At 50.4% G+C, this 57,671-nt stretch carries 37 protein-coding genes, 17 tRNA genes, 6 rRNA genes and 2 pseudogenes (1 of these 62 running past the window's edge); 48 read left to right on the top strand and 14 right to left on the bottom strand.

All coding sequences use genetic code 11. The features are described from left to right. The 10 genes from VFA_RS17690 to VFA_RS17735 all read left to right on the top strand — a co-directional run. Nucleotides 1-257 (top strand): 16S ribosomal RNA (locus VFA_RS17690); the annotation flags it as partial. A 98-nt stretch (nucleotides 258-355) separates the two neighbouring features. Further along, a tRNA-Glu gene (locus VFA_RS17695) sits at nucleotides 356-431 on the top strand. Between the two features lie 291 nt (nucleotides 432-722). Then, nucleotides 723-3,612 (top strand): 23S ribosomal RNA (locus tag VFA_RS17700). Between the two features lie 94 nt (nucleotides 3,613-3,706). Then, a 5S ribosomal RNA gene (gene rrf, locus VFA_RS17705) occupies nucleotides 3,707-3,822 on the top strand. A 347-nt stretch (nucleotides 3,823-4,169) separates the two neighbouring features. Beyond that, nucleotides 4,170-5,722: ribosomal RNA gene (locus tag VFA_RS17710) — 16S ribosomal RNA — on the top strand. A 65-nt stretch (nucleotides 5,723-5,787) separates the two neighbouring features. Beyond that, nucleotides 5,788-5,864 (top strand) — tRNA-Ile (locus tag VFA_RS17715). Nucleotides 5,865-5,906: 42 nt separating this feature from the next. Continuing rightward, a tRNA-Ala gene (locus tag VFA_RS17720) sits at nucleotides 5,907-5,982 on the top strand. Between the two features lie 291 nt (nucleotides 5,983-6,273). After that, nucleotides 6,274-9,164: ribosomal RNA gene (locus tag VFA_RS17725) — 23S ribosomal RNA — on the top strand. A 93-nt stretch (nucleotides 9,165-9,257) separates the two neighbouring features. Next, nucleotides 9,258-9,373: ribosomal RNA gene (gene rrf / locus VFA_RS17730) — 5S ribosomal RNA — on the top strand. Between the two features lie 32 nt (nucleotides 9,374-9,405). Then, a tRNA-Asp gene (locus VFA_RS17735) sits at nucleotides 9,406-9,482 on the top strand. 441 nt (nucleotides 9,483-9,923) lie between these two features. Here the strand turns inward: VFA_RS17735 and pssA are convergent. Together pssA and VFA_RS17745 are read right to left on the bottom strand one after the other, a co-directional pair. Beyond that, on the bottom strand, nucleotides 9,924-11,264 hold the full coding sequence (gene pssA / locus VFA_RS17740; RefSeq protein WP_004728247.1) for a CDP-diacylglycerol--serine O-phosphatidyltransferase: 1,341 nt from the start codon (nucleotides 11,262-11,264) through the stop codon (nucleotides 9,924-9,926). Between the two features lie 89 nt (nucleotides 11,265-11,353). Beyond that, nucleotides 11,354-11,788, bottom strand: a complete 435-nt coding sequence (locus tag VFA_RS17745; protein WP_050780283.1) for a GNAT family N-acetyltransferase — start codon at nucleotides 11,786-11,788, stop codon at nucleotides 11,354-11,356. A gap of 65 nt (nucleotides 11,789-11,853) precedes the next feature. On the opposite strand from VFA_RS17745, the gene murB reads away from it, so the two are divergent. Both murB and birA read left to right on the top strand, forming a co-directional pair. After that, nucleotides 11,854-12,897, top strand: coding sequence for a UDP-N-acetylmuramate dehydrogenase (gene murB / locus VFA_RS17750; RefSeq protein ID WP_004728249.1), 1,044 nt, complete (start codon nucleotides 11,854-11,856; stop codon nucleotides 12,895-12,897). Further along, nucleotides 12,894-13,856: a bifunctional biotin--[acetyl-CoA-carboxylase] ligase/biotin operon repressor BirA gene (gene birA / locus VFA_RS17755; RefSeq protein WP_004728250.1), complete on the top strand. Its 963-nt coding sequence runs from the start codon at nucleotides 12,894-12,896 to the stop codon at nucleotides 13,854-13,856. The genes murB and birA overlap by 4 nt, the downstream gene beginning before the upstream one ends. Nucleotides 13,857-13,907: 51 nt before the next feature. Here birA and coaA read toward each other — a convergent pair whose 3' ends face one another. Continuing rightward, nucleotides 13,908-14,831, bottom strand: a complete 924-nt coding sequence (gene coaA, locus VFA_RS17760; RefSeq protein ID WP_004728251.1) for a type I pantothenate kinase — start codon at nucleotides 14,829-14,831, stop codon at nucleotides 13,908-13,910. A 207-nt stretch (nucleotides 14,832-15,038) separates the two neighbouring features. Between coaA and VFA_RS17765 the strand changes: the two genes are divergently transcribed. The 13 genes from VFA_RS17765 to rpoC all read left to right on the top strand — a co-directional run bounded on the left by VFA_RS17765 (nucleotide 15,039) and on the right by rpoC (nucleotide 28,978). After that, nucleotides 15,039-15,114 (top strand) — tRNA-Thr (locus tag VFA_RS17765). A 47-nt stretch (nucleotides 15,115-15,161) separates the two neighbouring features. Next, a tRNA-Tyr gene (locus VFA_RS17770) sits at nucleotides 15,162-15,246 on the top strand. Nucleotides 15,247-15,281: 35 nt separating this feature from the next. Further along, nucleotides 15,282-15,356: transfer RNA gene (locus VFA_RS17775), tRNA-Gly, on the top strand. Between the two features lie 13 nt (nucleotides 15,357-15,369). Beyond that, a tRNA-Thr gene (locus VFA_RS17780) sits at nucleotides 15,370-15,445 on the top strand. Between the two features lie 105 nt (nucleotides 15,446-15,550). Further along, complete coding sequence (gene tuf, locus VFA_RS17785) at nucleotides 15,551-16,735, top strand: elongation factor Tu (RefSeq protein ID WP_004728252.1); 1,185 nt, start codon at nucleotides 15,551-15,553, stop codon at nucleotides 16,733-16,735. 249 nt (nucleotides 16,736-16,984) lie between these two features. Next, nucleotides 16,985-17,365, top strand: coding sequence for a preprotein translocase subunit SecE (gene secE, locus VFA_RS17790; protein WP_038152501.1), 381 nt, complete (start codon nucleotides 16,985-16,987; stop codon nucleotides 17,363-17,365). A 12-nt stretch (nucleotides 17,366-17,377) separates the two neighbouring features. Further along, complete coding sequence (gene nusG, locus VFA_RS17795) at nucleotides 17,378-17,926, top strand: transcription termination/antitermination protein NusG (protein ID WP_004728254.1); 549 nt, start codon at nucleotides 17,378-17,380, stop codon at nucleotides 17,924-17,926. 144 nt (nucleotides 17,927-18,070) lie between these two features. Then, the gene (rplK, locus tag VFA_RS17800; protein WP_004728255.1) at nucleotides 18,071-18,499 is read left to right on the top strand and encodes a 50S ribosomal protein L11; all 429 of its coding nucleotides are present in this window, start codon (nucleotides 18,071-18,073) and stop codon (nucleotides 18,497-18,499) included. Nucleotides 18,500-18,503: 4 nt separating this feature from the next. Next, a complete protein-coding gene (gene rplA, locus VFA_RS17805) occupies nucleotides 18,504-19,205 on the top strand; it encodes a 50S ribosomal protein L1 (protein ID WP_004728256.1) in 702 nt (233 codons plus the stop codon). Between the two features lie 283 nt (nucleotides 19,206-19,488). After that, entirely contained in the window at nucleotides 19,489-19,983 is a 495-nt protein-coding gene (gene rplJ, locus VFA_RS17810) for a 50S ribosomal protein L10 (RefSeq protein WP_004728257.1), read from the top strand. Between the two features lie 59 nt (nucleotides 19,984-20,042). Next, on the top strand, nucleotides 20,043-20,414 hold the full coding sequence (gene rplL, locus VFA_RS17815) for a 50S ribosomal protein L7/L12 (RefSeq protein ID WP_004728258.1): 372 nt from the start codon (nucleotides 20,043-20,045) through the stop codon (nucleotides 20,412-20,414). A gap of 230 nt (nucleotides 20,415-20,644) precedes the next feature. Next, entirely contained in the window at nucleotides 20,645-24,673 is a 4,029-nt protein-coding gene (rpoB, locus tag VFA_RS17820; protein ID WP_004728259.1) for a DNA-directed RNA polymerase subunit beta, read from the top strand. 102 nt (nucleotides 24,674-24,775) lie between these two features. After that, complete coding sequence (gene rpoC, locus VFA_RS17825; protein WP_004728260.1) at nucleotides 24,776-28,978, top strand: DNA-directed RNA polymerase subunit beta'; 4,203 nt, start codon at nucleotides 24,776-24,778, stop codon at nucleotides 28,976-28,978. Nucleotides 28,979-29,073: 95 nt separating this feature from the next. Here the strand turns inward: rpoC and rsd are convergent, their stop codons facing one another. After that, the gene (rsd, locus tag VFA_RS17830) at nucleotides 29,074-29,562 is read right to left on the bottom strand and encodes a sigma D regulator (protein WP_172475400.1); all 489 of its coding nucleotides are present in this window, start codon (nucleotides 29,560-29,562) and stop codon (nucleotides 29,074-29,076) included. 183 nt (nucleotides 29,563-29,745) lie between these two features. Between rsd and nudC the strand changes: the two genes are divergently transcribed. The 4 genes from nudC to VFA_RS17850 all read left to right on the top strand — a co-directional run bounded on the left by nudC (nucleotide 29,746) and on the right by VFA_RS17850 (nucleotide 33,638). After that, nucleotides 29,746-30,531 (top strand): NAD(+) diphosphatase, encoded by a 786-nt coding sequence (gene nudC, locus VFA_RS17835; RefSeq protein ID WP_004728262.1) that lies wholly within the window; start codon nucleotides 29,746-29,748, stop codon nucleotides 30,529-30,531. 249 nt (nucleotides 30,532-30,780) lie between these two features. Next, the gene (hemE, locus tag VFA_RS17840; protein ID WP_004728263.1) at nucleotides 30,781-31,848 is read left to right on the top strand and encodes a uroporphyrinogen decarboxylase; all 1,068 of its coding nucleotides are present in this window, start codon (nucleotides 30,781-30,783) and stop codon (nucleotides 31,846-31,848) included. 93 nt (nucleotides 31,849-31,941) lie between these two features. Continuing rightward, complete coding sequence (locus VFA_RS17845; protein WP_004728264.1) at nucleotides 31,942-32,577, top strand: TetR/AcrR family transcriptional regulator; 636 nt, start codon at nucleotides 31,942-31,944, stop codon at nucleotides 32,575-32,577. Nucleotides 32,578-32,669: 92 nt separating this feature from the next. Beyond that, nucleotides 32,670-33,638 (top strand): hypothetical protein, encoded by a 969-nt coding sequence (locus VFA_RS17850; RefSeq protein ID WP_004728265.1) that lies wholly within the window; start codon nucleotides 32,670-32,672, stop codon nucleotides 33,636-33,638. A 60-nt stretch (nucleotides 33,639-33,698) separates the two neighbouring features. On the opposite strand, the gene VFA_RS17855 is transcribed toward VFA_RS17850, so the two are convergent. From VFA_RS17855 to rsgA, 7 genes and pseudogenes are all read right to left on the bottom strand, one after another. After that, a complete protein-coding gene (locus VFA_RS17855; RefSeq protein ID WP_004728266.1) occupies nucleotides 33,699-34,835 on the bottom strand; it encodes a murein hydrolase activator EnvC family protein in 1,137 nt (378 codons plus the stop codon). A gap of 164 nt (nucleotides 34,836-34,999) precedes the next feature. Beyond that, nucleotides 35,000-36,532: a 2,3-bisphosphoglycerate-independent phosphoglycerate mutase gene (gene gpmM / locus VFA_RS17860; RefSeq protein WP_038152503.1), complete on the bottom strand. Its 1,533-nt coding sequence runs from the start codon at nucleotides 36,530-36,532 to the stop codon at nucleotides 35,000-35,002. 164 nt (nucleotides 36,533-36,696) lie between these two features. Next, the gene (locus VFA_RS17865; protein WP_004728268.1) at nucleotides 36,697-37,584 is read right to left on the bottom strand and encodes a DMT family transporter; all 888 of its coding nucleotides are present in this window, start codon (nucleotides 37,582-37,584) and stop codon (nucleotides 36,697-36,699) included. A 134-nt stretch (nucleotides 37,585-37,718) separates the two neighbouring features. Then, nucleotides 37,719-39,599, bottom strand: a complete 1,881-nt coding sequence (locus VFA_RS17870) for a methyl-accepting chemotaxis protein (RefSeq protein ID WP_004728269.1) — start codon at nucleotides 39,597-39,599, stop codon at nucleotides 37,719-37,721. A gap of 266 nt (nucleotides 39,600-39,865) precedes the next feature. Further along, nucleotides 39,866-41,282: pseudogene (locus tag VFA_RS17875) on the bottom strand (SLC13 family permease). A 169-nt stretch (nucleotides 41,283-41,451) separates the two neighbouring features. Next, complete coding sequence (gene asd / locus VFA_RS17880) at nucleotides 41,452-42,309, bottom strand: archaetidylserine decarboxylase (RefSeq protein ID WP_004728270.1); 858 nt, start codon at nucleotides 42,307-42,309, stop codon at nucleotides 41,452-41,454. Nucleotides 42,310-42,453: 144 nt separating this feature from the next. Then, nucleotides 42,454-43,515 carry a small ribosomal subunit biogenesis GTPase RsgA gene (gene rsgA / locus VFA_RS17885; protein ID WP_004728271.1) on the bottom strand — a complete coding sequence of 354 codons (1,062 nt, stop codon included), beginning with the start codon at nucleotides 43,513-43,515 and terminating at the stop codon, nucleotides 42,454-42,456. Nucleotides 43,516-43,675: 160 nt separating this feature from the next. Between rsgA and orn the strand changes: the two genes are divergently transcribed. The 10 genes from orn (at nucleotide 43,676) to VFA_RS17935 (ending at nucleotide 45,448) form a co-directional block, all read left to right on the top strand. Further along, nucleotides 43,676-44,221, top strand: coding sequence for an oligoribonuclease (orn, locus tag VFA_RS17890; protein WP_004728272.1), 546 nt, complete (start codon nucleotides 43,676-43,678; stop codon nucleotides 44,219-44,221). A 225-nt stretch (nucleotides 44,222-44,446) separates the two neighbouring features. Continuing rightward, a tRNA-Gly gene (locus VFA_RS17895) sits at nucleotides 44,447-44,522 on the top strand. A gap of 56 nt (nucleotides 44,523-44,578) precedes the next feature. Further along, nucleotides 44,579-44,655, top strand: a tRNA-Met gene (locus tag VFA_RS17900). 33 nt (nucleotides 44,656-44,688) lie between these two features. Beyond that, nucleotides 44,689-44,764: transfer RNA gene (locus VFA_RS17905), tRNA-Gly, on the top strand. Nucleotides 44,765-44,822: 58 nt separating this feature from the next. After that, a tRNA-Met gene (locus VFA_RS17910) sits at nucleotides 44,823-44,899 on the top strand. Between the two features lie 33 nt (nucleotides 44,900-44,932). Continuing rightward, nucleotides 44,933-45,008: transfer RNA gene (locus tag VFA_RS17915), tRNA-Gly, on the top strand. A 31-nt stretch (nucleotides 45,009-45,039) separates the two neighbouring features. Continuing rightward, nucleotides 45,040-45,115 (top strand) — tRNA-Gly (locus VFA_RS17920). Nucleotides 45,116-45,146: 31 nt separating this feature from the next. Further along, a tRNA-Gly gene (locus tag VFA_RS17925) sits at nucleotides 45,147-45,223 on the top strand. Between the two features lie 31 nt (nucleotides 45,224-45,254). After that, nucleotides 45,255-45,330: transfer RNA gene (locus VFA_RS17930), tRNA-Gly, on the top strand. A 41-nt stretch (nucleotides 45,331-45,371) separates the two neighbouring features. Further along, nucleotides 45,372-45,448: transfer RNA gene (locus VFA_RS17935), tRNA-Met, on the top strand. A 573-nt stretch (nucleotides 45,449-46,021) separates the two neighbouring features. On the opposite strand, the gene queG is transcribed toward VFA_RS17935, so the two are convergent. Beyond that, nucleotides 46,022-47,134 carry a tRNA epoxyqueuosine(34) reductase QueG gene (gene queG / locus VFA_RS17940; RefSeq protein WP_004728273.1) on the bottom strand — a complete coding sequence of 371 codons (1,113 nt, stop codon included), beginning with the start codon at nucleotides 47,132-47,134 and terminating at the stop codon, nucleotides 46,022-46,024. A 210-nt stretch (nucleotides 47,135-47,344) separates the two neighbouring features. Here queG and tsaE point away from each other — a divergent pair, with 210 nt between their 5' ends. From tsaE to VFA_RS17985, 9 genes and pseudogenes are all read left to right on the top strand, one after another. Beyond that, a complete protein-coding gene (gene tsaE, locus VFA_RS17945) occupies nucleotides 47,345-47,809 on the top strand; it encodes a tRNA (adenosine(37)-N6)-threonylcarbamoyltransferase complex ATPase subunit type 1 TsaE (RefSeq protein WP_004728274.1) in 465 nt (154 codons plus the stop codon). Next, nucleotides 47,803-49,521 (top strand): N-acetylmuramoyl-L-alanine amidase, encoded by a 1,719-nt coding sequence (locus VFA_RS17950; RefSeq protein WP_038152505.1) that lies wholly within the window; start codon nucleotides 47,803-47,805, stop codon nucleotides 49,519-49,521. Before tsaE ends, VFA_RS17950 begins: the two co-directional genes overlap by 7 nt. A 12-nt stretch (nucleotides 49,522-49,533) precedes the next feature. Next, nucleotides 49,534-51,483 (top strand): DNA mismatch repair endonuclease MutL, encoded by a 1,950-nt coding sequence (mutL, locus tag VFA_RS17955; protein ID WP_004728276.1) that lies wholly within the window; start codon nucleotides 49,534-49,536, stop codon nucleotides 51,481-51,483. Then, a complete protein-coding gene (gene miaA, locus VFA_RS17960) occupies nucleotides 51,480-52,412 on the top strand; it encodes a tRNA (adenosine(37)-N6)-dimethylallyltransferase MiaA (RefSeq protein ID WP_004728277.1) in 933 nt (310 codons plus the stop codon). The genes mutL and miaA overlap by 4 nt, the downstream gene beginning before the upstream one ends. Nucleotides 52,413-52,607: 195 nt before the next feature. Then, nucleotides 52,608-52,871: pseudogene (gene hfq / locus VFA_RS17965) on the top strand (RNA chaperone Hfq). A gap of 41 nt (nucleotides 52,872-52,912) precedes the next feature. Continuing rightward, nucleotides 52,913-54,202, top strand: coding sequence for a ribosome rescue GTPase HflX (gene hflX, locus VFA_RS17970; protein WP_004728279.1), 1,290 nt, complete (start codon nucleotides 52,913-52,915; stop codon nucleotides 54,200-54,202). A gap of 45 nt (nucleotides 54,203-54,247) precedes the next feature. Next, the gene (gene hflK, locus VFA_RS17975) at nucleotides 54,248-55,441 is read left to right on the top strand and encodes an FtsH protease activity modulator HflK (RefSeq protein ID WP_004728280.1); all 1,194 of its coding nucleotides are present in this window, start codon (nucleotides 54,248-54,250) and stop codon (nucleotides 55,439-55,441) included. Between the two features lie 2 nt (nucleotides 55,442-55,443). After that, entirely contained in the window at nucleotides 55,444-56,427 is a 984-nt protein-coding gene (gene hflC / locus VFA_RS17980) for a protease modulator HflC (RefSeq protein ID WP_004728281.1), read from the top strand. Between the two features lie 77 nt (nucleotides 56,428-56,504). Then, the gene (locus VFA_RS17985; protein WP_014203966.1) at nucleotides 56,505-56,693 is read left to right on the top strand and encodes a DUF2065 domain-containing protein; all 189 of its coding nucleotides are present in this window, start codon (nucleotides 56,505-56,507) and stop codon (nucleotides 56,691-56,693) included. Nucleotides 56,694-56,724: 31 nt separating this feature from the next. Here VFA_RS17985 and VFA_RS17990 read toward each other — a convergent pair whose 3' ends face one another. Both VFA_RS17990 and VFA_RS17995 read right to left on the bottom strand, forming a co-directional pair. Then, a complete protein-coding gene (locus tag VFA_RS17990) occupies nucleotides 56,725-56,952 on the bottom strand; it encodes a SlyX family protein (protein WP_004728283.1) in 228 nt (75 codons plus the stop codon). Between the two features lie 2 nt (nucleotides 56,953-56,954). Continuing rightward, on the bottom strand, nucleotides 56,955-57,671 hold the 3' portion of the coding sequence (locus tag VFA_RS17995; protein ID WP_014203965.1) for a WD40 repeat domain-containing protein. It continues 264 nt past the right edge of the window; only the last 717 of its 981 coding nucleotides appear in the window; its start codon lies beyond the right edge, outside the window — the gene reads right to left on this strand; the stop codon is at nucleotides 56,955-56,957.

Here is a 57,671-nt window from a genome sequence, read left to right on the forward strand (position 1 = left end):
AAAAGTGCGTCGTAGTCCGGATTGGAGTCTGCAACTCGACTCCATGAAGTCGGAATCGCTAGTAATCGTGGATCAGAATGCCACGGTGAATACGTTCCCGGGCCTTGTACACACCGCCCGTCACACCATGGGAGTGGGCTGCAAAAGAAGCAGGTAGTTTAACCTTCGGGAGGACGCTTGCCACTTTGTGGTTCATGACTGGGGTGAAGTCGTAACAAGGTAGCGCTAGGGGAACCTGGCGCTGGATCACCTCCTTATACGAATGATTATTGCGATGAGTGTTCACACAGATTGATAGTGTTTAATAAAGTGAAGAGATTCGTGCCTCTGCCCTTTAGCGCGAGCACATTGCTGTGTCCCGTTCGTCTAGAGGCCTAGGACACCGCCCTTTCACGGCGGTAACAGGGGTTCGACTCCCCTACGGGATACCATCTTTAAAGGTTTTACCTTTAGAATCTTTAAACATGGTTTTCATTAGAAAATCTTGCTCTTTAACAATTTGGAAAGCTGACAAAACAACAATTTATTGTTGTTTGTAAAGTTCTCAATGTATTCCTAATGGAATACACCAACAAACACATTCAAGTGTGCTTGGTATCGAAGCTTACTGATTCAGTAAGTCTTCAAAATTGAGTCCGGCAAAATCAGTCACACACTCATGTAAATTAAATGTGTGACACCTAGGTTGTTTAACAACAATCCGAAACTCCTTCGGGTTGTATGGTTAAGTGACTAAGCGTACACGGTGGATGCCTTGGCAGTCAGAGGCGATGAAGGACGTAGTAACTTGCGATAAGCTCAGATTAGGTAGTAACAGCCACTTGAGTCTGAGATTTCCGAATGGGGAAACCCAACTGCATAAGCAGTTACTGTTAACTGAATACATAGGTTAACAGGGCGAACCGGGGGAACTGAAACATCTAAGTACCCCGAGGAGAAGAAATCAACCGAGATTCCGATAGTAGCGGCGAGCGAAATTGGATTAGCCCTTAAGCTTTACATGCGTCAGGTGAAGGTTCTGGAAAGGACCGCGAAACAGGGTGATAGCCCCGTAGCCGACAGCGCATGTTCAGTGAAATCGAGTAGGGCGGGACACGTGTTATCCTGTCTGAATATGGGGGGACCATCCTCCAAGGCTAAATACTCCTGACTGACCGATAGTGAACCAGTACCGTGAGGGAAAGGCGAAAAGAACCCCTGTGAGGGGAGTGAAATAGAACCTGAAACCGTGTACGTACAAGCAGTAGGAGCCTCTTCGTGGGGTGACTGCGTACCTTTTGTATAATGGGTCAGCGACTTATATTCAGTGGCAAGGTTAACCATATAGGGGAGCCGTAGGGAAACCGAGTCTTAACTGGGCGTTCAGTCTCTGGATATAGACCCGAAACCGGGTGATCTAGCCATGGGCAGGTTGAAGGTTGAGTAACATCAACTGGAGGACCGAACCGACTAATGTTGAAAAATTAGCGGATGACTTGTGGCTAGGGGTGAAAGGCCAATCAAACTCGGAGATAGCTGGTTCTCCCCGAAAGCTATTTAGGTAGCGCCTCGGACGAATACTACTGGGGGTAGAGCACTGTTAAGGCTAGGGGGTCATCCCGACTTACCAACCCTTTACAAACTCCGAATACCAGTAAGTAATATCCGGGAGACACACGGCGGGTGCTAACGTCCGTCGTGGAGAGGGAAACAACCCAGACCGCCAGCTAAGGTCCCAAATTACAGCTAAGTGGGAAACGATGTGGGAAGGCTCAGACAGCTAGGATGTTGGCTTAGAAGCAGCCATCATTTAAAGAAAGCGTAATAGCTCACTAGTCGAGTCGGCCTGCGCGGAAGATGTAACGGGGCTAAGCTGTAAACCGAAGCTGCGGCAATGCGATTTATCGTATTGGGTAGGGGAGCGTTCTGTAAGCCGTTGAAGGTGTGTTGTAAAGCATGCTGGAGGTATCAGAAGTGCGAATGCTGACATGAGTAACGACAAGGGGGGTGAAAAACCTCCCCGCCGGAAGACCAAGGGTTCCTGTCCAACGTTAATCGGGGCAGGGTAAGTCGACCCCTAAGGCGAGGCTGAAAAGCGTAGTCGATGGGAAACGGGTTAATATTCCCGTACTTCTTACAATTGCGATGGGGGGACGGAGAAGGCTAGGTGGGCCTGGCGACGGTTGTCCAGGTTCAAGTGCGTAGGCTTGAGAGTTAGGTAAATCCGGCTCTCTTTAAGGCTGAGACACGACGTCGAGCACCTACGGGTGTGAAGTCATTGATGCCATGCTTCCAGGAAAAGCCTCTAAGCTTCAGATTGTAAGGAATCGTACCCCAAACCGACACAGGTGGTCGGGTAGAGAATACCAAGGCGCTTGAGAGAACTCGGGTGAAGGAACTAGGCAAAATGGTACCGTAACTTCGGGAGAAGGTACGCTCTTGATGGTGAAGTCCCTTGCGGATGGAGCTGATGAGAGTCGCAGATACCAGGTGGCTGCAACTGTTTATTAAAAACACAGCACTGTGCAAAATCGTAAGATGACGTATACGGTGTGACGCCTGCCCGGTGCCGGAAGGTTAATTGATGGGGTTAGACTTCGGTCGAAGCTCTTGATCGAAGCCCCGGTAAACGGCGGCCGTAACTATAACGGTCCTAAGGTAGCGAAATTCCTTGTCGGGTAAGTTCCGACCTGCACGAATGGCGTAATGATGGCCACGCTGTCTCCACCCGAGACTCAGTGAAATTGAAATCGCTGTGAAGATGCAGTGTACCCGCGGCTAGACGGAAAGACCCCGTGAACCTTTACTACAGCTTGGCACTGAACATTGAACCTACATGTGTAGGATAGGTGGGAGGCTTTGAAGACGTGACGCCAGTTGCGTTGGAGCCGACCTTGAAATACCACCCTTGTATGTTTGATGTTCTAACTTAGACCCGTTATCCGGGTTGAGGACAGTGCCTGGTGGGTAGTTTGACTGGGGCGGTCTCCTCCCAAAGAGTAACGGAGGAGCACGAAGGTGGGCTAATCACGGTTGGACATCGTGAGGTTAGTGCAATGGCATAAGCCCGCTTAACTGCGAGAATGACGGTTCGAGCAGGTGCGAAAGCAGGTCATAGTGATCCGGTGGTTCTGAATGGAAGGGCCATCGCTCAACGGATAAAAGGTACTCCGGGGATAACAGGCTGATACCGCCCAAGAGTTCATATCGACGGCGGTGTTTGGCACCTCGATGTCGGCTCATCACATCCTGGGGCTGAAGTCGGTCCCAAGGGTATGGCTGTTCGCCATTTAAAGTGGTACGCGAGCTGGGTTTAGAACGTCGTGAGACAGTTCGGTCCCTATCTGCCGTGGGCGTTGGAAGATTGAAGGGGGCTGCTCCTAGTACGAGAGGACCGGAGTGGACGAACCTCTGGTGTTCGGGTTGTGTCGCCAGACGCATTGCCCGGTAGCTAAGTTCGGAATCGATAACCGCTGAAAGCATCTAAGCGGGAAGCGAGCCCTGAGATGAGTCTTCCCTGATACTTTAAGTATCCTAAAGGGTTGTTCGAGACTAGAACGTTGATAGGCAGGGTGTGTAAGCGTTGTGAGGCGTTGAGCTAACCTGTACTAATTGCCCGTGAGGCTTAACCATACAACACCCAAGGGGTTTTGTACTGGACTCAAAGCTAAGCGCATAAGAATGTGTTGTGAGAATAGAAAACAGCTTTCCGAATTTTAAGAATTTGCTTGGCGACCATAGCGTTTTGGACCCACCTGATTCCATTCCGAACTCAGAAGTGAAACGAAACAGCGTCGATGGTAGTGTGGGGCCTCCCCATGTGAGAGTAGAACATCGCCAGGCTTTAAATTGCACTTGCTTAAACTTTAAGCAAGTCACCATAGAGCTCTAAAAAAACTTAGAGTTTTATGTTGACTTTCACGGTGTGAAGCGTAATATACGCGTCCTGTCTAAGTGCTAACGCACTGAAAGCAAAGCTCTTTAACAATATAAACCTATCAATCTGTGTGGGCACTCGTTGATGATAATCAAAGATGATTCTAAAGAATCAACTTAGGTATCAATGAACTGAGTGACCAATCGATACTTCGGTATCGGCACAGTCAATTCATTATCGTTCTGTTGGAACGATAATAGCTTTGAATTACTAAGGTAATTTGAAGTCAGTATTCATTGAGCCACAAAATCTTAAATTGAAGAGTTTGATCATGGCTCAGATTGAACGCTGGCGGCAGGCCTAACACATGCAAGTCGAGCGGCAGCGACAACATTGAACCTTCGGGGGATTTGTTGGGCGGCGAGCGGCGGACGGGTGAGTAATGCCTGGGAAATTGCCCTGATGTGGGGGATAACCATTGGAAACGATGGCTAATACCGCATGATAGCTTCGGCTCAAAGAGGGGGACCTTCGGGCCTCTCGCGTCAGGATATGCCCAGGTGGGATTAGCTAGTTGGTGAGGTAAGGGCTCACCAAGGCGACGATCCCTAGCTGGTCTGAGAGGATGATCAGCCACACTGGAACTGAGACACGGTCCAGACTCCTACGGGAGGCAGCAGTGGGGAATATTGCACAATGGGCGCAAGCCTGATGCAGCCATGCCGCGTGTATGAAGAAGGCCTTCGGGTTGTAAAGTACTTTCAGCAGTGAGGAAGGGGATATCGTTAATAGCGGTATTCTTTGACGTTAGCTGCAGAAGAAGCACCGGCTAACTCCGTGCCAGCAGCCGCGGTAATACGGAGGGTGCGAGCGTTAATCGGAATTACTGGGCGTAAAGCGCATGCAGGTGGTTTGTTAAGTCAGATGTGAAAGCCCGGGGCTCAACCTCGGAATTGCATTTGAAACTGGCAGGCTAGAGTACTGTAGAGGGGGGTAGAATTTCAGGTGTAGCGGTGAAATGCGTAGAGATCTGAAGGAATACCGGTGGCGAAGGCGGCCCCCTGGACAGATACTGACACTCAGATGCGAAAGCGTGGGGAGCAAACAGGATTAGATACCCTGGTAGTCCACGCCGTAAACGATGTCTACTTGGAGGTTGTGGCCTTGAGCCGTGGCTTTCGGAGCTAACGCGTTAAGTAGACCGCCTGGGGAGTACGGTCGCAAGATTAAAACTCAAATGAATTGACGGGGGCCCGCACAAGCGGTGGAGCATGTGGTTTAATTCGATGCAACGCGAAGAACCTTACCTACTCTTGACATCCAGAGAACTTAGCAGAGATGCTTTGGTGCCTTCGGGAACTCTGAGACAGGTGCTGCATGGCTGTCGTCAGCTCGTGTTGTGAAATGTTGGGTTAAGTCCCGCAACGAGCGCAACCCTTATCCTTGTTTGCCAGCGAGTAATGTCGGGAACTCCAGGGAGACTGCCGGTGATAAACCGGAGGAAGGTGGGGACGACGTCAAGTCATCATGGCCCTTACGAGTAGGGCTACACACGTGCTACAATGGCGCATACAGAGGGCGGCCAACTTGCGAAAGTGAGCGAATCCCAAAAAGTGCGTCGTAGTCCGGATTGGAGTCTGCAACTCGACTCCATGAAGTCGGAATCGCTAGTAATCGTGGATCAGAATGCCACGGTGAATACGTTCCCGGGCCTTGTACACACCGCCCGTCACACCATGGGAGTGGGCTGCAAAAGAAGCAGGTAGTTTAACCTTCGGGAGGACGCTTGCCACTTTGTGGTTCATGACTGGGGTGAAGTCGTAACAAGGTAGCGCTAGGGGAACCTGGCGCTGGATCACCTCCTTATACGAATGATTATTGCGATGAGTGTTCACACAGATTGATGGTTTATACGTTTTAGAGACGATACTGGGTCTGTAGCTCAGGTGGTTAGAGCGTTCGCCTGATAAGCGAGAGGTCGGTGGTTCGAGTCCACTCAGACCCACCAATCTTCCTCCCAGAGGATTGGCACACAGTATCAACACCTGATGGGGCTATAGCTCAGCTGGGAGAGCGCCTGCCTTGCACGCAGGAGGTCAGCAGTTCGATCCTGCTTAGCTCCACCATCTTTAAGCACATTTGCTTAAGTGTTCTTAAACATGGTTTTCATTAGAAAATCTTGCTCTTTAACAATTTGGAAAGCTGACAAAACAACAATTTATTGTTGTTTGTAAAGTTCTCAATGTATTCCTAATGGAATACACCAACAAACACATTCAAGTGTGCTTGGTATCGAAGCTTACTGATTCAGTAAGTCTTCAAAATTGAGTCCGGCAAAATCAGTCACACACTCATGTAAATTAAATGTGTGACACCTAGGTTGTTTAACAACAATCCGAAACTCCTTCGGGTTGTATGGTTAAGTGACTAAGCGTACACGGTGGATGCCTTGGCAGTCAGAGGCGATGAAGGACGTAGTAACTTGCGATAAGCTCAGATTAGGCAGTAACAGCCACTTGAGTCTGAGATTTCCGAATGGGGAAACCCAACTGCATAAGCAGTTACTGTTAACTGAATACATAGGTTAACAGGGCGAACCGGGGGAACTGAAACATCTAAGTACCCCGAGGAGAAGAAATCAACCGAGATTCCGATAGTAGCGGCGAGCGAAATTGGATTAGCCCTTAAGCTTTACATGCGTCAGGTGAAGGTTCTGGAAAGGACCGCGAAACAGGGTGATAGCCCCGTAGCCGACAGCGCATGTTCAGTGAAATCGAGTAGGGCGGGACACGTGTTATCCTGTCTGAATATGGGGGGACCATCCTCCAAGGCTAAATACTCCTGACTGACCGATAGTGAACCAGTACCGTGAGGGAAAGGCGAAAAGAACCCCTGTGAGGGGAGTGAAATAGAACCTGAAACCGTGTACGTACAAGCAGTAGGAGCCTCCTTTGTGGGGTGACTGCGTACCTTTTGTATAATGGGTCAGCGACTTATATTCAGTGGCAAGGTTAACCATATAGGGGAGCCGTAGGGAAACCGAGTCTTAACTGGGCGTTCAGTCTCTGGATATAGACCCGAAACCGGGTGATCTAGCCATGGGCAGGTTGAAGGTTGAGTAACATCAACTGGAGGACCGAACCGACTAATGTTGAAAAATTAGCGGATGACTTGTGGCTAGGGGTGAAAGGCCAATCAAACTCGGAGATAGCTGGTTCTCCCCGAAAGCTATTTAGGTAGCGCCTCGGACGAATACTACTGGGGGTAGAGCACTGTTAAGGCTAGGGGGTCATCCCGACTTACCAACCCTTTGCAAACTCCGAATACCAGTAAGTAATATCCGGGAGACACACGGCGGGTGCTAACGTCCGTCGTGGAGAGGGAAACAACCCAGACCGCCAGCTAAGGTCCCAAATTACAGCTAAGTGGGAAACGATGTGGGAAGGCTCAGACAGCTAGGATGTTGGCTTAGAAGCAGCCATCATTTAAAGAAAGCGTAATAGCTCACTAGTCGAGTCGGCCTGCGCGGAAGATGTAACGGGGCTAAGCTGTAAACCGAAGCTGCGGCAATGCGATTTATCGTATTGGGTAGGGGAGCGTTCTGTAAGCCGTTGAAGGTGTGTTGTAAAGCATGCTGGAGGTATCAGAAGTGCGAATGCTGACATGAGTAACGACAAGGGGGGTGAAAAACCTCCCCGCCGGAAGACCAAGGGTTCCTGTCCAACGTTAATCGGGGCAGGGTAAGTCGACCCCTAAGGCGAGGCTGAAAAGCGTAGTCGATGGGAAACGGGTTAATATTCCCGTACTTCTTACAATTGCGATGGGGGGACGGAGAAGGCTAGGTGGGCCTGGCGACGGTTGTCCAGGTTCAAGTGCGTAGGCTTAAGAGTTAGGTAAATCCGGCTCTTTTTAAGGCTGAGACACGACGTCGAGCACCTACGGGTGTGAAGTCATTGATGCCATGCTTCCAGGAAAAGCCTCTAAGCTTCAGATTGTAAGGAATCGTACCCCAAACCGACACAGGTGGTCGGGTAGAGAATACCAAGGCGCTTGAGAGAACTCGGGTGAAGGAACTAGGCAAAATGGTACCGTAACTTCGGGAGAAGGTACGCTCTTGATGGTGAAGTCCCTCGCGGATGGAGCTGATGAGAGTCGCAGATACCAGGTGGCTGCAACTGTTTATTAAAAACACAGCACTGTGCAAAATCGTAAGATGACGTATACGGTGTGACGCCTGCCCGGTGCCGGAAGGTTAATTGATGGGGTTAGACTTCGGTCGAAGCTCTTGATCGAAGCCCCGGTAAACGGCGGCCGTAACTATAACGGTCCTAAGGTAGCGAAATTCCTTGTCGGGTAAGTTCCGACCTGCACGAATGGCGTAATGATGGCCACGCTGTCTCCACCCGAGACTCAGTGAAATTGAAATCGCTGTGAAGATGCAGTGTACCCGCGGCTAGACGGAAAGACCCCGTGAACCTTTACTACAGCTTGGCACTGAACATTGAACCTACATGTGTAGGATAGGTGGGAGGCTTTGAAGACGTGACGCCAGTTGCGTTGGAGCCGACCTTGAAATACCACCCTTGTATGTTTGATGTTCTAACTTAGACCCGTTATCCGGGTTGAGGACAGTGCCTGGTGGGTAGTTTGACTGGGGCGGTCTCCTCCCAAAGAGTAACGGAGGAGCACGAAGGTGGGCTAATCACGGTTGGACATCGTGAGGTTAGTGCAATGGCATAAGCCCGCTTAACTGCGAGAATGACGGTTCGAGCAGGTGCGAAAGCAGGTCATAGTGATCCGGTGGTTCTGAATGGAAGGGCCATCGCTCAACGGATAAAAGGTACTCCGGGGATAACAGGCTGATACCGCCCAAGAGTTCATATCGACGGCGGTGTTTGGCACCTCGATGTCGGCTCATCACATCCTGGGGCTGAAGTCGGTCCCAAGGGTATGGCTGTTCGCCATTTAAAGTGGTACGCGAGCTGGGTTTAGAACGTCGTGAGACAGTTCGGTCCCTATCTGCCGTGGGCGTTGGAAGATTGAAGGGGGCTGCTCCTAGTACGAGAGGACCGGAGTGGACGAACCTCTGGTGTTCGGGTTGTGTCGCCAGACGCATTGCCCGGTAGCTAAGTTCGGAATCGATAACCGCTGAAAGCATCTAAGCGGGAAGCGAGCCCTGAGATGAGTCTTCCCTGATACTTTAAGTATCCTAAAGGGTTGTTCGAGACTAGAACGTTGATAGGCAGGGTGTGTAAGCGTTGTGAGGCGTTGAGCTAACCTGTACTAATTGCCCGTGAGGCTTAACCATACAACACCCAAGGGGTTTTGTAGTGGACTCAAAGCTAAGTGCATAAGAATGTGTTGAGAGAACGAAAACAGCTTTCCGAATTTTAAGAATTTGCTTGGCGACCATAGCGTTTTGGACCCACCTGATTCCATTCCGAACTCAGAAGTGAAACGAAACAGCGTCGATGGTAGTGTGGGGCCTCCCCATGTGAGAGTAGAACATCGCCAGGCTTTAAATTTAGACTCTTGAGTCTAACCAGTGCGGAGCGGTAGTTCAGTTGGTTAGAATACCGGCCTGTCACGCCGGGGGTCGCGGGTTCGAGTCCCGTCCGCTCCGCCACTTATTTTGAAAACCCAGTCTTTGACTGGGTTTTTTGCTATCTGGCGTTTAGAAAACGCATCAAATTGCCATCCTTTACTCAGCGCGATTGCTCGTTCAGCTCCCCTTCCCCTTTTTACGTCATGTTTCTCTGGCTTGATGAGGTTATCTACACCGTATCGTGCCACCTCCGCTCCCCGTCCTTTTATGAATTGCATATCATGATTAGATTCCACACCAATGACCCCGTTACTGATTGAACCCATTGCTGATGGTTACGCTATTGAGGCGGTTATACGTCTGTCAAGGGCTTTATTGTTTGAGCTGCGTAACAAACCGATGAGACAGCATGTGATTTGCGGGAGCGCTCGATGAGGTGTTGAGATATTGAGATAGAAGAGTGGGGGAGTCGAGACAAAAAAGCCGATGCACAGGCATCGGCTCAAAGAGTAAGGAGAGCGCTCAGAGGATTTGTTTCAGCACGCGGTCGGCTTTGACGCGGGTGATTTTACGAATTAAACGCTGAACATTCTCTGGGTAGTTTTCTAACTTCTCGATTTGGCGGTAGGTGCACACCAATTGAGTGTGTTGAAGAATGTTTTCGACTTCTTGCTCAAAACGTTCCGTCAGGTGGTGGTAATGATCGGTGATCAGGATAGCATTCTCAAGATCCAGCTTCCAAGCGCGTGGATTGAGGTTGTTACCTGTGATGAGCATATAACGCTTGTCTACCCAGATTCCTTTTAAGTGGAAGCTGTTGTCACCGTCTTTCCACAGGTGGATAGAGAGTTTGCGACTGGCGATATTCGCTTCGTTGATTTTAGCGAAGCGGCGCAGGTTGAGTTCATACAGATACGGCAAGCCACCAATGGTTTTAAATTCCTGTGTTGGTGGAATGTAGAAATCGTTTGCCGTTTTGTCGCCCACCACAATATGGACTTTCACGCCGCGTCGGATTGCCTTACGGACCTCCTTCGCAACGCCTTTCGGAAAGTTAAAGTAAGGTGTGCAGATGAAGACTTCGTCTTTCGCTTGAGCAATCAACTGAACAATGTATTGGTTCAGGCGGTTGCGACGTTTTCCGATCCCCACCAAGGGTGTGATACCCACTTGATCGGGGCCGACGTCTTGGGATTCAAAATGGTAATCCGCTTGCGATAATGTCGCTCGGAATTGACGAATGTCCGTTTTGATCTCTTTCGTGGTTGGCTTGCTGTGGCATGCGAGATCGTTCACCGCAGGGTGAGCCAGCATTTGTTGTTGGATAAACTCAACCATGCTGTCGGCCAACACTTGGTTTTCGATCGTATGGTAGCGGTCAAAGCGATAACGTTCTTTGTAATGCAGGTAGACGTTATTGAGACTGGCACCACTGTAGATGACTTGGTCGTCGATGATAAAGCCTTTGAGGTGTAAGACACCAAAGACTTCTTTACCACGAACGGGAATGCCGTAAACCGGAATGCAGTGGTCGTACTGCTCTTTGAAGGACTTATACATTGCTGCGTTGCCTTCTGACGAAGCTGCACCGATCAGACCCCGTTGCGCGCGATGCCAGTCAACACAAATATTGATGTCTAGGCCGGGATTACGCTGTTTCGCTTCATACAGCTCAGTGAGAATTTCTCGACCAGCATCATCATTCTCTAAATAGAGCGCCACTATGTAGATACGCTTACTTGCCTGACGAATCGACTCAATCAGATGAGTGCGAAAGTCTTTGGCAGAGAACAAAACACCAAACTTATTCGGATCTTGCGCAATAGTTGGTAGCTGTTCGAATGGGTTTCTACGAGCAATCATAGGGATGCTTTACCTTACGTACGTGCAAAATTGCGAGCAGAGCATATTACCAAAACTCAGCAAAGAAAGGCTAGGAAAGTGCACAATTCTTAGCATATCTCGGGTATGAATTGCATCGGAATGAGATCTTTACCGCTTGATGAATAACGCTTAAACAGCGTCTGTAGCTCTGCAGGCAATGTTTCGGCAGCGATGGGGATGAAGTTCGCTTTGCGATAAAACTCAGTCAGGTGGGCATAGGCGAAACAATAGTCATGTTGTTGAAGAATGTGTGCCTGACAGTAGTGGAGTAATGCATGACCAATCCCCGTGCCGCGTTGTGTGCTCTCAACCGCCATGCCCGTCAGCAGGCGATATTGCGCCACGATGCGAAATCGCACGATGCCACACAGCCCTTGATTGCCATAAGCGCCGATCATCAACTCGTCACGTTTGGGTTTGGTGCTCGCATAATGTTGCTTATAAAAACGTTTCACTAGGGGCAACTTTATCGGGTCTATGGGTTCAAATTGCAGAGTCGGCATTTGTATCTGTCTTCAAAGTACATCTGTTGTAGAATGATCCCAGTTTAGTTTATTCAAAGAATCTCATGCAATTACATCTCGACGCGAACTTAAAGCCTTACCATACGTTTGGTATTGAACAATCTTGCAAGGCGCTGGCTATCATTGAGTCGGCTGATGATCTGATACAACTGCATCAGGACGAACGCTGGCAGGGGATTCCCAAGCTGATGTTGGGCAAGGGGAGCAATATGCTGTTCACCGAGCCGTTTCAAGGGTTGGTGATGGTCAATCGCATGACGGGAATTACGTATCGTGACGACGCCCACCATCACTACTTGCATGTCAATGGTGGCGAAGATTGGCCAGCCTTAGTGACCTGGTGTATGAAGCAGCGGTTTTATGGTTTGGAGAATCTCGCACTCATTCCCGGTTGCGCGGGCTCTGCACCGATTCAGAATATCGGCGCGTACGGCGTTGAGTTCCAAGATATCTGCCAGTACGTGGATTACCTGTGTCTCGAGAGCTTGACCATCAAACGTCTCAGCGCGCAAGAGTGTTTGTTTGGTTACCGAGATTCCATTTTCAAACATCAATTGTACGGTAAAGCGATTGTCGTTGCCGTGGGATTAATTTTGAATAAAGATTGGCAGCCCGTCGCGTCTTACGGTCCGTTACAAGTGTTGGGAGATGACTGTTCGCCAGAAGCGGTTTATCAAACCGTCTGCCGCACGCGAATGGACAAGCTACCCGACCCTGCGGTGACCGGAAATGCCGGCAGCTTTTTTAAAAATCCTGTGATTCGGCAGGCTGAATATGACCGATTGAAACAATCATTCCCTGACATGGTGGCGTATCCCACTCAGGATGGGGTGAAAGTTGCGGCGGGTTGGCTGATTGATAGCGCGGGCTTGAAGGGCGTCTGTGTTGGCGGTGCACAAGTGCATCCGAAACAAGCCTTGGTCTTGATCAATACAGGAACGGCCACCGCGCAGGATGTGGTTGAACTGGCTGCGTTGGTACGCCGTCGCGTTGAAGCACAATACGGGATTTGTCTCGAACATGAAGTGCGTTTTATGGGCGTGACCCAAGAAACATATTTAACCCATTTAATGGAGAATGCAGAGTGAAAGAGCATAGCGTAAAACTGACATTATTGAAGACTCTGTCGGATGGTGCTTTTCATTCTGGTGAATCACTTGGTGCCCAGTTAGGCATGACCCGTGCCGCGATCAGCAAACACATTCAAGGAATTCAGGAATGGGGTGTGGATGTCTTTCGCGTTCAAGGGAAAGGTTACCAGCTGGCTCAGCCGCTACATATGTTGGATGAAGCGCTGATTCAAGCTCAGGTGAGTAACCCGGTTGAGCTGCATCCGATTATTGGTTCAACCAACCAGTATCTGCTGGATAACGTCGATACGTTGACATCTGGCACCGTGTGTTTGGCGGAGTACCAAGCCAAAGGACGAGGACGTCGTGGTCGTCATTGGGTGTCACCTTTCGGCGCGAACCTCTATTTTTCCATGTATTGGCGACTAGACGCTGGTATCGCTGCGGCAATGGGACTGAGTTTGGTCGTAGGTGTCGCGATTGTGGAAGCCTTGGAAAACATGGGGCTGGAAGGCGTCAAATTGAAATGGCCAAACGACTTGTATTATCAAGACCGCAAACTGGCTGGGATTCTGGTGGAGTTATCGGGTCAAGCCGGTGCCGCGGCGCACTTGGTGATTGGTATGGGGATGAACCTTATTATGCAGGATCGCGAGTCGAACATTGATCAACCGTGGTCAAGCTTGTCACAAGTGATCGGCCAAGATCATGTGGATCGCAATCAGCTTGCGGTCGCCTTCATCCAAGCGCTGGATCAGGCGCTGCGTGATTATGAGCTGTATGGCATGCAAGACTTCGTTGGGCGTTGGAATCGGTTGGACAACTTTATCGACCGAAAAGTCCGATTGATCATGGGGGACAACGAGATCACCGGTATTGAGCGTGGTATCGATGCGCATGGTGGCGTGTTGCTCGAAATGGACGACGGCATTAAGAGCTTTATCGGCGGCGAAATTTCGCTTCGCAAAGGTGAATAAGTGAAATCCAACAAAAAAGAGGCGAATCGCCTCTTTTTTGTTTCTCAACGGTTACTTCCGGAGCAGCACTTCTTCGACCGTATGGTTGTGGCTCTTGCGCAGAATCAGTTGGGCGCGCTCTTTGGTCGGCAGAATGTTTTGCTGCAGATTTTTTCCATTGATGGTGTGCCAAATGTCTTTGGCTTTGGCTATCGCTTCATCTTCCGTGAGCTGGGTGTAGTGGCTGAAGTAAGAGCCCGGCTTCATAAACGCACCTTGGCGGAATTTCATAAAGCGTTCGACATACCATTTTTCAATCATGGAACTGTCTGCATCGACATAAATCGAAAAATCGAGGAAGTCAGAGATAAAAACACGATGCGGATCGTGCGGATAATCCATGCCACTTTGCAAGACATTCAAGCCTTCGATAATCAACACGTCTGGACGATCAACGACCTTCATCTCTGGCGTAATGTCGTAAGTTAGATGTGAGTAGATTGGGGCTTCCACATGGGGTTCGCCTGCTTTCACGTCCGAGACAAATTGCACCAAACGACGCATGTCGTAGGATTCTGGAAACCCTTTCTTATGCATGATGTCACGTTCATTGAGTACGCGGTTGGGATGCAGAAATCCATCGGTGGTGACCAGCTCGACTTTCGGGTGATTTTCCCAGCGCGACAACAATGCTTTGAGTAGACGAGCGGTGGTGCTTTTTCCGACGGCAACACTGCCAGCGATGCCAATCACAAACGGTGGCGCTTTCTCGGTGTTCCCCAAAAATTGATTCAGCACTGAGTTACGGCTTTGCCTTGCAGCAACATACAAGTTCAGTAACCGAGCAAGGGGCAGATAGATCTCCACCGCTTCTTTGATGGTTAGGTTTTCATTGATGCCTTGCAGCTCTTGAAGGTCCGTTTCCGACAACGTCATAGGCACAGAATTACGTAACTCTGCCCACTGATGACGAGCAAAAGACAAGTACGGGCTCATAAAATGCTCAATCGTATAATTAGAATAAGAGAGGGGAACATACAATATGGCGCTGATAATTCAAATGAGAAAGATGACAGAATTAGCGATTGAATCGAAATTTGAGTGAAAAATCATCGAATAAACAAAAACGTGCCAAATTTGGATTTTTTTTGGTTTTAAGGGTTGCAAGGTAAGAAATCATTCAATAGAATGCGCTCCACTTATGCCGACTTAGCTCAGTAGGTAGAGCAACTGACTTGTAATCAGTAGGTCACCAGTTCGATTCCGGTAGTCGGCACCATTTTCCTTCGGAGTAAGACTCCAAGTCGTAAAATGGGTAAAAAATTTGGAGGGGTTCCCGAGTGGCCAAAGGGAGCAGACTGTAAATCTGCCGGCTCCGCCTTCGATGGTTCGAATCCGTCCCCCTCCACCATATTCTTAAGGAAATAGCTCTCAGAGTTACGTGTTGCGGGCATCGTATAATGGCTATTACCTCAGCCTTCCAAGCTGATGATGCGGGTTCGATTCCCGCTGCCCGCTCCACTCATTTAAGAGTGCTGATATAGCTCAGGCGGTAGAGCGCATCCTTGGTAAGGATGAGGTCGGCAGTTCGAATCTGCCTATCAGCACCAGCTCTAAGCAAACTTTTCCTTTTGATATATACTTTACTACCGGTAATTTTTGGTTGCGTGGTCATTATTTAAAGCCACCTATATCCGTACCTAGAGGGACAACCCATGTCTAAAGAAAAATTTGAACGTACGAAACCGCACGTAAACGTTGGTACTATCGGCCACGTTGACCACGGTAAAACAACTCTAACTGCAGCAATCTGTACTACACTGGCTAAAGTGTACGGCGGTGCAGCTCGTGACTTCGCGTCAATCGACAACGCTCCAGAAGAGCGTGAGCGCGGTATCACAATCTCTACTTCACACGTAGAGTACGACACTCCAAGCCGTCACTACGCACACGTAGACTGCCCAGGACACGCTGACTATGTTAAAAACATGATCACAGGTGCTGCGCAAATGGACGGTGGTATCCTAGTTGTTGCTGCAACAGATGGTCCAATGCCACAAACTCGTGAGCACATCCTACTAGGCCGTCAGGTTGGTATTCCTTACATCATCGTATTCATGAACAAATGTGACATGGTTGACGATGAAGAGCTACTAGAACTAGTAGAAATGGAAGTACGTGAACTTCTGTCTGAATACGATTTCCCAGGTGATGACCTACCAGTTATCCAAGGTTCTGCACTAGGCGCACTAAACGGCGAAGAGCAGTGGGAAGCGAAAATCGTTGAACTGGCTGAAGCACTGGACAACTACATTCCAGAGCCAGAGCGTGCAGTAGACATGCCGTTCCTGATGCCAATCGAAGACGTATTCTCAATCCAAGGTCGTGGTACAGTAGTAACTGGCCGTATCGAGCGCGGTATCCTGAAAGTAGGTGATGAAGTAGCGATCGTAGGTATCCACGACACTACAACCACTACTTGTACTGGTGTAGAAATGTTCCGTAAACTGCTAGACGAAGGTCGTGCAGGTGAGAACGTTGGTGCACTACTACGTGGTACAAAACGTGATGAAGTAGAACGTGGTCAAGTACTAGCGAAACCAGGTTCAATCACTCCACACACCAAGTTCGAATCAGAAGTATACGTACTGTCTAAAGATGAAGGTGGTCGTCACACTCCATTCTTCAAAGGTTACCGTCCACAGTTCTACTTCCGTACAACTGACGTAACAGGCAACATCGAACTGCCAGAAGGCGTAGAGATGGTAATGCCAGGCGACAACATTCAAATGATTGTTGAGCTGATCGCGCCAATCGCAATGGACGAAGGTCTACGCTTCGCAATCCGTGAAGGTGGCCGTACAGTTGGTGCTGGTGTTGTTGCTAAGATCATCGCTTAATCACAGATTCTGTGAAGAATGATTTGACTACACAGTAGCAAAGAGGGCATCATTTGATGCCCTTTTTCTGCGCTGTAGTTTTTGGTGCTGATTTATTCATCAAATCTCGCACTTAGCAAGGAATTCCGGGGCTAAGAGATCCTCTTGGTCTTGAACGATCGATTGGCACATTTTGTGTCAATGGAATGGATTTGCCCTGCAACAGCGGGGTTGTTGTCGTCTATAGTTAGACTTGTGACAGGTTGGTTTATGAAAGCAAACAATGCTGAGACTCCTGATAGCTCAAGTGCAGCAAATACACTGAAGTGGGTTGTCACTTTTGTACTGCTAGCTGCCGCTGTTGTGGGTAATTACCTGTATGGTGAATTGTCTGTAGTGATTCGCGCTGCAGGTGTGATTGTGTTGATTGCCGCGGCGCTTGGCGTTGCAGCAACGACATCAAAAGGTAAAGCCGCGATTATTTTTGCACGCGAATCTCGCATGGAAGTTCGCAAAGTTGTTTGGCCTACGCGCCAAGAAACAATGCAAACGACACTGATCGTGTTAGCTGTAAGTATTGTAATGGCTCTAGTGCTTTGGGGCATTGACGGCATTATGGTTCGTCTTGTTGCCTTTGCAACTGGGGTATAGAGGGTTTAATACATGAGTGAAGCTCCAAAAAAACGCTGGTATGTAGTTCAAGCCTTCTCGGGATTTGAAGGTCGTGTCGCTCAATCACTGCGTGAACATATCAAAATGCATAGCATGGAAGAGTTGTTCGGCGAAGTATTGGTTCCAACTGAAGAAGTTGTAGAGATGCGCGCGGGCCAACGCCGCAAAAGCGAACGTAAATTCTTCCCTGGTTACGTGTTAGTGCAAATGATCATGAATGATGAATCATGGCACTTAGTGCGTAGCGTTCCTCGTGTAATGGGCTTCATTGGTGGTACCTCTGATCGTCCAGCGCCTATCACTGATAAAGAAGCTGACGCTATTTTGAACCGTCTTGAGAAAGCGAGCGAAGCTCCGCGTCCTAAGACCATGTTTGAAGCGGGTGAAGTGGTACGTGTTAACGAAGGTCCGTTTGCTGACTTCAACGGTACCGTTGAAGAAGTGGACTACGAGAAGAGCCGTCTGAAAGTGTCCGTGTCGATCTTTGGTCGTGCGACACCAGTTGAGCTTGAATTTGGTCAGGTTGAAAAACTTGATTAAAAAAACAGCTTTATAGGCTTGTTTAAGGCGTGAAATCTGACTATAATTTCGCGCCTTTTTGCTTCTACGGAAGCGAAAAGTTTTTTGCTCTAACGGGGAGCTGATCAATCGATTAGCGTCTGAACCCATAATCTAGGAAATATCATGGCTAAGAAAGTTGAAGCTTATATCAAGCTGCAAGTTGCAGCGGGTATGGCTAACCCAAGTCCACCAGTTGGTCCTGCTCTAGGTCAACGTGGTGTGAACATCATGGAATTCTGTAAAGCGTTCAACGCACGTACAGAGTCTGTAGAGAAAGGTCTACCAACTCCAGTTGTTATCACTGTATACAGCGACCGTTCTTTCACTTTTGAAACTAAGACTCCACCTGCAGCAGTTCTTCTGAAGAAAGCTGCTGGCGTTAAGTCTGGTTCAGGTCGTCCAAACACTGAAAAAGTGGGTACCATCACTGACGCTCAAATCCAAGAAATCGCAGAAACTAAAGCTGCTGACATGACTGGTGCTGATATCGAAGCAATGAAGCGTTCTATCGCAGGTACTGCTCGTTCAATGGGCCTAGTGGTTGAGGGTTAAGACAATGGCAAAACTAACTAAGCGCATGCGTACTATCCGCGAAAAAGTGGATGTAACTAAAGAGTACGACATCAACGAAGCTGTTGCTCTTCTGAAAGAACTTGCAACTGCAAAATTCGTAGAGTCTGTTGACGTTGCTGTTAACCTAGGTATCGACGCTCGTAAATCTGACCAAAACGTTCGCGGTGCAACTGTACTGCCACACGGTACTGGTCGTGATATCCGCGTTGCTGTATTCACTCAAGGTGCAAACGCTGAAGCGGCTAAAGCTGCTGGCGCTGACCTAGTGGGTATGGAAGATCTTGCTGAGCAAGTGAAGAAAGGCGAAATGAACTTCGACGTAGTGATCGCATCTCCAGATGCAATGCGCGTTGTAGGTCAACTAGGTACTATCCTAGGTCCTCGCGGTCTGATGCCAAACCCTAAAGTTGGTACTGTAACTCCTAACGTTGCTGAAGCAGTAAACAATGCTAAAGCGGGTCAGGTTCGTTACCGTAACGACAAGAACGGTATCATCCACACTACCATCGGTAAGGTGTCTTTCGAAACTGAACAACTAAAAGAGAACTTAGAAGCTCTGCTAGTTGCTCTGAAGAAAGCAAAACCTTCTTCTGCGAAAGGTACTTTCGTGAAGAAAGTAAGCATCTCTACTACCATGGGTGCTGGTGTTGCTGTTGATCAGGCGACTCTGACTGCTCAAGTATAATGCATTTGCTTAGACGCGAAATTTGTGTATAATTTCGCGCCTAATATTTGTGGTTGGGGCTGAGGTCTCATTCTTTGAATGAGTGTTCAGTCTCCGTCCAAGACCGTAGGCGTTATCTCTTGATAACTTAATGCAACCTACGTAGATGGTGCCCGAACCTGACAGAAAGATTTTCATTTTTTATTTTAAAGAATGCGTTAACTTTCTTCTGGGACTGCACCTAATAAGCTCTCACTGTTGTGATAATAGTGAGTGGTGTAACGACAACCAGGAGTAATCCAAGATGGCTTTAAATCTTCAAGACAAAAAAGCAATTGTCGCTGAAGTCAACGAAGCGGCCAGTGGTGCACTTTCTGCAGTTGTAGCTGACTCTCGTGGTGTACAAGTTGCTGCGATGACAACTCTACGTAAACAAGCGCGCGAAGCGGGTGTTTACCTACGTGTTGTTCGTAACACACTAGCACGTCGCGCAGTAGAAGGCACAGCTTACGAATGTCTACAAGACGTATTCGTAGGTCCGACTTTGATCGGCTTCTCTAACGAGCACCCAGGTGCTGCAGCACGTCTTTTCAAAGACTTTGCTAAAGAGAACAAAGCATTCGAGATCAAAGCGGCTGCATTTGAAGGCGCAATTACTGACGTTGAAGTACTAGCGACGCTACCAACTTACGATGAAGCAATCGCACGTCTGATGATGTGCATGAAAGAAGCTTCAGCTGCTAAGCTGGCTCGCACTATCGCTGCTATCCGTGATCAAAAAGAAGCTGCTGCGGCTTAATTGCCTTGCTTTTTACTGGTTGCAAAATAAACTTATTGTTGACTTAAAAGAGAATTGTTATGTCTATTACTAACGAGCAAATCCTAGACGCTATTGCAGAAATGTCTGTAATGCAAGTTGTTGAACTGATCTCTGCAATGGAAGAGAAATTCGGTGTTTCTGCTGCTGCTGCAGTAGTTGCTGGCGGCGCTGCTGCTGGTGGCGCAGCTGCTGAAGAACAAACTGAGTTCGACGTAGTTCTGACTTCTGCTGGTGCAAACAAAGTTGCTGTTATCAAAGCAGTACGTGGCGCAACTGGCCTAGGTCTGAAAGAAGCTAAAGCTCTAGTTGACGGCGCTCCAGCACCTCTGAAAGAAGCTGTATCTAAAGATGAAGCTGAAGCACTGAAGAAAGAGCTTGAAGAAGCTGGTGCATCTGTTGAAGTTAAGTAATAATTACTTAAATTCTTAGCCGCAAGGCTAATGGCTGGTGGTTTAATGACCACCGGCCTTTTTGCGCTGTAGGGTATGAGCGAATTTTCCCGCTGTTTAGGCGTCTCATATTCTTGCAAAAAACGTCTCATTCATACGTAATGAGCCGTCACTACAGTAAACAGCGATTTAGTCACTGTCCCCTCTTTAGCGGACAGTTTGGGTCACTTATCAGCGAGCTGAGGAACCCCATGGTTTACTCTTATACCGAGAAAAAGCGCATCCGTAAGGACTTTGGTACTCGTCCACAAGTGTTGGACATTCCATACCTGCTATCGATCCAGCTCGATTCGTTCGAAAAATTCATCGAACAGGATCCTGAGGGACAATACGGTCTTGAAGCCGCTTTTCGTTCTGTATTTCCAATCCAGAGCTACAACGGCAATTCAGAGCTGCAATACGTTAGCTACCGTCTTGGTGAGCCAGTTTTTGACGTTAAAGAATGTCAAATCCGTGGTGTAACTTATTCAAAACCGCTACGCGTGAAACTGCGCCTAGTGATCTTTGATAAAGACGCGCCAGCAGGTACTGTCAAAGACATTAAAGAACAAGAAGTCTACATGGGTGAAATTCCACTCATGACAGACAATGGTACCTTTGTAATCAATGGTACCGAGAGGGTTATCGTATCCCAGCTGCACAGAAGCCCTGGCGTATTCTTCGACAGCGATAAGGGTAAGACCCACTCTTCAGGCAAAGTGCTTTACAACGCACGCATCATCCCGTACCGCGGTTCTTGGTTGGATTTCGAATTCGACCCTAAAGATAACCTGTACGTGCGTATTGACCGTCGTCGTAAGCTCCCTGCATCTATTATCCTGCGTGCGCTGGGTAAGACGACTGAAGAAATCCTCGACATCTTCTTCGAAAAAATTAACTTCGAAGTGAAAGACCAAACTCTGATGATGGAGTTGGTGCCTGAGCGTCTACGCGGTGAAACTGCGTCTTTCGATATCGAAGCAGATGGCAAGCTGTATGTTGAGAAAGGTCGTCGTGTAACGGCTCGTCACATTCGTCAACTTGAAAAAGATGGCGTGACCTTCATCGAAGTACCGGTTGAGTACATCGTAGGTAAAGTTTCTTCTAAAGATTACATCAATGAAGCAACTGGCGAGATCATCGTTGCAGCGAACCAGGAAATTAGCCTTGAATCGCTGGCGAACCTGTCACAAGCAGGCTACAAAAAACTAGAAGTTCTGTTTACGAACGATCTAGACCACGGTCCGTTCATGTCTGAGACCTTGCGTGTCGACAGCACAACAGACCGTATTTCGGCGTTGGTAGAAATCTACCGAATGATGCGCCCTGGCGAGCCGCCAACAAAAGAAGCGGCAGAAGCCCTATTTGAAAGCCTATTCTTCTCTGAAGAACGCTACGATCTGTCTACCGTCGGTCGTATGAAGTTCAACAGCTCTATCGAGCGTGCAGACGCTGAAGAGCAAGGCACTCTTGACGAAACAGACATCGTCGAAGTGATGAAGAAACTGATCGCGATCCGTAACGGTAAAGGCGAAGTGGACGATATCGACCACCTTGGCAACCGTCGTATCCGTTCTGTTGGCGAAATGGCAGAGAACCAATTCCGTGTTGGTCTTGTACGTGTTGAACGCGCAGTGAAAGAACGCCTAAGTCTTGGCGATCTGGACAACGTGATGCCACAAGATCTGATCAACGCGAAACCGATTTCTGCTGCTGTTAAAGAATTCTTCGGTTCTTCACAGCTGTCTCAGTTTATGGACCAGAACAACCCGTTGTCAGAAGTCACGCACAAACGTCGTATCTCTGCATTGGGCCCTGGCGGTCTGACTCGTGAGCGTGCTGGCTTTGAAGTACGTGACGTACACGTAACTCACTACGGTCGTCTATGTCCTATCGAAACGCCTGAAGGTCCGAACATCGGTCTGATCAACTCGCTGTCTGCGTTTGCACGCTGCAACGAGTACGGTTTCCTTGAAACCCCATACCGTCGCGTTGTAGATGGCGTTGTCACGGATGAAGTGGATTACCTGTCAGCTATTGAAGAAGGTCAATTCGTTATCGCACAGGCGAACGCGAAACTGACTGAAGAAGGTGGCTTTGCTGATGAGCTGGTTACAGCACGTCAAAAAGGTGAATCTGGTCTTCACCCACGTGAACACGTGAACTACATGGACGTTGCAACGAACCAAGTTGTATCGATCGCAGCATCGCTGATTCCATTCCTGGAACACGATGACGCGAACCGTGCATTGATGGGTGCGAACATGCAACGTCAAGCAGTCCCAACGCTGAAAGCTGAGAAGCCTTTCGTTGGTACCGGTATTGAACGTAACGTAGCGGTCGACTCAGGCGTAACTGCAGTCGCGAAACGCGGCGGTATGATTCAGTCTGTTGACGCATCACGTATCGTGGTTAAGGTTAATGAAGAAGAGTTGATTCCTGGCGAAGCGGGCATCGATATCTACAACCTGACTAAATACACCCGTTCTAACCAGAACACTTGTATCAACCAGCGTCCATGTGTGATGCCGGGTGAACCTGTGGCTCGCGGTGACGTACTGGCTGACGGTCCATCAACTGACCTTGGTGAACTGGCGCTTGGCCAAAACATGCGTATCGCGTTCATGCCTTGGAATGGTTACAACTTCGAAGACTCGATCCTAGTTTCTGAACGTGTTGTTCAAGATGACCGTTTCACGACTATCCACATTCAAGAACTGTCTTGTGTGGCGCGTGATACTAAGCTGGGTGCAGAAGAGATCACTGCGGATATTCCAAACGTCGGTGAAGCTGCGCTGTCTAAGCTGGATGAGTCAGGTATCGTTTACATCGGTGCTGAAGTGAAGGGTGGCGACATCCTGGTTGGTAAAGTAACGCCGAAAGGCGAAACCCAACTGACTCCTGAAGAGAAGCTGCTACGCGCTATCTTCGGTGAGAAAGCATCAGACGTTAAAGATACTTCTCTGCGTGTACCTAACTCTGTTGCGGGTACAGTTATCGACGTTCAAGTCTTCACTCGCGATGGCGTAGAGAAAGATAAACGTGCGCTTGAAATCGAACAGATGCAGCTGAAAGAAGCGAAGAAAGACTTGACCGAAGAATTCCAGATTCTGGAAGGCGGTCTGCTTGCTCGTGTTCGTTCTCTGCTGATCACTGGCGGTTACAGCGAAGCGAAACTGGATGCTATCGATCGTAAGAAATGGCTAGAACAGACGCTAGAAAACGACGAACTGCAAACTCAGCTAGAGCAAATGGCTGAACAGTACGACGAACTGAGAGCTGAATTCGATAAGAAATTTGAAACCAAGCGTCGCAAGATCACCCAAGGTGATGACCTTGCACCTGGCGTTCTGAAGATCGTGAAAGTGTACTTGGCAGTGAAACGTCGCATCCAACCGGGTGATAAGATGGCGGGTCGTCACGGTAACAAGGGTGTAATCTCTAAGATCAACCCTGTTGAAGACATGCCATACGATGAGAAAGGCCAACCGGTCGACATCGTACTGAACCCACTGGGTGTACCGTCTCGTATGAACATCGGTCAGATCCTAGAAGTTCACTTAGGTCTGGCTGCGAAAGGTATCGGTGACAAGATCAACCAGATGATCAAGGAACAACAAGAGCTGGCTAAGCTGCGTGAGTTCCTACAGAAAGTTTACGATCTGGGCGAAACTCGTCAACAAGTCGATATTGCGGCGCTGTCTGATGATGAAGTACGTACACTGGCACAAAACCTGCGTTCAGGTCTGCCAATTGCGACGCCAGTCTTTGATGGTGCGAACGAAGCGTCAATCAAAGCGCTGCTGAAACTGGGTGATCTGCCAGAATCTGGTCAGTTGACTCTGTTTGATGGCCGTACTGGTGATGCGTTTGAGCGTTCTGTCACTGTTGGTTACATGTACATGCTGAAACTGAACCACTTGGTTGACGACAAGATGCACGCTCGTTCAACAGGTTCTTACAGCCTAGTAACTCAGCAACCACTTGGTGGTAAAGCTCAGTTCGGTGGTCAGCGTTTCGGTGAGATGGAAGTATGGGCACTGGAAGCATACGGTGCAGCTTACACCCTACAAGAAATGCTAACTGTTAAGTCGGATGACGTTAACGGCCGTACGAAGATGTACAAAAACATCGTCGACGGAAACCACGCGATGGAACCTGGTATGCCAGAATCGTTCAACGTACTGTTGAAAGAGATTCGCTCGCTAGGTATCAACATCGAGCTAGAAGACGAAGAGTAAACCTTAAGGTTCCCCACTCGGGGAGCCTAACCGGTTTTCTGGTAGGAAGGAGCTCGCTAGTTCACACGGCGAGTTCCTTTTAACTCCTTACAGGAGCTGATTGTGAAAGACTTATTAAACTTTCTAAAAGCACAGCACAAGACCGAAGAATTTGATGCAATCAAAATCGGTCTGTCTTCACCTGACATGATTCGTTCATGGTCATTTGGTGAAGTGAAAAAACCTGAGACCATCAACTATCGTACGTTCAAACCTGAACGCGATGGTCTTTTCTGTGCGCGTATTTTTGGCCCGGTAAAAGACTACGAATGTCTTTGTGGCAAATATAAGCGTCTGAAACACCGTGGCGTTATCTGTGAGAAGTGTGGCGTTGAAGTCACGCAAACTAAAGTTCGTCGTGACCGTATGGGCCACATCGAACTGGCTTCTCCTGTTGCTCACATCTGGTTCCTAAAATCACTGCCGTCTCGTATCGGTCTGTTGATGGATATGCCACTGCGCGACATCGAACGTGTGCTTTACTTCGAAATGTACGTGGTGACTGAACCAGGCATGACTGACCTAGAACGTGGTCAGATGCTGACTGAAGAAGAGTATCTGGATCGCCTAGAAGAGTGGGGCGACGAGTTCACTGCGAAAATGGGTGCAGAAGCGATCAAAGATCTGCTGTCATCTATGGATCTGCTGGCTGAAGCTGAGCAGATGCGCGAAGAGCTGGATACGACGAATTCAGAAACTAAACGTAAGAAAGTTACGAAGCGCCTGAAACTGGTTGAAGCATTCGTTGCATCAGGTAACAAACCTGAGTGGATGATTCTGACTGTGCTTCCGGTACTTCCGCCAGATCTACGTCCGCTAGTACCGCTAGATGGCGGTCGCTTTGCGACATCCGATCTGAACGATCTATACCGTCGTGTGATTAACCGTAACAACCGTCTGAAACGCCTTCTAGAGCTTGCTGCTCCGGACATCATCGTACGCAACGAAAAACGTATGCTACAAGAGTCTGTTGATGCGCTTCTGGATAACGGTCGTCGCGGCCGCGCGATCACAGGTTCGAACAAGCGTCCTCTGAAATCTCTTGCTGATATGATCAAGGGTAAACAAGGTCGTTTCCGTCAGAACCTGCTTGGTAAACGTGTAGACTACTCAGGCCGTTCTGTAATCACAGTAGGTCCTTACTTGCGTCTGCACCAGTGTGGTCTTCCTAAGAAGATGGCACTTGAGCTGTTCAAACCATTCATCTACAGCAAGCTGGAAACTCGTGGCCTAGCAACGACGATCAAAGCTGCGAAGAAAATGGTTGAGCGTGAAGAAGCGGTTGTATGGGATATCCTGGATGAAGTTATCCGTGAACACCCAGTGCTACTGAACCGTGCACCAACACTTCACCGTCTAGGTATTCAGGCGTTTGAACCTGTTCTAATCGAAGGTAAAGCGATTCAGCTACACCCACTTGTGTGTGCGGCGTACAACGCGGACTTCGATGGTGACCAAATGGCGGTACACGTGCCTCTAACTTTAGAAGCACAGCTAGAAGCTCGTACACTGATGATGTCGACAAACAACATTCTGTCGCCAGCGTCAGGTGATCCGATCATCGTACCTTCTCAGGACGTTGTATTGGGTCTGTACTACATGACTCGTGAAAAAGTGAACGCTCTGGGTGAAGGCATGTACCTGGCTGGCCCTAAAGAGGCTGAAAAGGCATACCGCACGAAGACGGCTTCACTGCACGCACGCGTTAAAGTACGTATCACGGAAACCGTGGTTGACGAAGACGGCAATCGCACAACTGAGACCAAGATGGTGGATACCACTGTTGGTCGTGCAATGTTGTGGCAAATCGTACCGAAAGGTCTGCCATATAGCGTTGTGAACCAGAAGCTAGGTAAGAAACAAATTTCTAACCTGCTGAACGAGGCGTACCGTAAACTGGGTCTGAAAGACACCGTTATCTTCGCAGACCAAATCATGTACACCGGTTTCGCTTACGCGGCACTGTCAGGTGTTTCTGTTGGTATCGACGATATGGTTGTACCACCTGCGAAATACACTGAAATCTCCGAAGCGGAAGAAGAAGTACGTGAAATCCAGGAACAGTTCCAGTCTGGTCTGGTAACTGCTGGTGAACGCTACAACAAAGTGATCGATATTTGGGCATCAACCAACGATCGCGTTGCGAAAGCGATGATGGAGAACCTGTCGTCTGAAATGGTGATCAACCGTGATGGCGAAGAAGAGAAACAAGAGTCGTTCAACAGCATCTACATGATGGCCGACTCCGGTGCTCGTGGTTCTGCAGCGCAGATTCGTCAGCTTGCTGGTATGCGTGGTCTGATGGCTCGTCCAGATGGTTCGATCATCGAAACGCCAATCACAGCGAACTTTAAAGAAGGTCTGAACGTCCTTCAGTACTTTATCTCAACGCACGGTGCTCGTAAGGGTCTGGCGGATACAGCACTGAAGACAGCGAACTCAGGTTACCTCACCCGTCGTCTGGTAGACGTTGCTCAAGACGTTGTTGTTTATGAGCACGACTGTGGCACCCATGAGGGTGTTGACATGATGCCTCACATCGAAGGTGGTGACGTTAAAGTTCCTCTGACTGAGCTTGCGCTGGGTCGTGTGGTTGCTGAAGACATCCTGAAGCCAGGTACAGAAGAAGTGCTTGTTCCTCGTAACACGCTTCTAGATGAGAAATGGTGTCAGGTTCTTAACGACAACTCTGTTGACCGTATTAAAGTTCGTTCAGTGGTAACTTGTGACGCTGACTTCGGTTGTTGTGCACTGTGTTACGGTCGTGACCTAGCACGTGGTCACTTGGTGAACCAAGGTGAAGCTGTGGGCGTTATCGCGGCTCAGTCAATCGGTGAACCGGGTACACAGCTAACCATGCGTACGTTCCACATCGGTGGTGCGGCATCGACAGCAGCAGCAGAGAACAGCATCCAAGCGAAGAACAACGGTTCTGTGAAACTGCACAACGCGAAGTTCGTAACGAACAAAGATGGCAAGCTGGTGATTACTTCTCGTGCATCTGAACTGACCATCATTGATGAGTTCGGCCGTACGAAAGAGAAACACAAACTGCCATACGGCTCTCTACTGAGCAAAGGTGACAACGATGCAGTTCAAGCGGGCGAAACCGTAGCGAACTGGGAAGCGCACACCATGCCAATCATCACTGAAGTGGCAGGTCGCATCCAATTCGTTGACATGATCGATGGCGTCACTGTTTCTCGTCAAACGGATGACCTCACCGGTCTGTCTTCAAGCGAAGTGACCGATGCAGCCGCTCGTCCAGCAGCAGGTAAAGATATGCGTCCAGCTATCAAACTTGTGGATGAGAAAGGTAACGATGTCCTGATCCCTGGTACCGATATGCCAGCTCAGTACTTCCTACCTGGTAAAGCGATCGTGAACATCGACGATGGCGCTGAAGTGAATGTGGGTGACACACTGGCTCGTATTCCTCAGAAATCTGGCGGTAACAAGGACATCACCGGTGGTCTACCACGCGTTGCTGACCTGTTCGAAGCACGTAAGCCGAAAGAGCCTGCGATTCTTGCTGAGTACACAGGTACTGTGAGCTTCGGTAAAGAGACCAAAGGTAAGCGTCGTCTCGTGATCACTCGCGATAGCGGTGAAGTTTACGAAGAGATGATTCCTAAGCATCGTCAATTGAACGTGTTTGAAGGTGAGCGCATCGAACGTGGTGACGTGATTGCAGATGGCCCAGAATCGCCACATGACATTCTGCGCCTACGTGGTATCCACGCTGTGACCACTTACATCGCGAACGAAGTTCAGGAAGTTTACCGTCTGCAAGGCGTTAAGATTAACGACAAGCACATCGAAACAATCGTTCGTCAGATGCTACGTAAGTGTACTATTACTCACGCAGGTGACTCTGAGTTCCTGCCTGGTGAGCAAGTAGAATACTCACAAGTGAAGATCGCCAACCGTGATCTGGAAGCTGAAGGCAAAGAGCCAGCACGTTTTGAACGTGAACTTCTGGGTATTACGAAAGCGTCTCTGGCAACAGAATCGTTCATCTCAGCCGCATCGTTCCAAGAAACGACTCGCGTTCTGACTGAAGCTGCGGTTTCTGGTAAGCGTGATGACCTACGTGGTCTGAAAGAGAACGTTATCGTGGGTCGTCTGATCCCTGCTGGTACTGGTTTTGCGTACCACCAAGACCGTCAATCTAAGCGTGAAGCTCAGAAAGAAGGTCCTTCAGCAGAGCAGGCTACCGACAACCTAGCAGCGCTGCTTAACGCAGGCTTCTCAGCTGACGAGTAATCGTTCTGATAGCAAAAAAGGCACCTTCGGGTGCCTTTTTATTTGCCTGCGATTCACGCTGGTGGTTTTCGTTGACGGTGAATCAAGCGAATACGTTAAGCGCCCGGCGGAATCGAAAGGCTATCTGCGATGAGCTGGATCAAACCATCTTCGGTTTCAAAACGCGACTCCAACAATTCCCCAACGTGCGACAAATCATCATCCAGCGTTTCCAGATCATCGTCTGCGTGGATGGTGGCGTATTTGTCGGTGAAATTGAGCAACGGCTCGGTGGTTTCGATGATCTGCGCATACGTTTGATTGATTTCATCTGTGGCATGAAAACCGGTCGCATGCCATGTGTTCATGACCATATCGTAAATCTTAAAATGGCCTTCTGAAATGTAATCGACGAGCTCTTGGCTGAAGTATTGCAGCGCTTTGGGGGATGGAAGTTCGGTGACCGCAGCTTTGGTTGCGCAGGGTTGTAGCGCTGCGAGTTTGCAGTATTCGACGATCAGGTGCTGGCGCTTATCCAGCCAATGATCGATGACCTGACTCGAACCGCCCCATTGTTCTTGCGTTCGTTTAAGTTTTTTTAGCATGACCATGCCCTCATGATCGGGATCATTCAACGATGATCTTTCCTTTGCACGTTTGTTGTAGTGGTACAGCACAACGTCTTGTCCCTACTAGAATTTATAGATTTAAAATCAAATCTATACAAACTCTGGTATGAAATTAGATTGCCAGTAAAATGAACGAACTGCAAGCAATCAGGAGTTGGCATGTTAAAAAACAGTGACACAAAATCCGCTTATTGGTGTGTGGTTTCAGGCAGTGAGATCTGGACGATTGATGGGGAAATCCCGTTTGGCAACGGTGAGCAGTGGGATCTACCCGTTGAGGCGGCGATCAAAATCGATCAGCATCAGGGCGCGCCGGTGTATTGGGTGAATGCCTCGGATTGGGAGCGCGATCTGGCGTTGACCTCATTGCGTGACTTACTGCATGTGCCGGAGCCGCTGTTCCTGATGGCAAGCAAAGCGATTCAATACGGCCATATGAGCCAGAGCTTGCGTTTTTGCCCGCAATGCGGAGGCCGCAACTACCTTAACCATCGCGACTTAGCGATGCAGTGCCATGATTGCCGAACGTTACATTATCCGCGTATTTTCCCGTGCATTATTGTCGCGGTGCGTAAAGACAACGAGATTCTGCTGGCCCAGCATCCACGCCATCGCAGCGGTATGTACACCGTGATTGCGGGCTTTCTGGAAGTGGGAGAAACGCTGGAGCAGTGCGTTGCACGTGAAATCAAAGAAGAAACGGGTATCGCGGTGAACAACATTCGCTATTTTGGCAGCCAGCCGTGGGCATTTCCGTCCAGTATGATGATGGGTTTTCTGGCCGATTATGCGGGTGGAGAGATCAAGCCGGATTATTCTGAATTGAGCGATGCGCAGTGGTTTCGACCAACCGAAATGCCTCCTGTGGCGCCGCAAGGCACCATCGCCCGCGCCTTGATTGAGCAAACGCTCGAAGATATTCGTCTTACGTCGGAAAATAGATAAAAAAAACCCTCCGATTAGGGAGGGGGTAAGTAAGATGTCGTTATGAGATGCTGAGTACTGAATACTCAGTTTATAATTGTAGTTTTCGCTAGCGAACAAATTTGTAACATCGAAAAAGATTGTACGCAAATTAAGCATTGATTTAAAAGTTAATAACTTGATCTGGGTTGCAAAGCTCTCCGCTCATGAATAAAAATCAATGCTAGAATACGCCCCATAAATAAGCCCAAAAAAGAAGTGGAATACGGAATGACTGAATTAAAAAACGACCGCTATCTACGCGCTCTGCTCAAGCAGCCTGTGGATTGCACGCCGGTATGGATGATGCGTCAGGCTGGGCGATATCTCCCAGAATACCGTGCCACACGCGCTCAAGCTGGCGACTTTATGTCTCTGTGTAAAAACGCAGAACTCGCTTCTGAAGTGACGTTACAACCATTACGCCGTTTTCCGCTCGATGCCGCGATTCTGTTTTCAGACATTCTGACCATTCCCGATGCCATGGGATTGGGGCTGCGTTTTGCCGCGGGTGAAGGCCCGGTATTTGACCGCCCAATCACGTGCAAAGCAGATGTCGATAAAATTGGCTTGCCTGATCCCGAAGGCGAACTGCAATACGTCATGAATGCTGTGCGTCAAATTCGCAAGGATCTGCAAGGTGAGGTGCCGCTGATTGGCTTCTCTGGCAGTCCATGGACACTGGCAACCTATATGGTTGAAGGTGGCAGCTCTAAGGCATTCACCAAGATTAAAAAGATGATGTACGCCGAGCCTGCGACTCTGCATCTGCTACTGGATAAACTGGCGGACAGTGTGATTGAGTACCTCAACGCGCAAATCAAAGCCGGCGCGCAATCGGTGATGGTATTTGATACGTGGGGCGGCGTACTGACGCCACGTGACTACAACCTGTTCTCACTGCAATACATGCACAAGATTGTGGATGGCCTGATCCGTGAACACGACGGTCGCCGCGTCCCCGTGACGCTGTTTACTAAAAACGGCGGCATGTGGCTGGAACAGATCGCGGCCACCGGTTGTGATGCGGTTGGCCTCGACTGGACCATCAATATTGCCGATGCCAAAGCGCGTGTCGGTGAGAAAGTGGCGCTGCAAGGCAACATGGACCCATCCATGCTGTACGCGCCGGAAGCACGCATTCGTGAAGAAGTGGCGTCGATTCTCGATGGCTTTGGTCACGGTGGCACTGGCCATGTGTTTAACCTCGGTCATGGTATTCACCTCGACGTGCCGCCCGAAAATGCCGGTGTATTTGTGAATGCGGTGCATGAGCTGTCGAAGCCATATCACAAGTAAGCCAATACGATCAGCGCCCGACATGGGCGCTTTTTTACCATTTAAGGGAGCTGTTTTATACTTTAGGTAATCAGGAAGGAATGTGACCCATTAATGAAAACAAGAGACCGAATTGTCCATGCCGCGTTAGAGCTGTTTAACGAGCATGGTGAACGCCCGATGACCACCAACCATATCGCGGCACATATTGAGATCAGCCCGGGCAATCTTTACTACCATTTCCGTAATAAGCAGGAAATTGTGCGTGAAATTTTTGCGCTCTATTCGGCCGAGCTGATTGAACGCTTTACGCCGCTGCAAGGTCAATATGAAAGCCTGACCCTGCTCAAACACTACCTCGACTCCATCTTCACCCTGATGTGGAAATACCGTTTTTTCTACGCCAATTTGCCTGAAATTCTGCAACGGGACGAAGAGCTGCATGACGATTACATTCGCGTGCAAGAAAAACTGCAAACCAACTTGGTCAATATCATGCGTGCTTTTGTTGGCATGCAGTTGCTGGCACTCAATGACGATGAGATGAAAAAGCTGGTCACGACTTTACACCTGATTGCGTGCAGTTGGCTGGCGTATCAGTCGGCAATGTCACCGAAAACTCAGATCACTGAACAAGTGATTCACCAAGGCATGTTACAGATTATCTCGGTCATGAAACCAAATGCCACTGAGCAAGGACTCGAGCAGTTGCAGTTGCTGGAAGATGGCGTGCGCGCCATGCATGCTTAAACGAGATGACATATAACCTTTCATTCTTGTGCTGGTGGGCGTGAAACTGCTAGTTTCTGATGTTATTCCAAGGCTTTAAAGTAGCGCTCACTATGCATTATGACGTATTTAATGGTGATGCCGATGGCATCATCGCTCTTCTTCAACTTCATTTGGCTCAGCCCAGAGACAGCCAGTTGATCACGGGTGTGAAACGCGATATCGAGCTATTGGCCAACGTCGATGCACAATCCGGTGATACCCTGACCGTGCTGGATATCTCCATGGCGAAAAACCATCAAGCGCTGTGCCATGTGCTGAATAACGGCGCGCACGTGTTTTATGCCGATCACCATCAATCGGGTGACATTCCCCAGCATGGGCAGTTAGAGGCGCACATCAATCTGGATGCCAATGTGTGTACCGCATTGATTGTGGACGCGCTGCTTGACGGTCAGTTTCACCCTTGGGCCATCACGGCGGCTTATGGCGATAACTTGCTCAGTGTGGCCGATGCGCTGGCAGCCAAGGCAGGTTTCAGCGCTGAACAGGCCGAGCAGTTAAAACAGTTGGGGACCTTGATCAATTACAACGGTTATGGCCAAACGGTGAGCGACTTGCATTATCATCCGGCGGATTTGTTTCGCGCGCTGCAAGGCTACGTGTCGCCGTTTGATGTGATTGCAGATGCCCAATCGCCTTATGCGGTGCTGAAACAGGCGTATGAGCAGGACATCGCTCAAGCGCTGGCTAAATCGCCCTACTATGAGAGTGACACCTTGCGCGTGTTTGAATTGGCTGATGAAGCGGCCTCACACCGCGTGAGTGGGGTATACGGTAATTTGCTTGCCAATCAACGGCCTGAACAAGCGCATGTGGTGTTGACCGTGGCCGATGAAGTGCACTATACGGTATCGCTGCGCGCGCCCCTGAACAATAAGCAGGGGGCAGGAACGGTGTGCAGCCAGTTTGCCACCGGTGGTGGCCGAGAGGCTGCGGCGGGGATCAATCGCCTACCCAAATCAGAGCTGATGCGCTTCATCGATGGCGTGCAAGCCTATTACGCGGCGACAAATGCCTAGCGTATGGAACATGAAACAGGCCGCTCATTGAGCGGCCTGTTTGCTTTAAAGGTGATGGGATTAACGAGTCAGCCAGGTGCGCGGGTTTTCCGCTTTACTGTTGCGGCGAATCTCAAAATAGAGGGCGGGACGAGATTGCCCCCCGGTGTCACCAGCCAGCGCCAATGTTTCGCCAGCCGCGACTTTATCACCCTCTTTTTTCATCAGTGTTTGGTTAAAACCATATAGCGTCATGTCGCCTTTTCCGTGGTCCAGCAGCACCACTAAACCATAGCCGCGCAGGTATTCGGCAAACACCACCGTGCCCGGGTACACCGCTTTGACCGGCTGTCCGTAATTGGCATCAATCACCAGCCCTTTCCAATCGATTTGACCAGTTTGGCGTTCGCCAAATTGATGCAACACTTTGCCTTGCAATGGCCAAGGTAACTTACCGCGCTGACGGCTGATACCATCCATTGGCACGGCATTCCGTTTTGCAGCTTTCGCAATTTCGGCTTTGAGGCGGGTTTCATTGCGTTGCAATTCGGCCAGATACACTTTATCGCCCGAGATGCTTTTTTGAATGCTGCCCAGCGTCTGACGACGTTCGGATTGCGTTCTGGCCAGTTGGTCGCGTTTTTTCGTTTGTTGCTCCAGCAGCGCATTGATTTGGTCGCGCTCCAATTGCAACTGACGTTCGTTGTCTCGCAGCGCTTGACGCGTTGTTTCTAACGCCGCAATGGTTTCGGTTCGTGCTTTGGCCAAGTGCTGGTAATACTGACTGATGCGATCTTCTTCCACACCATTGTTGAGTAGATCGCCACTGGCTTTGGCGCGTTGTGTGACGTAATAGGTTTGTAGCAACTCGGCCAGCTTATCGGCCTGTTGTTGACGCTGCGCTTCCAACGCCGTTATTTTTTGCTGCAATCGACCAATGTTGGCATTGGATTCTGCCAGCTGGTTCTTGGTTTGTTTGATTTGGTTTTCCAAGCCGGAAATGCCCACTTCCTGTTGCTTCAGCGTGTGTTGCAACTGGTCGAGTGTTTTCTGTTGCTGCGATAACGATTGTTGCTGACGTGAGATCTCGCTCTTGACACCTTTTAGTTCCTGTTGCGTCGCGGCAAAGGCATGGCTGGAGAGCACGCCGGCACTGAGGCACAGAATGAGCAGGCTTTGACACAGGCGTGAAGCCGGCTGGTAAGTTGATAACGTCATGTTTTTACGATAATCGCGATTGGAAGCATGGAGCACTCAGTATACCCAATGTGCAGAATGAGGCGAGTGCAGCAGGTAAAAAGTTTGCAATTGTTCCAATGTCACGGGCAAAAAAATAAAAAAAGCCTCGAGCAAGTCGAGGCTTTTCATTCATCGTTCTGGCATTAAGAGAACAGGACGTGACCTGTCATTTCCGCTGGAATGTCTTGATCGGTCAGTGCCAGCATGGTTGGTGCTAGGTCAGACAGTTTGCCGCCATCGTTCAGGGCAATGTCTTTGCTGCCGACGTAGATCAGTGGCACAGGCAGGTTGGTGTGCGCAGTGTGCACGCCGCCAGTTTCTGGGTTCACCATCATTTCCGCGTTACCGTGGTCTGCTGTGATCAGCAGTTGACCATCTACTTCTTTGATTGCTTCAACCACACGGCCGATGCATTCATCAACTGCTTCACATGCTTTTACAGCTGCATCGTAAACGCCGGTGTGACCAACCATGTCGCCGTTCGGGTAGTTACAGATGATTGCATCGTATTTGCCTGATTTGATCGCGGCAACCAACTTGTCAGTCAGCTCTTTTGAACTCATTTCTGGTTGCAGGTCGTAGGTCGCAACTTTTGGCGAAGCCACCAGTTGACGTTCTTCACCTGGGAATTCACTTTCAACACCGCCGTTGAAGAAGAAGGTCACGTGTGCGTATTTCTCGGTTTCAGAGATACGAAGCTGCGTTTTGCCTGCTTTCGACAACCATTCGCCGTAGGTGTTATCCAGAGACGCTGGTGGGAATGCACATTGCAGCGGAATGTCTGCTGCGTATTGAGTCAGCATCACGAAGTCAACGGCTGGGAATGCTTTACGTTCGAAGCCCGCGAAATCGGTCACGAAAGTACGTGTGATTTCACGTGCGCGGTCAGCACGGTAGTTCATGAACAGCACCGCATCGCCATCACGCATGGCTGCTGAATCTTGGCCTTCAGCACGCACTTCAGTGGCTTTCACGAATTCATCGTTTTCGTCACGTGCGTAAGCGGCTTGCAGGGCTTCAACTGCAGAACCGAAGGTGAAATCACCGTGCGCTGCAGTCAGCAGGTCGTACGCTTTTTCAACGCGATCCCAGTTGTTATCACGGTCCATGGCGTAGTAACGACCAACCAGTGACGCGATGCGACCTTTGCCCAGTTTTGCGAATAGTTCATCAAAACGCTTTAGAGAGGCTTCTGCGCTGCGAGGTGGTGTATCACGACCGTCGAGGAAGCAGTGTAGGTAGATTTTTTCTGCGCCACGTGCCGCTGCCAGTTCAACCGCTGCGTAGATGTGGTCTTCATGAGAGTGCACGCCACCGGGTGACATCAGGCCCATCAGGTGAACCGCTTTACCCGCTGCGACGGCTTTATCGATGGCCGCAACCAGCACTTCATTTTTTTGGAATTCGCCGTCGGCGATCGCTTTGGTGATGCGCGTCAGATCTTGGTAAACGATACGACCCGCACCAATGTTGGTGTGACCCACTTCCGAGTTACCCATTTGACCGTCAGGTAGACCGACGTCCATGCCTGAAGCAGAGATAAGCGTGTGTGGATTGTGCGCCATCAGACCGTCAAGAACCGGTGTGTTTGCGTTGTTGATCGCGTTGCTTGAGTTGTCTTCGCGGTAACCCCATCCATCTAGGATCACCAGAGCCATAGGCTTCTTAGCTGACATAGTTATGACCTCGTCAAATTCAAAGTAACTAGAAATCGAAATTAGCGTAATTTTACTACACTTTGGTGCGCTTGCAGTAGGTTAAGATCAATGATTCTCCCTATCAATGCAATAAAACGTTGCCTATTGATCAAAATCGGCCAGTCCGTGGCCGCAGGTCGTTCTCAATACACCAATATGCTGGTGCCCATGACGGCCACCAGTGCACCCAGCCAGGCGAATCGATTCGGCCTTTGCTTGGTATAGACCCATAGTATAGGCAAAAGCATGATGGGTGTGGTGGAAGAAAGGAGCGCCACCATGCCCACGTTGCCCTCTCGGAGTGCGTAAAGAATCAATGTCATGCCCACCGCCATCGCCAGAAAACCGTTGAGGGCGGTGATGGCAAAAATCGTGCGGTTCATCGGTTGAGTCGCACCCGCCACGCGTGAGCCGGTGGCTCGCAACACACAGTGCGCCGCGAATGCCGTCATCATTCGAATCGCCGATGCGGCCACGGGATCAATCGCCGTTTGCATGACTGGTTTGGCGATGATGCCGCCCAGCGCCTGACACGTGGCGGCGGTGAGCCCAAGCCCAACCCCGATCCAGACGTTGCCGCGGATCATCTCCAGCGTGTTGTTGGTTTGACCTCGGCGCCCGAAAAAGATCGCCGTGAGCACGCCAGAAAAGACCAAGGCGGAGCCGAGCAGTTCGCCCGACGTCATGCGTTCGCTAAACAGGAAGTAGCCTAAAATGGCGGAAAACACCGCGTGGCAGGAGAAGAGCAACCCGGCCTGGCGCGGCCCCATGCGGTTGAGACACGCAAACAGCGCCGTATCGCCAATAAAAATTCCGATCAAGCCCGATAGCATCATCGGCGTGACCGCACTGACCTCGACGCTCGACCAGCCACCACTCAGCAGCGCAATGCTCCCCAAAATCACCGACGTGCATCCCATGCGCCAGCGGCTGTATGCAAAGGTGCCTAGATGGCGAGCGGGTGTCACCGACATCAGGCCAGCGATGGCCCACAAAAAGGCAGCGGCGAGCGCGAGCCACTCGAATCCCATAACATCGTCCTTGGGTATGCGGGAAAAATAGGCTCTCAATATGCCACTAAGGCTGGGGAAAACAAAGCAAATTCAAGGCGCCGGATGTCCCGTCCACAGGGGCATCCGACAAACGCGTTCAAGCGCTGGGGAGGTTATACTTTAAAGCGACTGATTTCTTGGCGCATCGCATCGGCCGCTTGGTGCATCTCGCTTGCACTTTCGCTGCTTTGTTGCGCTTGGGCGGCGAGATCATCCGAAGCGTCTTTGATGCCTTGCGTGTTGCGACTGATGTCTTCACTCACTGCGCGTTGCTCTTCAGCAGCACTGGCGATTTGCAACGCCATGTCGTTGATCTCATTGATGGCCTGCGTGATGCTGCTGAGGCTATCTTGCGCTTGCTGCGCGTAAGAGACGCTGCTATCGGCGAGCGAGGTACTGGCTTCCATGCTCTCCACCGCCTGCTGCGTATTGCGTTGCAGGGTTTCAATCATGGTGCGAATCTCTTCGGTGGAGCCGTGTGTGCGTTGGCTCAGCACGCGCACTTCATCAGCCACCACGGCAAAGCCTCGGCCTTGTTCTCCGGCGCGCGCTGCTTCGATGGCAGCGTTGAGTGCCAATAGGTTGGTCTGTTCTGCAATGCCTTGAATGGTCGACAAAATCTGGTTGATGCTCTGCGCGTTGCTTTCCAGTTCCCGAATCACGCTGGCAGCGCTGGTGACTTGATTAGCCAGATCGGTGATGGCTTGACGGTTTTTGCCAATCACTTGCTGGCCGTCTTCACATGCAGACGATGACGCTTGCGATGCGTTGGCAGTCAATTCCGCATGGCTGGCGACCTCGGCCGCAGTGGCCGACATTTCGTGAATCGCGGTGGCGATCTGGTTGACGTCGTCTTGTTGGTGTTTCACGCGATCCGTCGATTGAATCGACAGTGATTTTGCATGCTGCGCTTGGCTCGACAAGTTGTGACTGTGTTCCACGATGTCTTTGAGCATCATCTGCATCTGGCTGATGAACTGATTGACCTTCTCAGCCAGCTCACCAATTTCATCTTTGCGTTCAATATTGACGCGTTGAGTTAAATCGCCTTCCCCGCGTGACAGCTCTTCCAGCGCGCCGGACAGCACTTGCAGCGGTTGCAGCAGACGATTGACCACCCAAGTACTGGCCAAGGCGATCAGCACATACAGAATCAACGTGGCGATGGAGGTAAAGGTGATTTGCTCACTGACCGAGGCATACGCCATGTCGTGATCCACCACAATCCCCAGCAGCCAATTGGTGCCCGCAATCTTGCTGACGTAGATGAGTTGGTCATCGCGACCGGGCCATTGGATTTGGCGCGCATCATCTGCTGCAGCGAGTTGTTGCATGGTTTGAACATTCAGTTGGGCGTTCAGCTCGGTGAGTGGTTTTTGACTCAGCTTTTCATCTTGGTAAGCGACGATTTTATTGTTGCCATCGACTAAAAATGCAAAGCCATTGTTGTCGAGTTTGATGCTCAACACTTGTTTGATCAGGTTGGTGACTGTTAAATCTGCCGCCAAAACACCATCGCGTTTGCCGTGGAACGCTTTGGCAAAACTGACCACAATGCTACCGTCAAAGTCTTGATACGGTTCGGTGAGGATCAAGCCGTTGCTGGCCATCGCATCTTGATACCAAGGACGTGTACGTGGGTCGTAATCGGCTGGCCAATCTTCGCTTTTGTCGCCGTACGCAATGGTGCCGTCGTTAAAGGCGGCATACACCGACAAAAATTGACCGGCATGTTTGGTCAGTAACAGTTCACGGTCGGCATTGTCGCCACTGGCGATGCGCGGTTCGTTGGCTAACATCATGTCGCTGCGAATTTCGAGCCAGTCATTGATGTAGCGGTTGGTCGCGAGGCTGACGTTGGCCATCTCGCTGTTGATTGACTTCGTCGTCTCTTGCCGTAGCTGGCTGATGGAGTTCCACGCCTGCACACCACTGACGATGGCAATGATGATCGCTATCGCGACCTGAATTTTAAACTTTATTGTATGTCTCATAGTCTACCTTACCTGCCGGACAACCTGATGCCGCGAATAGATCGTACTGAAATTTAATCCAATAAGCGTGAATAGTTAATTTAAATTACTGAAATACGGTAATTTTTAATGTTTTATCACCAAAAGCCTAAGAAATTATCGTTTCAATTAACTTGATCGGGATCGATTATTAATTGATCAACAGTCGTGTGGATAAGGGAATTATGGACGAAAATGATGAACTCGTGACTTGTGTGCCAGAAAACACAAGTCACGAGTGAAGCCGGTTAGCCCAGAATGGCGGCGGTAATATAGACGATGACCAAACCAATTAATCCAATAATTAAGCCAGTTTTGGCCATATCTTTGCTTTGAATCAGGCCGGTCGAGTAGGCGAGGGAGTTGGGCGGGGTCGACACTGGCAGAATCATCCCCAATGAGGCGGAGAATGCGACCACAACCAACAGGCCTTGCAATCCGCCCACCTCGTTGAGGCTGCTCATGGTGGTGCCAATGGCAGCGGCAATTGGCATCAACAAGTTCGCGGTGGCGGTGTTGGACATGAAGTTGGCCATCAGCCAGCAGACCAGCGACAGCGTGATCACCACCGACATCGGCGACAGCGATTCATAATCGATGGCATGTGCCAGCGCTTGTGCCAAGCCGGTCTGTTCCAAACCAATCCCAATGGCTATCCCCCCGGCCACCAACCACAGCACATCCCAGTTGATCTGCTTCAGCTCTTCTTTGCCCATGATGCCCGTCAGCGTAAACACAGCCAGCGGAATGATCGAGACTACATAAGTGTTCATGCCGTGCAGTGATGTGGTCATCCACAGCACAATGGTGGCGGCAAAGGTGAGATACACCACGATGGCGCGCCAGTTGCGCTGAAACGTGCCGTCGAGTTTGAGTGTCATGGTCGGTTGCGATGAAGGAAACAGCTTTTGCAGCAAGAACCAAGCGATGGTCAATTGGATCATCACAAACGGCAAGCCCATCATCATCCACGATAAAAAGCTGATGCTGTTCTCACCGGTCAAATATTGCAGGGCAATGGCGTTCGGCGGTGTGCCGATGGGGGTGGCAATCCCGCCGGTGTTTGCTGCAATCGGAATACACAGCACCAGCGCTTTAATGCCCAAATCGCCTTTGGGTGCTGAGGCAACAATCGGCCCAAGCAGCGCCAGCATCATGACCGTGGTGGCGGTGTTGGACATGAACATCGAGAACACCGAGGTGATCAGCATCAGGCCGAGCATGATGTATTTCGGTTGGTTGCCAAAGGGCTTAAGCAGTACGCGTGCTAAGTTGTTGTCGAGTTCGTACTTCGACGCTGCAATTGCCAGCGCAAATCCCCCCATAAACAGAATGATGATGGGGGGATGAAAAGGCACTGAAAATGTCGGTATACGGCAGCAAGTGGCCGAGTTCATGACCATCGACCGGTGCGCGGAACGGATGCAGCCCTTTGTCGGAGATCATCACCAATTCCAACGCAATGATCAGAATCGACGTGGCAAACACTGGCACAGGTTCCAGAACCCACAACAGGGCGGCTAATAAAAAAATCGCCAAAAGACGGTGTTGGACCAATGTGAGATCGTCAATTGGGATGGCATCGATGGGCAACATCAATACCAGAATCGGGAGTCCGAAACTGAGTGCGAGCCGCAGGAGAAGGCCCTTATCCAGAGTCTGCATAGCGTCTTCCTTGGTGAGTTCGACAAGATTGCAGCTAGGGTAACGCGTTGAATGACAAAGGTCTTAGAGGGGTGACAAAGTTTTACGTTTTTGGCGCGCTGGGCGAAAAGAAGTGTGCTGGCCGTCAAAAACAAACATCCCGGCGCGCGGGCCGGGATGTGAATGGCGATTAAGCTTTGTGGGCGTATGGCGCGCCAAGGCGAGTGGTGACGTTGAGCTGCATGCTATCATCAAAACGAATCGCATCTTTTGCGAACAGGTTAATGACGGTCGACCCCAGCTTAAAGCGGCCCATCTCTTCCCCTTTTTTCAGCACAACGGCTTTGTTGCCAGTTGCGGGGTAATCCCAACGGTAGACTGTGTTGCCGCGCGGTGGTGTGACGGTGCCGGCCCAGACGAGTTCAATGCTGCCCACGATGGTGGCGCCAACCAGCACTTGGGCCATTGGGCCGAATTCTGTATCGAAAATACACACCACGCGTTCGTTACGCGCGAACAGATTTGGTACGTTGGCTGCGGTCAATGGGTTCACCGAGAACAGATCGCCCGGGACATAAATCATCTGGCGCAATGTGCCGTCACATGGCATGTGTACGCGGTGGTAGTCACTCGGCGATAGGTAAAGTGTGGCGAACTCACCGGCCGTGAATTCTTCGGCCAGTTTGGCATCGCCGCCAAGCAGCGTTTGCGCGGAGAAATCATGGCCTTTCGCTTGAATCAGTTTGCCGTCGTGGATGGGGCCAAACTGACTGACGCACGCATCGGCGGGGTGCGTGATCACGTCATCGCCTTGTGCGAGTGGGCGAGCATCCGGCTTGAGTTCACGGACAAAAAATTCATTAAAAGTTTTAAAATGCTTTGGATCGGAGTGCAATGCTTCGTCCATGTTGACGTTGTATTGCTTGATAAACCAGCGAATGATGGCTGTGGTTAGACCGCCGGCTTTGGCTGATGCCAATTTGCCCATCAAACGGGTCAGGCCGTGTTGTGGAATCCAGTATTGCAGTCCAACTTTAATCTTGTCCATTGTAAGTCATTCCAATGTGTTTAATTTGGGGTGTTTAATCTTTGGGCGCGGAATGTTACTGAAAATCGTGAATGATGTCAGCATTTATCCCCGCAAGAACGAGAACCGCTCTCGTTTTATCTCACTGACGAAAGCGGAACCACGTTACAGATCGGCTTTTTTATTCCGCGAGTATTGTCGGTTAGCTTTGTTTTCCACCATGCTTTCGATGATGCGATGATAGTTCTCAAAGCGTGTCGCACTGATCTCACCTTTTTCGACGGCTTCACGCAGCATGCAACCCGGATCATCGCCGTGTTTGCAGTCGCGGAATTTACAGCCCCCTAGATAAGGACGGAACTCGACAAACGCTTTGGTGACATCTTCCGCTTCCAAGTGCCAGAGGCCAAATTCGCGTACCCCCGGTGAATCGATCAGATTGCCGCCGGATGGAATATGGTACAGACGCGCCGCCGTTGTGGTGTGTTGGCCCAGACCTGAGTTTTCAGAAATTTCGCCTTCTTCCACCATTTCGTCCAATTCGGGCATCAGCGCGTTCACTAAGCTGGATTTCCCGACTCCGGATTGACCGACAAAAATATTGGTGCGATCGCGCAGTTTGGCTTCCAGCGCTTCAATGCCTTCGCCACTGTTTTTACTCACGTACAGCACGTCGTAGCCAATTTTCTCGTAGGCCGATAACCACTGTTCATACTGCGCGCGCTGGTCTTTATCCAACAAGTCGACTTTGTTGAGCACCAGCAATGGGGCGATGGCGAGCGTTTCGGCAGCAATCAGATAGCGGTCAATGATATTGAGCGACAACTCAGGCAGCACCGACGAGACGATGACCATCTGATTGACGTTGGCCGCAACGGGTTTTAACCCATCGTAGTAATCGGGACGTGTCAGCACGGAGGTGCGTGGTTCAACCGCTTCCACCACGCCGGAAATCCCCGCCATGGTTTCGATGCCCGGACGCCAGATCACGCGATCGCCAGAGACCAAACTCTCAATGCCCCGGCGCAGGTTACAGCGATGAATGGCCTGAGTTTCAGGATCTTCAATATCCGCATGTTGACCGAAACGGGTGATCACCAAGCCAGTTTTGGCGTTCTCCAGCATCGACTCATCCCACTGAACGGTTTCTTCCTGCTTCAGTTTGCGGTGCTGGTTATTTCGTACGCGCCTTACCTGACCTTTTGTCAGCTTCTTTTTCTTTGCCACTCTGTTCTACTTTCGTGTTGCTGGACGGCATGAAGGAAGAGATTGTTCCCCTTCGCCGCCCGGTTTAGTACGTGTTATCAGACACAGCCGATAATTTGATTTGTACAGACTTGGGTATATAGTACCTGCTTTATCGACAAACCTATATAGGTACTCCTCTATGTCTTTTAGCGATCAAAACCTAATCTGGATCGATTTAGAGATGACAGGCTTGGATCCTGAAACCCATAAAATCATCGAAATCGCGACCATCGTGACCGACAGCCAGCTCAATATTCTGGCCGAAGGACCGGTATTGGCGGTGCATCAACCCGAGTCCGAACTGCAAAAAATGGACGATTGGTGTACCAACACGCACACCCAAAGCGGGTTGGTGGAGCGTGTACGCCAAAGCCAAGTGAGTGAAGACGATGCTGTGGCGCAAACCATCGCGTTTCTTGAACAGTGGGTACCTGCGGGCAAATCACCAATTTGTGGCAATAGTATTGGTCAGGATCGCCGTTTCCTCTACAAGCACATGCCGCGTCTGGAAGAATATTTCCACTACCGTTACATCGACGTCAGCACCATCAAAGAACTGACTCGTCGTTGGCAGCCAGCCGTGTTGGATGGATTTTCAAAACAGGGTAGTCACCTCGCATTGGATGACATTCGTGAGTCGATCGCGGAGCTACAATTTTATCGTTCGACCGTCTTTAGCATCTAAAAAAGGGCGTCGCATGGCTGGCCGCAACGGACGGTTGGCCTGCGTTGGCAGGCGGTGAATGCGCACGCTGGTGGCAAGTTCAGCACAATTTGATGGATGAATGTTCTGGGTTGCGCGCTTTTTCATCAACTGAAAAAAAATTAGATTTTTTTCGCGATAAGTTCTTGCATCACACAGAAATGCTCTTATAATTCGCAGCCCTAAACGACGGAAAACGTTGTTGATGCGACACTAGCTCAGTTGGTAGAGCGCAACCTTGCCAAGGTTGAGGTCACGAGTTCGAACCTCGTGTGTCGCTCCATTTACTTCAGGTAAATGGCAGAGTCTTCATCGTACTTAACGGTGACACAATACGGACGCGGGGTGGAGCAGCATGGTAGCTCGTCGGGCTCATAACCCGAAGGTCGTCGGTTCAAATCCGGCCCCCGCAACCAAATTCAGATGAAGTGCTTTGGCATTTTATCCTTGCGACACTAGCTCAGTTGGTAGAGCGCAACCTTGCCAAGGTTGAGGTCACGAGTTCGAACCTCGTGTGTCGCTCCACTTTCCTTTGGTAAAGTGGTGATAGCTCTCATCGTGCTTAACGATGACACAATACGGACGCGGGGTGGAGCAGCATGGTAGCTCGTCGGGCTCATAACCCGAAGGTCGTCGGTTCAAATCCGGCCCCCGCAACCAAATTCAGATTGAGTGCTTTGGCATTTAATCCTTGCGACACTAGCTCAGTTGGTAGAGCGCAACCTTGCCAAGGTTGAGGTCACGAGTTCGAACCTCGTGTGTCGCTCCAGTTTAGCCCGCATCGTGCTTAACGGTGACATGCGACACTAGCTCAGTTGGTAGAGCGCAACCTTGCCAAGGTTGAGGTCACGAGTTCGAACCTCGTGTGTCGCTCCAATTTAGCCCGCATCGTGCTTAACGGTGACATGCGAACACTAGCTCAGTTGGTAGAGGGCAACCTTGCCAAGGTTGAGGTCACGAGTTCGAACCTCGTGTGTCGCTCCAGTTTAGCTCTCATCGTGCTTAACGGTGACATGCGACACTAGCTCAGTTGGTAGAGCGCAACCTTGCCAAGGTTGAGGTCACGAGTTCGAACCTCGTGTGTCGCTCCAGTTGATAGCCCTCATCGTGCTTAACGATGACACAATACGGACGCGGGGTGGAGCAGCTTGGTAGCTCGTCGGGCTCATAACCCGAAGGTCGTCGGTTCAAATCCGGCCCCCGCAACCAATTTCTTCGTTTCAAGAGATCACTGCGCTAGACGCAGATTTTTTTACTCTTAAAACGGCAAAAGTTTGGCAAACCGCCAATGCTCTTTCTATAATGCTGTGAAGCATAAACCCCCTAAAAATAAACACGCTGCTGCGAGGTAGTGTGATTTTCTTTTTGTTTGCGACATTCGTCCGAATGTGCCCGCTTACCTGCTACAGACTGATTTTGTACTGTTCATCAACAGACTTATCCACATTTTATTTCTGTGGATAACTTGGTGTATAAAGTGTTTTTCAGTAGCTGGAATGGTGACTTGCGGCAGGATCTTTTTTGGCAACTCAGGTTGAGTGATAATACGGGTTTTTCTGTAACTCGTTGTTTTTATTAACTTTAATTGACTTGTTAGCAACAAGCATTCCAACAAAAAAAGATCATTAACTGTATTTTCATTGATCCTAATCATTTCCTGCTGGTGTGACTAACTTTTCTAAGATTTAGAAAACAGAGTCGGATAAAAAATTTTTTCCACATTTGGGATATTTGAGAAGCATATCAAAGTCTGTGCGTAAGGCTTGTGCAACTCGCCCTCATTCAAGCATCTCTCGGCAACCCCTTCTCTATGATACGAACCAAGCGTTGGTGCTTGGTGTTGCTAAACGGCAACTGAGCTTGCTGTTCGGCTAAGGCCCATTCTATGTGTTCATCCAACAAGGCGGATTGCCCTTGGTGACGAGTCAGCGCGTCGATAATGCGAGAGGAATAGGGCGCATTGCCCATTGCGATAATCAGATTACGTTGCCACTGCTGGTGGCCTATCCGGCGAATGGCCGAGCCTTCCATGTTGCGCAAGAAGGTGGCTTCATCCCACGCAAACAGCGCGACCAAGTCCGGTTCGTTGAACGCTGGGCGGCGATGGAAGTCAGATTGCTGCGTCAGATCAGCAAAGCGATTCCACGGACACACCAGTTGGCAGTCATCGCACCCGTAGATGCGGTTGCCCATCGCTTTGCGAAATTCGAGTGGAATCACACCATCGTATTCAATGGTGAGGTAAGAGATGCAACGCCGAGCATCGACCACGCCATCGGCGACAATGGCGCCAGTGGGGCAAGAGGTCACACAGGCGCGGCATTTACCACATTGGTCTTCAGACGGCGTATCGACGGGGAGTGGAATATCAACCAGCAGTTCGCCGAGAAAAAACCACGAGCCGCTGTCTTGATCCAGAATCAGTGAGTGTTTACCGGTCCAGCCGAGTCCGGCTTTCTGCGCCAAAGGGCGTTCCAGAATCGGTGCAGAGTCGACAAACGGGCGATATCCCAATTCACCCACCGCAGCTTCGATTTTCTCGCCCAGTTTCTTGAGCTGATTGCGCAGCAGCTTGTGGTAGTCACGGCCGAGCGCATAGCGGCTGATGTAAGCGTGAGTTGGGTTATTGAGATTGCTGGCAAACTGCGCCTGCGGCGGTAGGTAGTTCATGCGTGCGCTGATCACACGTAAGGTGCCGGGCAGGAGTTCAGCTGGGCGCGCGCGCATCATGCCGTGGCGCGCCATCCAATCCATCTCGCCGTGATATCCCGCGTCGAGCCATTGCTGCAGTGCGGCTTCATGTTGACTCAGATCCACATCGCAGATCCCGACTTTTTCAAATCCGAGCTCAATGGCCCAGTGTTTGATCTGATCTGCAAGTGCGTGATAATCCATAACGGTTCAGCTCGGTAAAATGGGGCGGGGATCTTAGCGGATCTATCTGGGGGGATCCAGCGCTTCGCGCGTGCTTTTTTCCGCAACGCTGGCGAATATTTTTCGGTTTGCTTACAGAAGAGAGCTTGTCTCTCAAATCCAACCCAGTTTACTATTCGGTTTCTTTTGATTTTTATATAGTCGATGTTCGACACATTAGAGATATTTTCAATGACCACGAAGACCTTCACCCTTAAAGATGAGCACGCGACGGTAGATCTTGGCACAGCGCTGGCCAAGCTCTGTACGCAACAGACCACCTTGTACTTACATGGCGATCTTGGTGCAGGCAAAACCACTTTCAGTCGTGGTTTCATTCGTGCATTGGGTCATACGGGCAATGTGAAAAGCCCGACGTACACCTTAGTGGAGCCGTACCAATTGGCTCAATGGCAAGTGTACCACTTTGATCTTTACCGTTTGGCGGATCCGGAAGAACTCGAGTTCATGGGGATCCGTGATTACTTTACCGATGATGCGATTTGTCTGGTGGAATGGCCGGAGAAAGGTCATGGCATGTTGCCTACGTCGGATCTGGATCTCGACATGCGTTACGATGGCAACCAGCGCCAAGCGGTGTTCACCGCAAACAACGACTATGGGCGTACATTACTAAATCAGTTGGAGTTATGTTGATCGTTCACGTTTGCCGTTCTTGGGTCGTCTGGCTTGCGCTGACGACCGCCTTCCTGTCGAGTGCCGTCCAGGCCAACGTGTTGGAGGGGGTGCGAGTTTGGCCCTCTCCGGATGAAACACGCGTCGTGATCGACGTGAAATCCGAAGTGGATTTCAGCTATTTTACCCTCAGTGGGCCGGATCGTCTGGTGGTGGATCTCAAACAGACCTCACTGGGCACCAAATTACCGGTTCATGTCAGCGACAGTGCGATCCTCACGAAAATCCGCGCCAGTTCTCCGCCTGAAAAGTCGAGCTATCGTCTGGTGCTGGAGCTGAAAAGGAAATCATCCCCGCAACTGTTTAAGCTCGCGCCGACACCAGGCGGCCAATATGGCCATCGTTTGGTGATTGATCTGCCGCACGCCGAAACTGCCAGCCAGCCAGCGGCTAAACCAAGCAGCGAGGCCAAAGTGAGCCGAGATGCTTCGCAGCTCTATGGCACCGCCGATATCGTTGTCGCGATTGATGCTGGCCACGGTGGTGAAGATCCCGGATCGATCGGTCCGACCCGCAAGTACGAAAAAGACGTTACCTTGAGTGTGGCCAAGAAACTGGCGGATCAAATTGATGCCGTGCCGGGAATGAAAGCGGTGCTTACGCGCCGCGGCGATTACTTTGTAAATCTGAACAAACGTTCTGAAATCGCCCGTAAGAACAAAGCACACTTGCTGGTGTCAATTCACGCGGACGCGTTCCATACGCCGCAGCCGCGCGGTGCCTCAGTGTTTGTACTCAATACCCGCCGCGCCAACACGGAGATCGCCCGCTGGGTCGAAAACCATGAGCAGCAATCGGAATTGCTTGGCGGGGCCGGTGAAGTGCTGGCAAAAAACAATGCCGACCGCAACGTCAGCCAAACCTTGCTCGATTTGCAGTTCAGTCATTCTCAAAAAGAAGGCTACAAAGTCGCGACCAACATCCTGCGTGAAATGGGTAAAGTCGCGCACTTGCACAAACGCGAACCAGTCAATGCCAGTTTGGCGGTGCTGAAATCGCCGGACATTCCATCCGTGCTGGTGGAAACAGGCTTTATTTCTAACCCCGCGGAAGAGAAATTGCTATTCCAGCGCAGCCATCAGGACAAACTGGCGCATGCGTTGACGGTGGCCGTGGTGCAGTATTTTGAAGACAACCCACCGGAAGGCACGCTATTTGCCAACCGAGGCAAAACGCAAAAACACAAAGTGCAGCGCGGTGAGTCGTTGTCGGTGATCGCCAACAAGTACGGCACCCGTGTCGAGGCGATTGTGCAAACCAATAAACTCAAGAGCAACAACCTCGCGGTGGGTCAGATCCTGACGATTCCGGGGGGCAGTCGCGGGCCGGTGCACGTGCCGGTGGTGAGCAATCCGGTTGAAACCGAGACCGTGACTCACGTGGTCAAATCGGGCGATTACCTGGGCAAGTTGGCCAGCACGTACAAAGTCTCGGTGGACGCGATCAAACGCGAAAATAACCTGAGATCCGATACCTTGAAATTGGGCCAAAAGCTGAAAATTACCGTCAGCTTGAAAGACAAGCCGCTGCGCAAGCACACGGTGGCGCGCGGAGAGTTCTTAGGCAAGATCGCCAGCAAGTACAATGTCAGCGTGCAGAGCATTCGTGAAGCCAACAAGCTGCGTTCGGACAATCTTGCGGTCGGTCAGGTCCTGATCATTCCAAACAAATAACACGGGGCGTGTATGACGATTCGTATTCTGCCAGCGCGACTGGCCAACCAGATTGCTGCCGGGGAAGTGGTCGAACGACCAGCCTCGGTGGTGAAAGAGCTGGTCGAAAACAGCCTCGATTCTGGTGCGACTCGAATCGATATTGACATTGAAAAGGGCGGCGCCAAGTTAATCCGCATTCGTGACAACGGCTGTGGCATCGACAAAGACGAATTGGGGCTGGCGTTGAGTCGTCATGCCACCTCCAAGATCCACACGCTGGACGATCTAGAAGCCATCATTAGCCTTGGCTTTCGTGGTGAAGCGCTGGCGAGTATCAGCTCGGTGTCGCGCCTCACGCTGACATCGCGCACGGCGACGCAGGAAGAAGCGTGGTCAGCGTACAGTGAAGGCCGCGACATGCAGGTGCAGCTGCAACCTGCCGCGCACCCGATTGGCACCACCGTAGAAGTGCTCGATCTGTTTTTCAATACGCCAGCGCGACGCAAATTCCTGCGCACCGAAAAGACCGAATTTACTCACATTGATGAACTGTTAAAGCGCATTGCACTCAGCCGTTTTGATGTGACATTCAATTTGCGCCACAACGGCAAGCTGGTGCGCCAATACCGCGCTGCGAAAACCGAGATTCAGTTGGAGAAACGCATCGCAGCGGTGTGTGGCTCGGCCTTTGTGCGCAACATGCTCAAGATTGAGTTAGCGCATCAAGGGCTCAAATTGCATGGCTGGATCACCACACCCGATGGCGCGCGCCAACAGAGCGATCTGCAATACTGTTACGTCAATGGCCGCATGATGCGCGACAAGCTCATCAACCATGCGATTCGTCAGAGCTACGAAACCAGTTTACGCCCTGATCAGTTTGCCACGTACGTGTTGTTTATTGAGTTGGATCCGCATCAGGTCGATGTCAACGTGCATCCCGCCAAACACGAAGTTCGTTTCCATCAGGCGCGTCTGGTACACGATTTTATTTATCAGGCACTCAGCAGCGCGCTGGCGGAAAGCCAACACATTGATGCGCCGACGCACAACGAATCGGCTTTCCATTATCACGATGAGCCTGAACAGACGTCCGCGATATCAGAGCGGGTGACACAGGCGGTCGAGAGCACGCCGGCTTATCCGGGTCGCAGTGATTATGAACGCCCAGCGCGTGAAGCGACTCGCGATCAGGTGCGCGAAGCCTCCAAACACAGTGCATGGGTTGAATCTTCGCAAGCAAAACGCAAACCCGCGCAGGAACGCGTCAGTGCCCCTTCACCGTCTCAGGCTGAAGTGCGCGCGTATCAGGCGCTGATGCAAACCCCCGATGTGGCTTCGCCAACGCCTGACGAACACCATCCATCTACCCCGTTAGAACACACGCCGTTAGAACACGAGACTTTTACGGTGCAGCAACTGGGGAAAGCCATCGCGGTGGTGCGTGGATGCTATTTGCTGATGAACACGCCACAAGGTTGTGTGCTGCTGTCTCTTCGCGTGGCGGCGTGGCTGAGAGTGCGTGGGCAGTTGAATGCGCAGCACGAGCCCCTCAAGAGTCAGCCGCTGCTGGTACCGCTGTCGTTGAAAATGTCGGCATCGGAAGCCAACGCTTTGGAACAGTCTCAGCCGCTGCTGACGCAGTTGGGTTTAGAGCTCAAGCCGCGCCATCCGGGATCCTTGATGGTGATGGGGGTGCCGCAACCGCTGCGACAGCAAAATCTACAACTTCTGATCCCAGATCTGTTATCTTACGCGTCTTTGAATTTTGAGCAGGCCGATCAGCCGCTGGATCTGAATTCGCTGGCCGATTGGCTGAGCGATCGTGTGGTGAGTGAGAAAGCTGACTACACTTTGTCAGAAGCGATCCAGTTGATTGCAGAGATTGAGCAGATGTGGCAGGGCAACCTCCCGCTGCACGATGAACGTTTTGTTCGACCTGTGGATTTTTCCGCGACCATTGCAGCATTAAACTCATGAGCACACAATTACCTTTAGCCCTGTTTCTGATGGGGCCGACCGCTTCCGGTAAAACAGATTTGGCCATTCGTCTGCGCCAAAAGTTTCCGGTTGAGATCATCAGCGTGGATTCGGCGCTGATCTACAAAGGCATGGACATCGGCACCGCCAAACCAGACCAGCACGAGCTGGCGCTGGCGCCTCATCGACTGATCGACATGCTCGATCCGAGTGAAGCCTATTCTGCGGCAGATTTTCGCCGTGATGCGCTGCGTGAAATGAACGACATTGTGGCACAAGGGCGAATCCCGCTACTGGTGGGCGGTACCATGCTGTATTACAAGGCGTTGCTGGAAGGGTTATCCCCGCTGCCAGCCGCTGATCCTGAGATTCGTCAACAGATCGAACACGAAGCGGAACAACATGGTTGGCTGGCGTTGCATGACCAATTACGCCACATCGACCCCGTCTCGGCCGAACGAATTCATCCAAATGATCCACAAAGATTATCGCGAGCATTGGAAGTTTATCGGATTTCAGGTAAAACTCTTACTGAACTGACTCAAACCAAAGGGGAAGCATTACCTTTTCGGGTCAAGCAGTTCGCAATAGCTCCCAAGGAAAGGGCTGAGCTCCACCGTCGAATTGAACTCCGATTCGAAAAGATGGTCGAAGCAGGGTTTGAAGAAGAAGTCAAAGCACTCTATGCTCGAAAAGATCTTCATCCTGATTTGCCGTCGATCCGTTGTGTGGGATATCGACAAATGTGGGACTATTTAGACGGGAACGGTCGTTTGGAGGACGCAATCTTTCGCGGAATCTGCGCCACTCGTCAATTGGCCAAGCGACAGATCACCTGGTTGCGCAGCTGGGATGATTTAACTTGGTTAGATAGCGAAAACGTTGAACACGCGTTGGAAACTCTCTCAAATGCCATAGCATCTGATTGAGTTAGCTGTGTATAATGTGATCGCTTTTGCGTGATGTGCCCTGTAAAGGATCCGTTACTTGTTTTTGGCGCGTCAGCCCCAATGATCGGTAACAACGGGGTGTTTTTATTCGTTTAGCTCAGATGCGAAAGCCGCACAAATTTCAGTGCACCGCTAGCTAAATAACTACAACAAAATACAAATAAGGAAAATAAAATGGCTAAGGGGCAATCTCTACAAGACCCATTCTTAAATGCACTACGTCGCGAGCGTATTCCAGTGTCTATCTACCTTGTGAACGGCATTAAGCTGTAAGGCCAAATCGAGTCGTTTGATCAATTTGTGATCCTGTTGAAAAACACCGTGAACCAAATGGTGTACAAACACGCGATCTCAACAGTTGTTCCTGCTCGTCCAGTGAGCCATCACAGCGGTGATCGTCCAACGAATGAGCGCGGCTCAGAGAAATCAGAAGATTAATTCTCTGTACGCAAATTATTATTTATTAAGGAGTTGATAGCTTGTTTGACCGTTACGAAGCCGGTGAGCGAGCCGTACTTGTTCATATCAACTTCACGCAAGAGGGTGAATGGGAAGATCTCAGAGAATGTGAAATGCTGGTCTCTTCCGCAGGAGTGTCGACCCTACAGGTGATCACCGGTAGCCGACAATCTCCTCACCCTAAATATTATGTCGGTGAGGGCAAAGCCCAGGAAATTGCACAGGCCGTCCAAACGACGGACGCTGATGTGGTGATTTTCAACCATGCCCTCTCTCCTGCCCAAGAACGTAACCTCGAACATCTCTGCCAATGTCGAGTGATCGACCGTACCGGTCTGATCCTAGATATCTTTGCACAGCGTGCGCGTACTCACGAAGGTAAATTACAAGTGGAACTGGCTCAGTTGCGCCATATTTCTACTCGTCTGATTCGTGGTTGGACGCACTTGGAACGTCAAAAGGGCGGTATCGGCTTACGTGGTCCGGGTGAAACCCAGTTGGAGACGGACCGTCGTTTATTGCGTGAACGAATCAAAGCCATTTTGCGCCGTTTAGAGCGCGTAGCGAAGCAGCGTGAACAAGGTCGACGTGCACGAAACCGGGCAGAAATACCCACGGTTTCATTAGTCGGTTATACCAACGCAGGGAAATCGACCCTGTTTAACCGCATTACCTCAGCGGGCGTCTATGCCGCAGACCAACTGTTTGCGACCCTCGACCCGACCTTGAGAAAAATTGATTTAGCCGATGTTGGGCCAGCGATTTTGGCCGACACCGTCGGATTCATTCGTCATTTACCACACGATCTGGTGGCCGCATTCAAAGCCACGTTACAAGAAACTCAGGAAGCTGACATTTTGTTACATGTTGTGGATGCGAGTGACGAGCGTTTTCGTGAGAATATTCAGGCTGTCGATGATGTTCTGCTGGAGATTGAGGCCAACGAAGTGCCCACGCTCTTGGTGATGAACAAAATCGATAATCTAGAAGGCCAACAACCTCGTATAGAAAGAGACGACGAGGGCGTTCCGAGAGCGGTGTGGGTCTCGGCAATGGATGGTCTTGGCATTGATCTGCTGTTTGCAGCACTGACCGAACGTCTGGTCAGTCAGATCGTTGAATATCGCTTGCGAGTTCCGCCACAACACCAAGGCAGAATCCGCAGTACCTTCTTCCAAATGAAGTGCATACAACACGAAGAGTATGATCAAGAAGGCAATTTACTGATCACAGTTCGTATGCAGCAAGTGGATTGGTCTAGACTAGAAAAAAGAGAAGAGGCAGTTTTACGTGACTTTATAGTTACTTAAAGGACTGCTAGAGTATAACGTCATATCAAATGATGGAGCTTTCTAATGGCGTGGAATGAGCCCGGAAATAATAACGGCAACAACGGCCGCGATAATGACCCATGGGGTAACAACAATCGCGGCGGTAAAGGTGGCCGTGAACAAGGTCCGCCAGATTTAGACGAAGTGTTTAATAAACTGAGTCAGAAGCTGGGTGGCAAGTTTGGTAAGAAAGGCGGTGGCGGTAAAGGGCCTTCTTTCTCCGGTGGTGGTGCGATTGGCTTTGGTGTCATTGCCGCGATTGCCATCGCGATTTGGTTCTTTGCTGGCTTCTACACAATTGGTGAAGCGGAGCGTGGTGTGGTGCTGCGTCTGGGTAAATACGATCGCATCGTTGATCCAGGCCTGAACTGGCGTCCGCGCTTTATTGATGAAGTGACACCGGTTAACGTGCAAGCGATCCGTTCACTGCGTGCGTCGGGTCTGATGTTGACCAAAGACGAAAACGTGGTCACCGTATCGATGGATGTGCAATACCGTGTGGCTGACCCATACAAGTACCTGTTCAAAGTGACCAATGCAGACGACAGCCTACGCCAGGCGACGGACTCTGCACTGCGTGCTGTGATCGGTGACTCATTGATGGATAGCATTTTGACCAGTGGTCGTCAGCAAATTCGTCAGAGCACTCAGGAAACCCTGAACCAGATCATCGACGGCTACGACATGGGCTTAATCATCGTTGATGTGAACTTCCAGTCTGCCCGTCCGCCGGAGCAGGTGAAAGATGCGTTTGATGACGCCATCGCGGCGCGAGAAGATGAAGAGCGTTTCATTCGTGAAGCAGAAGCGTACAAAAACGAAATTCTGCCAAAAGCGACCGGTCGTGCTGAGCGTCTGAAGAAAGAAGCGCAAGGTTACACCGAACGTACCGTGAACGAAGCGTTGGGTCAGGTGGCACAGTTCGAGAAACTGCTACCGGAATACACCGCGTCACCAAAAGTTACGCGTGATCGTCTGTACCTAGATGCGATGCAAGAAGTGTACTCCAACACGTCGAAAGTGCTGATTGATTCAAAATCCAGCGGCAACCTGCTGTACCTGCCAATTGATAAGTTGGCCGGGCAGGATGGCGCGGCAACCAAGCGTCCGACAAAGTCGTCTTCGGCTTATGACCAAATTGAGTTGGAATCACAACGCACTGAAACGGAAAGCGATACCCAATCTCGCTCAACCAGCACACGTCAAGGGAGATACTAAGAATGCGTAAGTTAATGATCCCTGTTGTCGTTGTTGTTCTGGCGTTGCTGCTGATGTCGATGTTCGTTATCCCGGAAGGGGAGCGTGGTATCGTCATTCGTTTCGGTCGAGTGCTGAAAGACAACAATGATGTATCGAGAATTTACGAGCCAGGTCTGCATTTCAAAATGCCAATGTTTGACCGTGTCAAAACACTGGATGCGCGCATTCAGACCATGGACGGCCGTTCGGACCGTTTCGTCACTTCGGAGAAAAAAGACGTCATCATCGATTCGTACGTGAAATGGCGTATTGAAGACTTCGGTCAGTTCTACTTGGCAACCGGCGGCGGTAACACGCTCACGGCGGAAGCCCTGCTAGAGCGTAAAGTGACAGACGTACTGCGTTCTGAAATCGGTGCGCGTGAAATCAAGCAAATCGTTTCAGGCCCGCGTAACAGCGATGTGTTGCCAGACAGCCCGGATTCAGATGTGGTCACGACTGAAGCGGCGAAGCAGGCGTTGGAAATTGATGGTCAACGTGACCAAATCATGGAAAACGTTCTAGAAGATACCCGTAAGAGCGCCATGAAAGACTTGGGTGTTCGTGTAGTGGATTTCCGAATGAAGAAAATCAACCTACCGGATGAGATCAGTGAATCGATCTACCGTCGTATGCGCGCAGAGCGTGAATCGGTGGCTCGTAAGCACCGTTCACAAGGTCGTGAAAAAGCAGAAGTGATCAAAGCACAAGCTGAGCTTGAAGTGGCGACCATTCTGGCAGAAGCCGACAAAACCGCGCGTGTAACACGCGGTGGTGCGGATGCACGAGCGGCGAAGATCTACGCGGATGCTTACAACAAAGATCCAGAGTTCTTCAGCTTCCTACGCTCTCTTCGTGCGTACGAAAAATCATTCAGTCAGAAGAGCGACATTCTGGTCTTGGATCCGAATAGCGAATTCTTCCAATACATGAATAACTCGAAAGGCACTGCGCCTGCGAAATAATCGCCGGTTGCAGATAACATAAAGGCTCCGCAAGGAGCCTTTATTGTTTGTCGATGGATCAAACGAAGGAGAACCCGGTGTCGAATTCAATTTGGGTTGCGGTTGGGCTGGTGCTCATTGTCGAAGGACTTGGCCCGTTGATTGCCCCCAACGGCTGGCGTCGCATGGTGGCACAACTGAGTGAGCAGCCGGACCACCAATTGCGCCGCATCGGCGGTTGTCTGGTGGTGGCGGGCGCCGTGATCGCGTATTACTGTATGCGCTAACGCTCGAGCATGGCGCCCCTCACGTGCGCCGTTAATAATGTGGTGGTGGTGTTTCTTGGGAGGGATCGGCCAGATTGGACGTATCCATGTTTTTCACCTTGCCCACCACATATTTCATTTGATCCTGCATTTTGGTGATCAAGAGTTGCTGATGGCTTAACGCTTCGTTGAGTTCATCAATGGTTTGCTCCTGAAACGCCACTTTGCATTCCAAGTCATCTATGCGCTGCAATAGCGAAGTCAACATATCGTCTTTCATGATTAGTCGTCGAGTTTCCAAGCTTGAGCTATACCGGCAGACGTGCCTGAAATGACACGTTGCTGTGAATCGAAAGCCGCATCATACACCACCGCGCGCGGTGGGCGGGCATCTTTTCTCGGCTCCGCTTCAAAGCTGTCGAGTTTCTTACCGCTTTGCGTGTCCCAAACGGCGATACGGCTGGATGGGGTGCCTGTCACCAAGCGGGAACCATCATCGGAAAAGCGGGCCGCAGAGAAAACCAACTGGCGTGAAAAACTGCTCAACGAAGTGCGTTTTTGCCCGGTTTTCAGATCCCATATGATGGCTTGATTGCCGCCGTCTGAGGTAAAAGCGAGTTGGCCGTCCCGTTGCAGCGCAACGCGGTTGACGCGCTGATCGTGTTTAAACTGACGTAAAATTTGGCCCGTTTGGGTGTCCCACAGATAGGCGGTGTAATCGTTGCCGCCCGTCAGGGCGTAACGACCATTGGGTGAAATCGCGACTGAATTGACTTTTTCCTGATGGGCAAGGAACTCCAGACGTCGTCCGGTGACTAAATCGACGTAAATGGCTTTCCCGTTGGAGAGGCCGAGCAGAACTTGCTCGCCATTGCTGGTGATGTCGACATCGCGAATCAGTCCGTCCGAAATGGACCAAAGGCCTTTGGCTTGCGTCCAAGCCAAATCCCAGACGGCGAAATTGATTTGGCTCGCGGTCACGGCATAGCGGCCGTTATC

The sequence above is a fragment of the Vibrio furnissii CIP 102972 genome, assembly GCF_000176175.1.
Taxonomy (GTDB): domain Bacteria; phylum Pseudomonadota; class Gammaproteobacteria; order Enterobacterales; family Vibrionaceae; genus Vibrio; species Vibrio furnissii.

Coding starts and splice junctions, on each gene's coding strand:
- pssA (WP_004728247.1), bottom strand. CDS start 11,264: ATGATTGCTCGTAGAAACCCATTCGAACAGCTACCAACTATTGCGCAA.
- VFA_RS17745 (WP_050780283.1), bottom strand. CDS start 11,788: ATGCCGACTCTGCAATTTGAACCCATAGACCCGATAAAGTTGCCCCTA.
- murB (WP_004728249.1), top strand. CDS start 11,854: ATGCAATTACATCTCGACGCGAACTTAAAGCCTTACCATACGTTTGGT.
- coaA (WP_004728251.1), bottom strand. CDS start 14,831: ATGAGCCCGTACTTGTCTTTTGCTCGTCATCAGTGGGCAGAGTTACGT.
- tuf (WP_004728252.1), top strand. CDS start 15,551: ATGTCTAAAGAAAAATTTGAACGTACGAAACCGCACGTAAACGTTGGT.
- secE (WP_038152501.1), top strand. CDS start 16,985: ATGAAAGCAAACAATGCTGAGACTCCTGATAGCTCAAGTGCAGCAAAT.
- nusG (WP_004728254.1), top strand. CDS start 17,378: ATGAGTGAAGCTCCAAAAAAACGCTGGTATGTAGTTCAAGCCTTCTCG.
- rplK (WP_004728255.1), top strand. CDS start 18,071: ATGGCTAAGAAAGTTGAAGCTTATATCAAGCTGCAAGTTGCAGCGGGT.
- rplA (WP_004728256.1), top strand. CDS start 18,504: ATGGCAAAACTAACTAAGCGCATGCGTACTATCCGCGAAAAAGTGGAT.
- rplJ (WP_004728257.1), top strand. CDS start 19,489: ATGGCTTTAAATCTTCAAGACAAAAAAGCAATTGTCGCTGAAGTCAAC.
- rplL (WP_004728258.1), top strand. CDS start 20,043: ATGTCTATTACTAACGAGCAAATCCTAGACGCTATTGCAGAAATGTCT.
- rpoB (WP_004728259.1), top strand. CDS start 20,645: ATGGTTTACTCTTATACCGAGAAAAAGCGCATCCGTAAGGACTTTGGT.
- rsd (WP_172475400.1), bottom strand. CDS start 29,562: ATGCTAAAAAAACTTAAACGAACGCAAGAACAATGGGGCGGTTCGAGT.
- nudC (WP_004728262.1), top strand. CDS start 29,746: ATGTTAAAAAACAGTGACACAAAATCCGCTTATTGGTGTGTGGTTTCA.
- hemE (WP_004728263.1), top strand. CDS start 30,781: ATGACTGAATTAAAAAACGACCGCTATCTACGCGCTCTGCTCAAGCAG.
- VFA_RS17845 (WP_004728264.1), top strand. CDS start 31,942: ATGAAAACAAGAGACCGAATTGTCCATGCCGCGTTAGAGCTGTTTAAC.
- VFA_RS17850 (WP_004728265.1), top strand. CDS start 32,670: ATGCATTATGACGTATTTAATGGTGATGCCGATGGCATCATCGCTCTT.
- VFA_RS17855 (WP_004728266.1), bottom strand. CDS start 34,835: ATGACGTTATCAACTTACCAGCCGGCTTCACGCCTGTGTCAAAGCCTG.
- gpmM (WP_038152503.1), bottom strand. CDS start 36,532: ATGTCAGCTAAGAAGCCTATGGCTCTGGTGATCCTAGATGGATGGGGT.
- VFA_RS17865 (WP_004728268.1), bottom strand. CDS start 37,584: ATGGGATTCGAGTGGCTCGCGCTCGCCGCTGCCTTTTTGTGGGCCATC.
- VFA_RS17870 (WP_004728269.1), bottom strand. CDS start 39,599: ATGAGACATACAATAAAGTTTAAAATTCAGGTCGCGATAGCGATCATC.
- asd (WP_004728270.1), bottom strand. CDS start 42,309: ATGGACAAGATTAAAGTTGGACTGCAATACTGGATTCCACAACACGGC.
- orn (WP_004728272.1), top strand. CDS start 43,676: ATGTCTTTTAGCGATCAAAACCTAATCTGGATCGATTTAGAGATGACA.
- queG (WP_004728273.1), bottom strand. CDS start 47,134: ATGGATTATCACGCACTTGCAGATCAGATCAAACACTGGGCCATTGAG.
- tsaE (WP_004728274.1), top strand. CDS start 47,345: ATGACCACGAAGACCTTCACCCTTAAAGATGAGCACGCGACGGTAGAT.
- VFA_RS17950 (WP_038152505.1), top strand. CDS start 47,803: ATGTTGATCGTTCACGTTTGCCGTTCTTGGGTCGTCTGGCTTGCGCTG.
- mutL (WP_004728276.1), top strand. CDS start 49,534: ATGACGATTCGTATTCTGCCAGCGCGACTGGCCAACCAGATTGCTGCC.
- miaA (WP_004728277.1), top strand. CDS start 51,480: ATGAGCACACAATTACCTTTAGCCCTGTTTCTGATGGGGCCGACCGCT.
- hflK (WP_004728280.1), top strand. CDS start 54,248: ATGGCGTGGAATGAGCCCGGAAATAATAACGGCAACAACGGCCGCGAT.
- hflC (WP_004728281.1), top strand. CDS start 55,444: ATGCGTAAGTTAATGATCCCTGTTGTCGTTGTTGTTCTGGCGTTGCTG.
- VFA_RS17990 (WP_004728283.1), bottom strand. CDS start 56,952: ATGAAAGACGATATGTTGACTTCGCTATTGCAGCGCATAGATGACTTG.